At 63.1% G+C, this 56,888-nt stretch carries 52 protein-coding genes, 1 rRNA gene, 1 other RNA gene and 1 riboswitch (1 of these 55 running past the window's edge); of the genes, 23 read left to right on the forward strand and 31 right to left on the reverse strand.

Annotated elements, in window-relative coordinates; all coding sequences use genetic code 11:
* Positions 1–172: ribosomal RNA gene (locus AC0V2Y_RS22565) — 16S ribosomal RNA — on the reverse strand; the annotation flags it as partial.
* Between the two features lie 474 nt (positions 173–646).
* Here AC0V2Y_RS22565 and cobT point away from each other — a divergent pair.
* The 13 genes from cobT (at position 647) to AC0V2Y_RS22630 (ending at position 13,525) form a co-directional block, all read left to right on the forward strand.
* Positions 647–1,687: a nicotinate-nucleotide--dimethylbenzimidazole phosphoribosyltransferase gene (gene cobT / locus AC0V2Y_RS22570; protein ID WP_475413927.1), complete on the forward strand. Its 1,041-nt coding sequence runs from the start codon at positions 647–649 to the stop codon at positions 1,685–1,687.
* Between the two features lie 4 nt (positions 1,688–1,691).
* Complete coding sequence (locus tag AC0V2Y_RS22575) at positions 1,692–2,498, forward strand: adenosylcobinamide-GDP ribazoletransferase (protein WP_475413926.1); 807 nt, start codon at positions 1,692–1,694, stop codon at positions 2,496–2,498.
* 4 nt (positions 2,499–2,502) lie between these two features.
* Complete coding sequence (locus AC0V2Y_RS22580) at positions 2,503–3,057, forward strand: histidine phosphatase family protein (protein ID WP_475413925.1); 555 nt, start codon at positions 2,503–2,505, stop codon at positions 3,055–3,057.
* A 44-nt stretch (positions 3,058–3,101) separates the two neighbouring features.
* A riboswitch (cobalamin riboswitch) is annotated at positions 3,102–3,343 on the forward strand.
* 127 nt (positions 3,344–3,470) lie between these two features.
* Positions 3,471–5,339: a TonB-dependent receptor domain-containing protein gene (locus tag AC0V2Y_RS22585; protein ID WP_475413924.1), complete on the forward strand. Its 1,869-nt coding sequence runs from the start codon at positions 3,471–3,473 to the stop codon at positions 5,337–5,339.
* Between the two features lie 88 nt (positions 5,340–5,427).
* Positions 5,428–6,453 (forward strand): FecCD family ABC transporter permease, encoded by a 1,026-nt coding sequence (locus AC0V2Y_RS22590; protein ID WP_475413923.1) that lies wholly within the window; start codon positions 5,428–5,430, stop codon positions 6,451–6,453.
* A 7-nt stretch (positions 6,454–6,460) separates the two neighbouring features.
* Positions 6,461–7,234, forward strand: a complete 774-nt coding sequence (locus AC0V2Y_RS22595) for an ABC transporter ATP-binding protein (RefSeq protein WP_475413922.1) — start codon at positions 6,461–6,463, stop codon at positions 7,232–7,234.
* Positions 7,231–7,863 (forward strand): cob(I)yrinic acid a,c-diamide adenosyltransferase, encoded by a 633-nt coding sequence (gene cobO / locus AC0V2Y_RS22600; protein WP_475413921.1) that lies wholly within the window; start codon positions 7,231–7,233, stop codon positions 7,861–7,863. Before AC0V2Y_RS22595 ends, cobO begins: the two co-directional genes overlap by 4 nt.
* 7 nt (positions 7,864–7,870) lie before the next feature.
* Positions 7,871–8,437: a bifunctional adenosylcobinamide kinase/adenosylcobinamide-phosphate guanylyltransferase gene (gene cobU, locus AC0V2Y_RS22605; RefSeq protein WP_475413920.1), complete on the forward strand. Its 567-nt coding sequence runs from the start codon at positions 7,871–7,873 to the stop codon at positions 8,435–8,437.
* The gene (gene cbiB, locus AC0V2Y_RS22610; RefSeq protein ID WP_475413919.1) at positions 8,431–9,384 is read left to right on the forward strand and encodes an adenosylcobinamide-phosphate synthase CbiB; all 954 of its coding nucleotides are present in this window, start codon (positions 8,431–8,433) and stop codon (positions 9,382–9,384) included. Before cobU ends, cbiB begins: the two co-directional genes overlap by 7 nt.
* Complete coding sequence (cobD, locus tag AC0V2Y_RS22615) at positions 9,377–10,363, forward strand: threonine-phosphate decarboxylase CobD (protein ID WP_475413918.1); 987 nt, start codon at positions 9,377–9,379, stop codon at positions 10,361–10,363. Before cbiB ends, cobD begins: the two co-directional genes overlap by 8 nt.
* Positions 10,360–11,271 (forward strand): cobalamin-binding protein, encoded by a 912-nt coding sequence (locus AC0V2Y_RS22620; protein ID WP_475413917.1) that lies wholly within the window; start codon positions 10,360–10,362, stop codon positions 11,269–11,271. Before cobD ends, AC0V2Y_RS22620 begins: the two co-directional genes overlap by 4 nt.
* Positions 11,268–12,074, forward strand: coding sequence for an ABC transporter substrate-binding protein (locus tag AC0V2Y_RS22625; protein ID WP_475413916.1), 807 nt, complete (start codon positions 11,268–11,270; stop codon positions 12,072–12,074). The genes AC0V2Y_RS22620 and AC0V2Y_RS22625 overlap by 4 nt, the downstream gene beginning before the upstream one ends.
* Positions 12,071–13,525, forward strand: coding sequence for a cobyric acid synthase (locus AC0V2Y_RS22630; protein ID WP_475413915.1), 1,455 nt, complete (start codon positions 12,071–12,073; stop codon positions 13,523–13,525). Before AC0V2Y_RS22625 ends, AC0V2Y_RS22630 begins: the two co-directional genes overlap by 4 nt.
* A gap of 66 nt (positions 13,526–13,591) precedes the next feature.
* Here AC0V2Y_RS22630 and AC0V2Y_RS22635 read toward each other — a convergent pair whose 3' ends face one another.
* Positions 13,592–14,737 carry a hypothetical protein gene (locus AC0V2Y_RS22635; protein ID WP_475413914.1) on the reverse strand — a complete coding sequence of 382 codons (1,146 nt, stop codon included), beginning with the start codon at positions 14,735–14,737 and terminating at the stop codon, positions 13,592–13,594.
* Between the two features lie 206 nt (positions 14,738–14,943).
* Here AC0V2Y_RS22635 and AC0V2Y_RS22640 point away from each other — a divergent pair, with 206 nt between their 5' ends.
* From AC0V2Y_RS22640 to yacG, 6 genes are all read left to right on the forward strand, one after another.
* On the forward strand, positions 14,944–16,416 hold the full coding sequence (locus tag AC0V2Y_RS22640) for a DHA2 family efflux MFS transporter permease subunit (protein ID WP_475413913.1): 1,473 nt from the start codon (positions 14,944–14,946) through the stop codon (positions 16,414–16,416).
* Between the two features lie 73 nt (positions 16,417–16,489).
* On the forward strand, positions 16,490–17,686 hold the full coding sequence (locus AC0V2Y_RS22645) for a type II secretion system F family protein (protein WP_475413912.1): 1,197 nt from the start codon (positions 16,490–16,492) through the stop codon (positions 17,684–17,686).
* Between the two features lie 106 nt (positions 17,687–17,792).
* Positions 17,793–18,662 (forward strand): prepilin peptidase, encoded by an 870-nt coding sequence (locus AC0V2Y_RS22650; protein ID WP_475413911.1) that lies wholly within the window; start codon positions 17,793–17,795, stop codon positions 18,660–18,662.
* Between the two features lie 30 nt (positions 18,663–18,692).
* Positions 18,693–19,340, forward strand: coding sequence for a dephospho-CoA kinase (gene coaE / locus AC0V2Y_RS22655; RefSeq protein ID WP_475413910.1), 648 nt, complete (start codon positions 18,693–18,695; stop codon positions 19,338–19,340).
* 62 nt (positions 19,341–19,402) lie between these two features.
* Positions 19,403–20,158: a cell division protein ZapD gene (gene zapD, locus AC0V2Y_RS22660; RefSeq protein WP_070219363.1), complete on the forward strand. Its 756-nt coding sequence runs from the start codon at positions 19,403–19,405 to the stop codon at positions 20,156–20,158.
* A gap of 21 nt (positions 20,159–20,179) precedes the next feature.
* Positions 20,180–20,368 carry a DNA gyrase inhibitor YacG gene (gene yacG, locus AC0V2Y_RS22665; RefSeq protein WP_071325269.1) on the forward strand — a complete coding sequence of 63 codons (189 nt, stop codon included), beginning with the start codon at positions 20,180–20,182 and terminating at the stop codon, positions 20,366–20,368.
* Positions 20,369–20,371: 3 nt separating this feature from the next.
* Here yacG and AC0V2Y_RS22670 read toward each other — a convergent pair whose 3' ends face one another.
* The 5 genes from AC0V2Y_RS22670 to argJ all read right to left on the reverse strand — a co-directional run bounded on the left by AC0V2Y_RS22670 (position 20,372) and on the right by argJ (position 23,655).
* Positions 20,372–20,788 carry a PIN domain-containing protein gene (locus AC0V2Y_RS22670; RefSeq protein ID WP_475413909.1) on the reverse strand — a complete coding sequence of 139 codons (417 nt, stop codon included), beginning with the start codon at positions 20,786–20,788 and terminating at the stop codon, positions 20,372–20,374.
* Between the two features lie 6 nt (positions 20,789–20,794).
* Complete coding sequence (locus AC0V2Y_RS22675) at positions 20,795–21,004, reverse strand: FitA-like ribbon-helix-helix domain-containing protein (RefSeq protein ID WP_475413908.1); 210 nt, start codon at positions 21,002–21,004, stop codon at positions 20,795–20,797.
* A 118-nt stretch (positions 21,005–21,122) separates the two neighbouring features.
* On the reverse strand, positions 21,123–21,542 hold the full coding sequence (locus AC0V2Y_RS22680) for an NUDIX domain-containing protein (RefSeq protein ID WP_475413907.1): 420 nt from the start codon (positions 21,540–21,542) through the stop codon (positions 21,123–21,125).
* A complete protein-coding gene (locus tag AC0V2Y_RS22685) occupies positions 21,539–22,420 on the reverse strand; it encodes an ATP-binding protein (RefSeq protein ID WP_475413906.1) in 882 nt (293 codons plus the stop codon). The genes AC0V2Y_RS22680 and AC0V2Y_RS22685 overlap by 4 nt, the downstream gene beginning before the upstream one ends.
* Positions 22,417–23,655 carry a bifunctional glutamate N-acetyltransferase/amino-acid acetyltransferase ArgJ gene (argJ, locus tag AC0V2Y_RS22690; RefSeq protein ID WP_475413905.1) on the reverse strand — a complete coding sequence of 413 codons (1,239 nt, stop codon included), beginning with the start codon at positions 23,653–23,655 and terminating at the stop codon, positions 22,417–22,419. Before argJ ends, AC0V2Y_RS22685 begins: the two co-directional genes overlap by 4 nt.
* 330 nt (positions 23,656–23,985) lie before the next feature.
* On the opposite strand from argJ, the gene AC0V2Y_RS22695 reads away from it, so the two are divergent.
* The gene (locus tag AC0V2Y_RS22695; RefSeq protein WP_475413904.1) at positions 23,986–25,203 is read left to right on the forward strand and encodes an alpha/beta hydrolase; all 1,218 of its coding nucleotides are present in this window, start codon (positions 23,986–23,988) and stop codon (positions 25,201–25,203) included.
* 81 nt (positions 25,204–25,284) lie between these two features.
* Here the strand turns inward: AC0V2Y_RS22695 and secA are convergent, their stop codons facing one another.
* Positions 25,285–28,053, reverse strand: a complete 2,769-nt coding sequence (gene secA / locus AC0V2Y_RS22700) for a preprotein translocase subunit SecA (protein WP_475413903.1) — start codon at positions 28,051–28,053, stop codon at positions 25,285–25,287.
* A 291-nt stretch (positions 28,054–28,344) separates the two neighbouring features.
* Here secA and AC0V2Y_RS22705 point away from each other — a divergent pair, with 291 nt between their 5' ends.
* Positions 28,345–28,854: a DciA family protein gene (locus AC0V2Y_RS22705; RefSeq protein ID WP_475413902.1), complete on the forward strand. Its 510-nt coding sequence runs from the start codon at positions 28,345–28,347 to the stop codon at positions 28,852–28,854.
* Positions 28,855–28,963: 109 nt separating this feature from the next.
* Here the strand turns inward: AC0V2Y_RS22705 and lpxC are convergent, their stop codons facing one another.
* The 3 genes from lpxC to AC0V2Y_RS22720 form a co-directional block, all read right to left on the reverse strand.
* Complete coding sequence (lpxC, locus tag AC0V2Y_RS22710; protein ID WP_475413901.1) at positions 28,964–29,899, reverse strand: UDP-3-O-acyl-N-acetylglucosamine deacetylase; 936 nt, start codon at positions 29,897–29,899, stop codon at positions 28,964–28,966.
* Positions 29,900–29,974: 75 nt separating this feature from the next.
* Positions 29,975–30,817, reverse strand: a complete 843-nt coding sequence (locus AC0V2Y_RS22715) for a DMT family transporter (RefSeq protein WP_475413928.1) — start codon at positions 30,815–30,817, stop codon at positions 29,975–29,977.
* 160 nt (positions 30,818–30,977) lie between these two features.
* Positions 30,978–31,751: a helix-turn-helix transcriptional regulator gene (locus tag AC0V2Y_RS22720; RefSeq protein ID WP_475413900.1), complete on the reverse strand. Its 774-nt coding sequence runs from the start codon at positions 31,749–31,751 to the stop codon at positions 30,978–30,980.
* Positions 31,752–31,855: 104 nt separating this feature from the next.
* Here AC0V2Y_RS22720 and AC0V2Y_RS22725 point away from each other — a divergent pair, with 104 nt between their 5' ends.
* Positions 31,856–32,623, forward strand: coding sequence for a class I SAM-dependent methyltransferase (locus AC0V2Y_RS22725; RefSeq protein ID WP_475413899.1), 768 nt, complete (start codon positions 31,856–31,858; stop codon positions 32,621–32,623).
* A gap of 156 nt (positions 32,624–32,779) precedes the next feature.
* On the opposite strand, the gene AC0V2Y_RS22730 is transcribed toward AC0V2Y_RS22725, so the two are convergent.
* From AC0V2Y_RS22730 to rnpB, 17 genes are all read right to left on the reverse strand, one after another.
* Entirely contained in the window at positions 32,780–33,286 is a 507-nt protein-coding gene (locus AC0V2Y_RS22730; protein ID WP_475413898.1) for a redoxin family protein, read from the reverse strand.
* A 183-nt stretch (positions 33,287–33,469) separates the two neighbouring features.
* A complete protein-coding gene (gene ftsZ, locus AC0V2Y_RS22735) occupies positions 33,470–34,678 on the reverse strand; it encodes a cell division protein FtsZ (protein WP_475413897.1) in 1,209 nt (402 codons plus the stop codon).
* A 154-nt stretch (positions 34,679–34,832) separates the two neighbouring features.
* On the reverse strand, positions 34,833–36,065 hold the full coding sequence (gene ftsA / locus AC0V2Y_RS22740) for a cell division protein FtsA (protein WP_010394955.1): 1,233 nt from the start codon (positions 36,063–36,065) through the stop codon (positions 34,833–34,835).
* 42 nt (positions 36,066–36,107) lie between these two features.
* On the reverse strand, positions 36,108–36,920 hold the full coding sequence (locus tag AC0V2Y_RS22745) for a cell division protein FtsQ/DivIB (RefSeq protein WP_475413896.1): 813 nt from the start codon (positions 36,918–36,920) through the stop codon (positions 36,108–36,110).
* Between the two features lies 1 nt (position 36,921).
* Positions 36,922–37,890: a D-alanine--D-alanine ligase gene (locus AC0V2Y_RS22750; RefSeq protein WP_475413895.1), complete on the reverse strand. Its 969-nt coding sequence runs from the start codon at positions 37,888–37,890 to the stop codon at positions 36,922–36,924.
* Between the two features lies 1 nt (position 37,891).
* On the reverse strand, positions 37,892–39,295 hold the full coding sequence (gene murC / locus AC0V2Y_RS22755) for a UDP-N-acetylmuramate--L-alanine ligase (RefSeq protein WP_475413894.1): 1,404 nt from the start codon (positions 39,293–39,295) through the stop codon (positions 37,892–37,894).
* A 10-nt stretch (positions 39,296–39,305) separates the two neighbouring features.
* The gene (murG, locus tag AC0V2Y_RS22760) at positions 39,306–40,400 is read right to left on the reverse strand and encodes an undecaprenyldiphospho-muramoylpentapeptide beta-N-acetylglucosaminyltransferase (RefSeq protein ID WP_475413893.1); all 1,095 of its coding nucleotides are present in this window, start codon (positions 40,398–40,400) and stop codon (positions 39,306–39,308) included.
* Entirely contained in the window at positions 40,397–41,608 is a 1,212-nt protein-coding gene (gene ftsW, locus AC0V2Y_RS22765) for a putative lipid II flippase FtsW (protein WP_475413892.1), read from the reverse strand. Before ftsW ends, murG begins: the two co-directional genes overlap by 4 nt.
* On the reverse strand, positions 41,608–43,164 hold the full coding sequence (murD, locus tag AC0V2Y_RS22770; protein ID WP_475413891.1) for a UDP-N-acetylmuramoyl-L-alanine--D-glutamate ligase: 1,557 nt from the start codon (positions 43,162–43,164) through the stop codon (positions 41,608–41,610). Before murD ends, ftsW begins: the two co-directional genes overlap by 1 nt.
* The gene (gene mraY / locus AC0V2Y_RS22775; RefSeq protein ID WP_034748886.1) at positions 43,164–44,339 is read right to left on the reverse strand and encodes a phospho-N-acetylmuramoyl-pentapeptide-transferase; all 1,176 of its coding nucleotides are present in this window, start codon (positions 44,337–44,339) and stop codon (positions 43,164–43,166) included. The genes murD and mraY overlap by 1 nt, the downstream gene beginning before the upstream one ends.
* 2 nt (positions 44,340–44,341) lie before the next feature.
* Entirely contained in the window at positions 44,342–45,772 is a 1,431-nt protein-coding gene (locus tag AC0V2Y_RS22780) for a UDP-N-acetylmuramoyl-tripeptide--D-alanyl-D-alanine ligase (RefSeq protein WP_475413890.1), read from the reverse strand.
* A complete protein-coding gene (locus tag AC0V2Y_RS22785; protein ID WP_475413889.1) occupies positions 45,772–47,280 on the reverse strand; it encodes a UDP-N-acetylmuramoyl-L-alanyl-D-glutamate--2,6-diaminopimelate ligase in 1,509 nt (502 codons plus the stop codon). The genes AC0V2Y_RS22780 and AC0V2Y_RS22785 overlap by 1 nt, the downstream gene beginning before the upstream one ends.
* Before the next feature lie 8 nt (positions 47,281–47,288).
* Positions 47,289–49,067: a peptidoglycan D,D-transpeptidase FtsI family protein gene (locus AC0V2Y_RS22790; RefSeq protein WP_034748891.1), complete on the reverse strand. Its 1,779-nt coding sequence runs from the start codon at positions 49,065–49,067 to the stop codon at positions 47,289–47,291.
* Positions 49,067–49,336, reverse strand: a complete 270-nt coding sequence (ftsL, locus tag AC0V2Y_RS22795) for a cell division protein FtsL (protein ID WP_034748894.1) — start codon at positions 49,334–49,336, stop codon at positions 49,067–49,069. The genes AC0V2Y_RS22790 and ftsL overlap by 1 nt, the downstream gene beginning before the upstream one ends.
* Positions 49,333–50,310, reverse strand: coding sequence for a 16S rRNA (cytosine(1402)-N(4))-methyltransferase RsmH (gene rsmH, locus AC0V2Y_RS22800; RefSeq protein WP_475413888.1), 978 nt, complete (start codon positions 50,308–50,310; stop codon positions 49,333–49,335). Before rsmH ends, ftsL begins: the two co-directional genes overlap by 4 nt.
* Positions 50,311–50,319: 9 nt before the next feature.
* The gene (gene mraZ / locus AC0V2Y_RS22805) at positions 50,320–50,748 is read right to left on the reverse strand and encodes a division/cell wall cluster transcriptional repressor MraZ (RefSeq protein ID WP_034748899.1); all 429 of its coding nucleotides are present in this window, start codon (positions 50,746–50,748) and stop codon (positions 50,320–50,322) included.
* 661 nt (positions 50,749–51,409) lie between these two features.
* Positions 51,410–51,749: RNase P RNA component class A (gene rnpB / locus AC0V2Y_RS22810), an RNA gene on the reverse strand.
* Positions 51,750–51,947: 198 nt separating this feature from the next.
* Here rnpB and AC0V2Y_RS22815 point away from each other — a divergent pair.
* Positions 51,948–53,651, forward strand: a complete 1,704-nt coding sequence (locus tag AC0V2Y_RS22815) for a thiamine pyrophosphate-binding protein (protein ID WP_475413887.1) — start codon at positions 51,948–51,950, stop codon at positions 53,649–53,651.
* Positions 53,652–53,724: 73 nt separating this feature from the next.
* Here AC0V2Y_RS22815 and AC0V2Y_RS22820 read toward each other — a convergent pair whose 3' ends face one another.
* The 3 genes from AC0V2Y_RS22820 to AC0V2Y_RS22830 all read right to left on the reverse strand — a co-directional run.
* Positions 53,725–54,264: a hypothetical protein gene (locus tag AC0V2Y_RS22820; RefSeq protein WP_475413886.1), complete on the reverse strand. Its 540-nt coding sequence runs from the start codon at positions 54,262–54,264 to the stop codon at positions 53,725–53,727.
* A 151-nt stretch (positions 54,265–54,415) separates the two neighbouring features.
* Positions 54,416–55,480, reverse strand: coding sequence for a porin (locus AC0V2Y_RS22825; RefSeq protein ID WP_475413885.1), 1,065 nt, complete (start codon positions 55,478–55,480; stop codon positions 54,416–54,418).
* 974 nt (positions 55,481–56,454) lie between these two features.
* Positions 56,455–56,888, reverse strand: partial view of a nuclear transport factor 2 family protein gene (locus AC0V2Y_RS22830; RefSeq protein WP_475413884.1) — the 3' portion only. Its footprint extends 7 nt past the window's final position; the window shows 434 of its 441 coding nt (coding positions 8–441); the start codon falls outside the window, past its right edge; its stop codon occupies positions 56,455–56,457.

The following is a 56,888-nucleotide window of genomic DNA, read 5'->3' on the forward strand; positions in this document are numbered from 1 at the left end:
GCGGTATTAGCGTAACTTTCGCTACGTTATCCCCCACTCCAGGGTACGTTCCGATATATTACTCACCCGTTCGCCACTCGCCACCAGAGCAAGCTCCGTGCTGCCGTTCGACTTGCATGTGTAAGGCATGCCGCCAGCGTTCAATCTGAGCCAGGATCAAACTCTTCAGTTTAATCTCTGTTACTTTGCCCTTTTACAGGCACCGTCTTGCGACGGGTCGCTCACTCAAAAAACTGACAGGCTACTTCCGAAGAAGTATCCTATTTCATTATTTCTTGTGAACATTTGATATTTTAAGTTAGACGCCAATCCGAAGATCGACGCTGCACTTACATCAAATGCCCACACTTATCGACTGTTAATTGTTAAAGAACGGTATTCGGTACTGCTTATTTGCTACTCTCGCGCTATCGACAAAGCGTTGTGTTTGTCAGCTGCGAAGAAGGAAGAGTATGAAGCGTTTCAGCTAATTCGTCAACCTTCTTTTTTCACCCTGCTTTACTCGGCATTTGCATGCGTCGTTCAGCGAGGGGGCGAATTATAGCCCTGCCCCACGCAGCCTGCAAGCGCTATTTTGCAGCTGAGCAAATATTGCTGTGTGATATCGTAGCGCCGACAATCCCCTGCCGCATCCACCTTGACTCCCATGCCTATTCCACACATCGTCCCCACCGCCAATCCCGCCCTGGCCAGCGCACTCGAACATGCCATCAATAGCAAGACCAAGCCGCTGGGCAGCCTGGGACTGCTGGAAACCCTGGCCCATCAGATCGGCCTGATCCAGCAAAGCACGCAACTGGCATTGCGCCAGCCTGCCATCATCGTTTTCGCGGCCGACCATGGCGTTGTGGCCGAAGGCATTTCCGCCTACCCACAAAGCGTGACGTGGCAAATGGTGGAGAACTTTCTCGGCAACGGCGCCGCGATCAACGTCTTTGCCCGGCAAAGCGATTGCGCCCTCTATATAGTAGATGCCGGGGTGAACCACGATTTCGGCCCGCGCGACGGCTTGCTCGACCGCAAGCAAGGCCCCGGCACCCGCAATTTTGCCCAAGAACCCGCGATGAGCCAGGAACAATGCCTGGCCGCCATGCAGGCGGGCATGGACCTGGCCGCCACCTTGGACGGCAATGTGCTGGGCTTTGGTGAAATGGGCATCGGCAATACCACTGCAGCAGCCGCACTGATGCACAAGCTGACGCAAACGCCGGTCGCCGACTGCGTGGGCGCCGGCACCGGCCTGTCCAAGGAAGGCATATTGCACAAGCAGCAGGTGATCGAAGCGGCCGTCGCCCATCATGCGGCAGTCCATGAGCCACTCGACGTGCTGGCCACCTTTGGCGGTTTCGAGATCGCCATGATGGCCGGCGCCATGCTGAAAGCAGCCGAAAGGCGCATGATTCTGCTGATCGACGGCTTCATCGTCAGCAGCGCCCTGCTGGCGGCGGCCCGTCTGCAGCCAGCCATCCTCGATTATTGCGTGTTTTCGCACTGCTCCGATGAAAACGGCCACCGCCAGTTGCTGGCCAGCCTGGGTGCGCGTCCGCTGCTGCACCTCGATTTGCGCCTCGGTGAAGGCACGGGATCGGCGCTGGCCTTGCCGCTGCTGCACGCGGCCGTCAACTTCATGCGCGAAATGGCCACCTTCGCCTCGGCCCAGGTCAGCGAAAAGTCCACGCCAGACTAAGATCATGAGCAACCCCGTTTCCACCGCAGTCCATCAGTGCCGCCTGTTTTTCATCGCGCTGCAGTTCTTCACGCGCCTGCCGATCCCGCGCTGGGTGGGTTTCGAGCCCGCCTGGCTGCAGCACGCTTCGCGCTACTTTCCGCTGGTCGGCGTGGTGGTGGCGGCCATCAGCGGCGCCGTGTATCTGCTGGCCAGCTGGCTCCTGCCTTCGGCGGTGGCCGTGCTGCTGGCCGTCGCCGCCGGCATCTACCTGACGGGCGCCTTCCATGAAGACGGTTTTGCCGACATGTGCGACGGCTTCGGCGGCGGCTTGACGCGCGAGCGGGTGCTGGAAATCATGAAGGATTCGCGCATCGGCGCATATGGCGCCATCGGCATCCTCAGTCTGCTGGCCATCAAGTGCGCCGCACTCGCCTCGCTGCCGCCTGCCTCGGTGGTGGCGACCCTGTTCATCGCCCATCCGCTCTCACGCCTGGCCGCCGTCTCGCTGATCTGGCTCATGGACTATGCGCGCGATGAAGGCAAGGCCAAGCCGATGGCGCAGGAAATGACGACGGGGGAATTCCTCATCGCCGCCGTCTGCGCCCTGTTGCCCGCCATCGCCTGCGGCGCGCTGGGCATAGTTGACTGGAGCGCGCTGGTCTTTGCCATAGTGGCGGCGGCAGCGGCCGCATTCTGGCTGGGCCGCAAATGCCAGCGCCGCCTGCAAGGCTACACGGGCGACTGCCTGGGCGCCGTGCAGCAGGTGGCGGAAGTGGCGATTTACCTGGCCATCCTTTCCAGCTTTCAGCCACCGACACGCTTCTATTGACACCATGCGTCTGATCCTCGTTCGCCACCCCACGCCGCAAGTCACCAGCGGCACCTGCTATGGCCGCAGCGACGTGGCGGTGGCGCCGCATGAAATGGCCACCACGCGCGCCAGCCTGCAAGCGACCTTGCCACCCGGTGTGCCGCTCTACGCCAGTCCGCTGCGCCGCTGCGCCGGCCTGGCAACGGCCCTGGCGCAGGATATGCCCGCGAGCGAATTACACCTTGATGCCCGGCTGGCCGAAATGGATTTTGGCACCTGGGAAATGCAGCCCTGGCACGCGATTGCACGCGCGGACATCGATGCCTGGGCCGCCGACCTTGCCTGGTACCGCCCCGGCGGCGGCGAGAACGTGCTGGCAATGGCTGCCCGCGTCGATGCGTTTTTAGGCGATCTGTTGCGCGAACAACACGAAACGGCGGTCATCATCTGCCATGCGGGCACCATCCGCCTGCTCGCAGCATTGCACGCCGGGCTGTCATTGGAGGAAACGGCCCTGCTGGCCGCCCATTCCGCCCATAAAATCGCCTACGGTGCGACGGTCGTCGTCGATTTCTGATATCGAATCGTCCAGCCAGCCATGTCAGTCCACGCCCACTGCACGTATAATGACCGGGTTTTGGTGCCCGCGCTCATGTCCATGAGCGCAGTTAAACGGGAAACACGATGCCGCGCCCGCGGCGAACGTGTGCTGCCCCCGCAACGGTAAGCAAGTGTCGCCCCTCCCAACAGGAAGCGGACGACAAGCTATCCCTGACAACCACTGTGCTTGCAATCATCGAGCATGGGAAGGTGGGGTAGCCGTACTTGCCAGCCCGGATACCGGCCAGGACAGGTGGAAGTGTGCGAACGGGGATGTTCGCGATCCGAATGGCCCATGGCCATCTTCGATCGTCATCTTCAGTTCCCACTTCTGTTCAATCTGGCCTACGGGGACGTCGGCTGGTTGCATATTACTTACTGAAAATTATCATGACCCATGCTGTTTCCCGCCACGCGGCGCTCACGTCGCTCGCGCTAGCCATTGCCGCGCCTGCCGCTTTCGCCCAGACCACGCCAGATACCTTCGATCCGATCGTCGTCACAGCCAACCGCTACCCGCAACACCTGAGCGAAGTATTGAGCGATACGCAGACCATCAGCGCGGAAGATATCGCGCGTTCCGGCGCCGGTACGCTGATCGACCTGCTGCAAAAGCAGCGCGGCATTGAAGTCAATCGCAGTGGCGGCCCAGGCACCAATTCGAGCGTCTTCATTCGCGGCGCGAACAGCAACCAGAATATCGTGCTGGTCGACGGCGTGCGCATCGGCTCCGCCACTTCGGGCACTGCCAACTGGAGCGCCCTGCCCCTGTCGAGCATCGACCACGTTGAAATCGTCTACGGTCCACTGAGCACCATGTATGGTGCCGATGCCGTCGGTGGTGTGATCCAGATCTTTACCAAGAAAGGCGATGGCGCGGCGCGCTTCTCCGCCTTCGCTGGCTACGGCCGCTACAACACGCGCCAGGTGGAAGCCAGCGTTGCCGGCTCTACTGGTGGCAGTAACAGCTTCAGCTACGCGCTGACCGCAGGCAAGGAAAAATCGGATGGCTTTTCCGCCTCCAAGCTGGGTGCCTCGACGTATACCTACAATCCGGATAAAGACGGCTACGACAAGGAAAGCGTCAGCGGCCAGTTCGGTTACCAGATGGCCAAGGGCCATGAAGTCGGCCTGACTTTCCTGAACAGCAAACTGAATGCGCAGTACGATTCGGGCTTGAACTTCGACGCACGCAACGACAATAAGCTGGAAAACATTTCGGTCTTCACGAAGAACCAGTTCTTGCCGAACTGGACCAGTGAACTGCGCTACGCCCAGGCAAAGGACAAACAAACCTCGGTTTCCGCCACCGGCGCCTTCGGCAGAAGCCAGTTCGACACCAAACAAAGCGACATCAGCTGGCAAAACGATATTCTCATTGGCCGTGACACCCTGCAATTGCTGGGTGAGTACCGTGATGAAGACGTCGTGAGCTCGGCCAAGGGCCTGTCCGGCGGACGCAACACCAAATCGTTCGCGGCATCGTACAACCTGGTGCGCGGCGCCCACCTGGCCAACATCAGCGGCCGTCGCGACGACAGCTCGGCGTATGGTACGCACAACACGGGTAGCGTCGCCTACGGCTATCGTTTCAGCAACGCCTTGCGCGCCAACGCCAGCTATGGCACCAGCTTCCGCGCACCAACCTTCAACGATCTTTACTACCCTGACTCCGGTATCCCGACGAACAAGCCGGAAAAAGGCCGCAACGCTGAAATTGGCTTGCACTACAACGACGGTCAATCGCAACTGAGCGCGATCTACTACCATAACAAGATCACCGACATGCTCACCTACGTGTCAACATGCCCGGTAATCGGCTGGAAGCCAGGCTATGGCTGCAGCATGAACGTCGACAAAGCCCTGCTCGAGGGCGTGACACTGGCTGGCGCGCGCAAATTCGGCGCCTTCAACGTCAGTGGCAATATCGACCTGCAAGATCCGCGCAATGAAACCACGGACAAGCAACTGGCACGCCGCGCGAAAAAGCATGCCAATTTCACCCTCGATTACACCACCGGTCCTTTGACCGCTGGTACGGAGTGGCAGTTGTCTGGCAAGCGTTTTGAAGATGCCACCAACAAAACCACGCTCGGTGGCTATGGCTTGCTGAACCTGTACACCACCTACCAGTTCGCGCGTGACTGGTCGGTGCTGGCACGCTGGAACAACATCACCAACAAGGACTACGAACTGGGCCGCTTCTACGCAACGCCAGGCTCGAACCTCTTCGTTGGCGTACGCTACGGCATGAAATAAGCATGAGGTAATGATGTAAGCTGCGGGCGGTGGCGCTATCCGTCATCGTCCGCAGTGCAGTTCTGTGGTCCCCGTTTTAAAGGTATGCATGCACCCATTTTTCCGCAACATGCGCCACCGCGCCACCGTGATCCTCACGGTGCTGGTCGTGTGCGCCGTTGCCAGCCTGATTTTCTCCGGCATGATCGGCTCGATCGCGATTCCGCTCGCCGACCTGCCTTCCGCCCTGTTCCATGTCGTACAGGGCAAGACCGACACCCTCGCCGCCACCCTGCTCGACCTGCGCCTGGGCCGCGCGCTGACCGCCTTCGTTACCGGCGCGGCGCTGTCGCTGGCGGGCCTGATGATGCAGGCCCTGCTGCGCAATCCCCTGGCCGACCCGTATGTGCTGGGCATTTCCGCCGGCGCCTCCGTCGGCGCGCTGGCCGCACTGCTGTTCATGTGCGCGCTGTGGGTGGTCGATGCCGCCGCCTTTGCCGGCGCCGTCGGCGTGTCCATGCTGCTGTACTTCTTTGCCCGGCGCGACCTGCGCGGCGGCACGGCCGCCGAAGGCGGCGCCTCGCTCTTGTTGCTGACAGGCGTGATCCTGGCCTCGGCCTGCATGGCCATCGTCACCCTGATGCTGTCGATTGCCCCTGAAAGCCGCTTGCGCAGCATGGTGTTCTGGATGATCGGCGACCTCTCCGGCGCGCCCGCGCGGCTGATGCCCTGGCTGGTTTTGGCCGGCGCCCTGGTCTTCGCCTTGCGCTGTGCGCGCTCGCTCAACGTCATGGCCCTGCACGCGGAAGCGGCCAGCACCCTGGGGGTGCGCGTGGGCGCCCTGCGCAAGGGACTGTTCTTCTGTTCCGGCCTGCTCACGGCCAGCGCCGTCACCAGCGCCGGCAGCGTGGGCTTCGTCGGCCTGATCGTGCCGCACGCGCTACGCTTCGCCTGCGGTCCCGATCACCGCCTGCTGATACCGGCCGCTGCGCTGGCCGGCGGCACCTTTCTCGTGCTGGCCGATACCCTCGCGCGCACCGTGCTGGCGCCATTACAGCTGCCCGTCGGCGTGGTGACAGCCATGATCGGTGCGCCCGTGTTCCTGTACCAACTGCACCGCCTGCGCAGGAGATGAAAAAAGCATGATACGCACCTACCAACTGGGCCTGAAGGCGGGCACGCGCTCCCTCGTGGAAAACCTCACCTGGCAGATCAAAGACGGCGAATGCTGGAGCGTCATCGGCCGCAACGGCGCAGGAAAAAGCACCCTGCTGCGCGCGCTGGCCGGCTTGCGCGAACCGGATGCCGGACACGTGACGATACAGGGCCGCGCCCTGATCGACTGGCCACTGGAAGCACTGGCGCGCGAACGGGCCTTCCTGGCGCAGGCGCGGCACGACGCGTTCTCGTACCGCGTCATCGAAACCGTGCTGTCGGCGCGCCACCCGTATCACGACAACCATTACTGGGAAGGCGGCGACGACCAGCGCATCGCCCTGGCGGCACTGGCCTCGATGGAAGTAGACCACCTGGCCGAGCGCGACGTGCGCAGCCTGTCCGGCGGCGAACGCCAACGCGTGGCGATAGCCGCCATGCTGGCGCAGGACACGCCCCTGCTGCTGCTGGACGAACCGGCCAACGCGCTGGACCTGGCGCACCAGGTCAGCGTCATGGGCCTGCTGGCCAAGCTGTGCCGCGAACAGAATAAAACCGTGGTGATGGTGGGGCATGACCTGAACCTGGCGCACAGCGTCTCGACGCATGCGCTGCTGCTGATGGGCGACGGCGGCTGGCTGGCCGGCCCCGTGGCCGAGGTGATGCAGGCCTCCATCCTGGGCGACTACCTGGGCCACCCGATCGAAATCATCGATCACGGCAAACGCAAGATATTCATACCGAAAGAGGATCAGACATGAGCGACAACAAACCTATCGACGTAGAAACAGCCGCAATCAACGAACGCCACCGCGTGCGCATGGAGAGAAAAAAGGCCATCATCGACGCGGCCATCGCCAAGGCGGACAAGGAAATCGGCATCATCATCGTCAACACGGGCAACGGCAAGGGCAAGAGTTCGAGCGGCTTCGGCATGGCCATCCGCGCCATGGGTCACGGCATGAAGGTAGGCGTGGTGCAGTTCATCAAGGGTGCCATGTCGACGGGCGAAGAAAAATTCCTGCGCCGCTTCCCCGATGAAATCAGTTTTCATGCGATGGGCGAAGGCTATACCTGGGAAACGCAGAACCGCGAACGCGACATCGAAAAAGCCGAACTGGCATGGGAGCAGGCGAAGACCTTCCTGGCCGACCCCAGCTACGGCCTGGTGCTGTTCGACGAACTCAATATCGCCCTCAAATACAACTACCTCGACGTACATAAAGTCATCGCCGACCTGCTGGAACGCCCGCACATGCAGCACGTGGTCATCACGGGCCGCGGCGCGCCGGAAGAATTGATCGCCATTGCCGACACCGTCACCGAAATGGCCGTCGTCAAGCATGCGTACGCGGCCGGCATCGGCGCACAAATCGGCACCGAGTGGTAACAACGCCATGACGCGCACCCTGGTCTTCGGCGGCGCCCGTTCCGGCAAGAGCGCCTATGCGGAAAAGCTGGCCCGCGAGTCCGGCAAGGAAGTGCTCTACATCGCCACCGCGCAGGCGGGCGACGACGAGATGGCCACGCGCATCACGCATCACCGCGCACAGCGCCCGGCCGGGTGGGTGACTATCGAAGAACCGCTGCGCCTGGGCGACGCCATCCTGCGCGAAGCACGGCCGGGCCGCCTGCTGCTGGTCGACTGCCTGACCCTGTGGCTGACGAATCTGATGTTTTCCAGCGGCGAGACGTATCCGGACGTGGGCGACATCGCCCTGCCCGAACTGTTCCACAGCGAGCGCGCGCACCTGCTGTACGCGCTGGCCGAAATCGACGACACCGGCTGCGACCTCGTGCTCGTCTCGAACGAAGTGGGCATGGGCATCGTCCCCTACGGCGCCATCTCGCGCTGCTTCACCGACGAGGCGGGCCGCTTGAACCAGGCCGTGGCGGCCGTGTGCGACAAGGCTGTCCTTATCGCCGCCGGCCTGCCGCTGCACCTGAAAGGCGGCCCATGCTGAGCGGCCTGTCGCTGCCCATGCTGGCCGCCTTGATGACGGCCGGCGTGCTGCTCGACATGCTGCTGGGAGAAACGCGCCGCTGGCATCCGCTGGTGGGTTTTGGCCGCCTCGCCAGCGCGCTGGAACGCCTGCTGAACCGGGGCCGTGGGCGTTTCCTGCGCGGCGCGCTGGCATGGTCGCTGGCCGTGCTGCCCCTCAGCTATGCCGCCTGGTGGCTGTGCGGCCTGGCTGGCGCGGCCTTGCACGTCTTTTTGCTGTATCTGTGCCTGGGCCTGCGCAGCCTGCGCGACCACAACCAGCCGATCGCCGATGCCCTGGCCATCGATGACCTGGACAACGCGCGCCTGCTGACGGCGCGCATCGTCAGCCGCGACACGGCCAACGCCGATGCGGCCAGCCTGGCCAAGGCCAGCACGGAATCCCTGCTGGAAAACGGCAACGACGCCGTCTTCGGCACCCTGTTCTGGTTTGCCGTGGCGGGCGGCCCCGGCGCCGTGCTGTTCCGCCTGGCGAATACCCTCGACGCCATGTGGGGCTACCGCAACGAACGCTACGACTGGTTCGGCTGCTGCGCCGCGCGCATCGACGACATCCTCAATTACCTGCCGGCCCGCCTGACGGCCCTGTCCTATGTCTTGCTGGGCAAGAGCATGGCGGACAAACGGCGCGCCTGGCACTGCTGGCGCACGCAGGCCCCCGACTGGGGCAGCCCGAATGCGGGGCCCGTGATGGCCAGCGGCGCCGGCGCCCTGGGCCTGACCCTGGGCGGCGACGCCATCTACGACGGCGAGCTGGAACGCCGCCCGCCGTTGGGCAGCGGCCGTTCCGCCGAAGCGCGCGACATCGACCGCGCCTGGCGCCTGGTGGCCGAAACGGCTGTCCTGTGGCTGATCTGGGTGGCGCTGCTGGCGGGCCTGTTCTACCTGAAAGGGAAGTATCTTGCTTGAACATGGCGGCAATCTGCGCGACGCCGCGCGCGCGTATGGACGGCCAATCGCCGACTGGATCGACCTGTCGACCGGCATCAATCCGCACGGGTATCCAGCGCCAGCACCCGACGCCAACGCCTGGCACCGGCTGCCGGAAGCCGATCCCGCGCTGGCGGCCGCCGCCTGCGCGTATTACGACGCACCGGCCATGCTGCCCGTGGCGGGCACGCAAGCCGCCATCCAGGCCCTGCCCCGGCTGCGCGCGCCGTCGCGCGTGGTGGTGGCCGCGCCGTCGTATGCGGAACATGCGCACCACTGGGGCCAGCACGGCCACGATTTACGCCAGGTGCCGTATGCGCAGCTGGGCGACGCCATCGACAGCTGCGACGTGCTGGTCGTCTGCAATCCGAACAATCCCACGGGCGAACGCATCGCACCGGAACTGCTGCTGGAATGGGCCGGCAAGCTGGCCGCGCGCGGCGGCTGGCTGGTGGTCGATGAAGCGTTTGGCGACACGGAAACGCAGGCCAGCCTGGGCCCGCACTCGGACCAGCCGGGCTTGATCGTGCTGCGCTCGGTGGGCAAATTCTTTGGCCTGGCGGGCCTGCGCCTGGGCTTAGTCGCCGCCCATCCCGCGCTGCTGGCGCAGCTGGCCGACATGCTGGGCCCGTGGACCGTCAGCGGCCCGGCACAGCAAGTGGCGCTGGCCGCCCTCGCCGACACGCATTGGCAGCACGCGATGCGCGAGCGCCTGCGCGGAGAAGGCGACCGCCTGCACCAGCTGTTGGCCACGCACGGCATCGCCAGCAACGGCACGGCGCTGTTTCAATGGTGGCCGGAAGAACGCGCCGAGGCGCTCTGGCGCCATATGGCGGAATCGGGCATCTGGGTGCGCCTGTTCCGCCACGCGGCCCACGGCATCCGCCTGGGCCTGCCCCCCGACGAACATGCCTGGCTGCGCCTGCAGCAGGCCCTCACCGCATGGAAGCCCTTATGAACCACTTGAAAACCGCACTGCTGCTGGCTGGACTGGTCTCGCTGCAAACACACGCCGCCATCAGCGTGCGCGACGACGACGGCAATACCGTCACCGTGGCAAAACCGGCGCAGCGCATCCTGGCACTGGCGCCGCACGTCACGGAACTGCTGTTCGCGGCCGGCGGCGGCGACAAGATCGCCGGCGTCGTCAGCTACAGCGACTACCCGGAGGCAGCCAAGAAAATCACGCAAGTGGGCGACAACCGCCAGTACGACATGGAACGCATCATCGCCATGAAACCGGACCTGATCGTCGTGTGGATGCATGGCAGCGCCGAGCGCCAGATCGCCATGCTGCGCCAGCTGAAAGTGCCGATCTATCACAGCGAGCCGCGCAAGCTGGCCGATATTCCCGACAGCATGGAGCGCCTGGGCCAGCTGATGGGTACGGAAAAAATCGCCAGGCCGGCCGCCGCCCAGCTGCGCGCCAAACTGGCCAGCTTGACGGCGCAATACGCGCAGCGCCCGCCCGTGCGCGTGTTTTACCAGGTGTGGGACAAACCTCTATATACCTTGAGCGGCGCGAGCATCATCAGCGATTCGATGCGCGTGTGCGGCGGCCAGAATGTGTTCGCCGCGATGAAGGTGGTGGCGCCCGTCGTCACGCCGGAAGGCGTGCTGCAGGAAGACCCGGAAGTCATCTTCGGCACCAGCGAAAAGAGCGACCCGCGCAGCGAAGGCGGCCTGGCCATGTGGCGCGCCTTCCCGTCGATGACGGCCGTGCGCAAAAATAACCTGTTCCGCCTGAATGGCGACCTGCTGAACCGCGCCGGCCCGCGCATGATCGAAGGCACGGCCGCCATGTGCGAACAGCTGGAAACGGCTCGCCAGCGCCGCAGCGCTCCGGCAGCCAAGGCGGCTCAATGAGTCACTACCAGCGCATCGCCTGTCTGTCGACGGAAGCCGTGGAAACGCTGTATGCGCTGGGCGCAGAGGACGTCATCGCGGGGATCTCGGGCTTTACCGTGCGTCCGCCACGGGCGCGCGAGGAAAAAACCAGGATCAGCGGCTTTTCGTCCACGAACCTGGAACGCATCCTGGCAGTGGAACCGGATCTCGTGATCGGCTTTTGCGACATGCAGGCCGATATCTGCCGCGACCTGGTCAAGGCCGGCATCGAAGTACACCAGTTCAACCAGCGCACGGTCGACGGCATCCTGCGCATGATCGCCGTCCTTGCCGCGCTGGTGCGGCGCGAGAAAGCGGGCAAATTGCTGATCGCCAGCCTGCGCGCGGACATCGCCGCCGCCCGCAACCGCGCCGCCGCCTGGACGCGCAAGCCCGTGATTTATTTTGAAGAGTGGAATGATCCCCTGATGAGCGGCATCGGCTGGGCGGCGGAACTGATCGAGATCGCCGGCGGCACGGACGCCTTCCCGGAATTGTCCGTGCAGCCGGGCGCGAAGGAGCGCATCATCGCCGATTCCCGTGACGTGGTCGTACGCGCGCCCGACATCATCCTCGCCAGCTGGTGCGGCAAGAAATTCCAGCCCTCGCAACTGGCGGCGCGCCCGGGCTGGGATGCGATTCCCGCCGTGAAAAACCAGATGCTGTTCGAGATCAAGTCGCCCGACATCCTGTCGCCCGGCCCGGCGGCGATTACCGAAGGGCTGCGCCAGATCAGCGACATCATCGCGCGCTGGCAACATCTGCAGGAGCAGCAGGCATGAAGCTTCCCTTCCCCGTCCTGATGGTGCAGGGCACGACGTCCGACGCGGGCAAGAGCACCGTCGTCGCGGCCCTGTGCCGATTGTTGAAGCGCCGTGGCGTGACGGTAGCGCCGTTCAAGCCGCAAAACATGGCCTTGAACAGCGCGGTGACGAGCGACGGCGGCGAGATCGGCCGCGCCCAGGCCTTGCAGGCGCTGGCCTGCGGCATCGCGCCGCACACGGACATGAATCCGGTGCTATTAAAACCGTCGTCGAACACGGGCGCGCAAGTGATCATCCACGGCAAGGTGCGCGCCGAGATGGATGCGCGCGACTACCAGCAATACAAGACCATCGCCATGGGCGCCGTGCTGGAATCGTTCACGCGCTTGCGCCAGCAGTACGAGGCCGTCGTCGTCGAAGGCGCGGGCAGCCCCGCCGAAGTCAATCTGCGCGCGCGCGACATCGCCAACATGGGCTTTGCCGAAGCCGTCAACTGCCCCGTGATCCTGGTGGCCGACATCGACCGGGGCGGCGTCTTCGCGCACATCATCGGCACCCTGGCGTGTTTGTCCGACAGCGAGCGCGCGCGCATCGTCGGCTTCGTCATCAACCGCTTCCGCGGCGATATCTCGCTGCTCACACCCGGCATCGACTGGCTGGAACAGCAGACGGGCAAGCCCGTGCTGGCCGTGCTGCCCTACCTGCAAGGCCTGTTCCTCGATGCGGAAGACGCCGTCGAAGCGACGCAGGCCGAACGGGGTGCCTTCAAGGTGGTGGTGCCGCAACTGCCGCGCATCAGCAACCACACGGATGTCGACGCGCTGCGCGCCCACCCCGGTATCGACCTGCAATTCATCCAGCAAGGGCAGCCGATTCCAGCGGCCGACCTGGTGATCCTGCCCGGCAGCAAGAACACGCGCGGCGACCTGGCCTGGCTGCGGCAGCAGGGCTGGTCCGCCTACCTGGCGAAACACCTGCGCTACGGCGGCAAGGTGCTGGGCATCTGCGGCGGCTTCCAGATGCTGGGGCAGAGCGTGCGCGATCCGCTGGGCGTGGAAGGCGCGACGGGAGAGTCAATCGCACTGGGCCTGCTCGACATGGTGACGGAATTGACGGCGGAAAAACGCCTGCAGCAGGTCGCCGGCCACTGCGCGTTTGACGGCGCGGCCGATGCCCCCGTGGCAGGCTACGAAATCCACATGGGCGTATCGCATGGCGCGGCGCTGGCGCAGCCGGCCTTCATCATCGACGGCCGGCCCGAGGGAGCCGTATCGGACGACGGGCAAATCCTCGGCAGCTATTTGCACGGCATGTTCGACACGCCCGCCGCGTGTGCGGCGCTGCTGCGCTGGGCGGGGCTGGACTCCGGCCACACGGTGGACACCGCCGCCTTGCGCGAGGCGAGCCTGGAACGCATCGCCGATGCTGCGATGCCGTTGATGGAGGCATTGGAACGATTACCGGGCTGATGGTGTTGTCGGGTTACGCCGTACCGGCTAACCCGACCTACTCACACAGGCACGTGGCGGCACCTCTTAATTTTTCAGGCACGTGCCCATATACGAGCGGTCGGTGGAAAACTCGACCGCCATGCTCGACGACACGGGCATGAACATCGAATAGTCGGCCGGCACGTCGGCCGGGTCCTTGAACACGGCGATGCCATCGAAATCGGCGGCCTGCGCGCCCAGGCCCAGCTTGTTGGCGGTGATGGTTTCCGCATGCGTCTTGCCGCTCGTGTTATTCGTCAGGGTGGCGATGCCGCCCGCAATCTCGATCCTGGCGCTGATGCCCGGCGCCGCACAGGCGTAGCTGCCGGCGATTTCGCTGCCGATCTTCTGTTGTTTGGCCGCCACGATGGTACCCACGCGCAGCACGTTTTCCTGGTTGCGGCTGTAGCGGTCGATGAACAGCGCCAGCCCCCGGTCGCCGGCATGCACGTGGACAATGCCGAAATCCTGCTGGCCCTGGCGGGCGACGAGCAAACCTCTCTTCGCATCCTTGACCAGGGTCAGGCTGGCGTTTTCCGCCTCCAGCTGCGGCGATACCGCCGAGCACACGCCTTGCGCATTGAACACGCCGCCATTGCACAGTTGCGCGCTGCCGTCGGCCGCCACCTTCAGGCTGCCTTTCGGATTGAAACGGTCGCCGCCGTTCGATGCATTGCGCATGGCACCCAGGAAAATATAGCTGCCGGCCAGCCCGGCCACGTCCCCCACCGCATAGCCGGTGCCGCTGACGGTCGACGCCATATTACCCAATTTGATATTGCCCGACAGAAGACGCGTGCGCGCGTCGACAGTGACGCTGAAATCCGTTGCCGTGTAGGTGGTGAGATGGCCAGCGGTGACGGCGCTGAACGTGCCGCTGCGGTCGCTCAAGCCGAACTGCGTCGACAGCACGCGGATGGCGTAGGTTTTCTTGACGCTGTCGAACGTGATGCGCCATGTGTCGCCGATATCGGCCGCCACGTCATACACCGTCTCGTCCGCATTGGCGCCGGCGATCACGGCCAGGCCAGCCTGGGCGGCGACCGCTTGCGAGGCGACCGTCACGGGATCGGCGACAGGCGTGACCACGACGGGCGGCGTGACCGGCGCTTCCGGCGCAGCGTGATCGCCGCCGCCACCGCAGGCGGACAGGGCGGCGCTCAGGGCAAGGAAGGTAAGTGCATTTTTCATGTGGCATGACTTTCGGGAAGGAGGGGCGGGAGTTGCCGGAAAACACATGCTAGCCTTGCCAGTAATCTATTGCCATGGAACAAATGTTCCATGGACGATGCCCCCGGCGCACTGCCAGAATGAATGGCGCGGGCGGCACGCCTGCGCCATTTATGTGACAATTCGTCGTACTGTCGGCTCCGTCTTACCTCCTCAGGCTCGCATCCATGACCAGTTCCCCGATTAAAAGCTACCTGCCTTGGGTGGTCGCCACCGCCCTGTTCATGGAGCAACTCGACTCCACCATCGTCAACACCGCCATCCCCGCCATGGCCGCCAGCCTCAACGTAACGCCGCTGAGCCTGAAGGCCGTCGTCACCAGCTACATCCTGAGCCTGGCCGTGTGCATTCCCATCAGCGGCTGGATGGCCGACCGCTTCGGCACGCGGCGCGTGTTTTCCGCCGCCGTTGCCATCTTTACCATCGCTTCCATCCTGTGCGGCCTGTCCGTGAATGCGCCCATGCTGGTGGCCGCGCGCCTGCTGCAAGGGGTGGGCGCGGCCATGATGATGCCGGTGGGCCGGCTCACCATCATCCGCACCTTTCCCAAGTCGCAATTGCTGGCGGCCATGAATTTCGTCATCATCCCCGCCCTGATCGGCCCCCTGCTGGGGCCCACGGTGGGCGGGCTGATCGTGCACTGGCTGTCGTGGCGCGAGATTTTCTTCGTCAACGTGCCTGTCGGCCTGGTGGCGCTGTACCTGGCGCACCGCTACATGCCCGACTACTATGGCGACAAGCCCCGCCCGCTGGACCTGATCGGACTGGTGCTGTTCGGCACGGGCATCGCGCTGCTGTCGTGGCTGCTGGAAATCTTCGGCGAACACCGCATCGACGGCACCTCGTTTGCCGTGCTGCTGTTCATTTCCATCAGCCTGCTGGCCGCGTATGCCTGGCATTCGAGCGAAGTGCTGCACCCGCTGCTGCGCCTGGCCCTGTTCAAGATCCGCACCTTCCGCGTCTCCGTGGTGGGCGGCTTCGTCACACGGCTGGGCGTGGGCGGCCTGCCCTTCCTGTTGCCGCTGCTGTACCAGCTGGGCCTGGGCTTGCCTGCCTGGCAGTCGGGCTTGCTGATGATGCCGTCGGCGGCCGCCGCCATGGGCATGAAATTCATTTCCGCGCGCGTGCTGGCCCGCTTCGGCTACCGCCAGGTGCTGATCGTCAACACGGTGCTGATCGGCGTCACCATCGCCATGTTTTCGCTGGTAGACGCGGGCACGCCCCTGTACGTGATCGTCGCCATCAGCCTGTGCATGGGCTTTTTCAATTCGCTGCAGTTTTCCAGCATGAACACCATCGCGTACGCCGACGTCGACAAGGCCGATTCCAGCATGGCCAGCACCATCGCCAGTTCGATGCAGCAACTGTCGATGAGCTTTGGCCTCGCCTTCGGTTCGCTGATCACGGGCTGGTACCTGGGCGACATGCCGCAGTCGGACCGGGCCATGCTCAGCACGGCCCTGCACCACGCCTTCCTGACCCTGGCCGCGCTGACGGTGCTGTCCTCGCTGACCTTCTGGACCCTGCGCCGCGACGATGGCGAAAGCATCAGCAAGGGCACGGACAGCGACGAGGAAGATGCGGCCGACGTGAAGGCCCAGGCCGTTGTGCAAACGGAAGTGCAAATCACAAAAGGCTGAGCCACATCAAGCCTGCCGCCAGCGCCGCTGGTGCTTTTGTCCGGCGCTGCTACCGTGACGGCAGGAGGTGCACATGGCGGCCGAGCGGCGCTTTGCATGGAAGGGCACGGACCGCCACGGCAAGGCGGCCGATGGCGTCTTGCGCGCCGCCGACGCCGGCGCGGCGACGGTCGCGCTCAGACGCCAGGGCATCCTGGCCACCCGTGTGCAGGCTGCGCGCAGCGCGCCGGGCAAGGCCATCACGCGCAAGGATATCGCCCTGTTCACGCGCCAATTGTCGACCATGATGGCGGCCGGCGTGCCGCTGCTGCACGCCTTCGACATCGCCGGCAAGGGCCACGCCAAACCCGCGATCACCGAGTTGATGCGCGACTTGCGCCACGACATCGAAGCGGGCAGCAGCCTGCAGCAGGCCTTCCGCCAATTTCCCCTGCTGTTTGACGAGCTGTATTGCAACCTGCTGGCGGCGGGCGAACAGGCCGGCATCGTGCAGGACTTGCTGGCGCGCCTGGCCACGCACCAGGAAAAAGCCATCGCCCTGCGGCGGCAAGTGCGCGGCGCGCTGATGTATCCGCTGGTCATCGTGCTCGTCGCCATCGTCGTCACGGCCATCATCATGAGCGTGGTCGTGCCCGCCTTCCGCCAGGTCTTCGACAGCTTCGGCGCCCCCTTGCCGCTGCCCACCCTGGCCGTCATGGGCGTGTCCGCCTTTCTGGTCCGCTACTGGCTGGCCTTGCTGGTGGCGCTCGTGCTCGCTTGCGTGCTGCTGCACCTGGCCTGGCGCCGCTGGCCCGCCTTGCGGCGCAACACGCAACTGCGGGCATTGCGCCTTCCCGTGTTCGGCCCGCTCCTGCGCAAGGCGGCGATCGCCCGCTGGACGCGCACCCTGGCCGCCATGTTCGCCGCCGGCGTGCCGCTGCTCGACTCGCTCGGCCTGGTGGGCGCCGCCTCCGGCCACGCGCTGTACCAGGAAGCGACGGCGCGCATCGAGCGTGAAATCCGCGCCGGCGGCAGCCTGGCCCTGGCCATGGAGCACAGCGGCGTATTTCCCCCGCTGCTGACGCAACTGGCCCTGATCGGCGAGGAGTCGGGCGCGCTCGACGCCATGCTGTCGCGCGCGGCCGAGATCATCGAGGCGGACATCGACGCCACCGTGACCACCCTTTCCACGCTGCTGGAACCGGCGCTGATGGTGGTGCTGGGCGTGCTCGTCGGCTCCCTCGTAATCGCCTTGTATTTGCCGATTTTCAAGCTGGGGGCCGTGATTTAACGGTTCGCCCTGCGCAAAACATCCCCACGTGCCAGCAGATGTTTTACACTGCGGCAGTGCCAGGCAATGTTTGCGCGGCAACATCATCACCTCAGACAAATCCACCATGCTGCAAGATACCCTGCTGTTCGCCGCGCCCGGCAATCTTCCCGTCGCCCTCGTCGCCGCCCTGTTCGGCCTGATCGTCGGCAGCTTTCTGAATGTGGTGATCCACCGCGTGCCGAAGATGATGCAGCGCGACTCCGCTAATTACGTGGCGGAGGAAAGCGGCTTGCCCTTGCCGCATACGGACCGCTACAACCTGATGCTGCCGCACTCGCACTGCACCGCTTGCGGCCACCGCATCACGGCCATGGAAAACATCCCCGTCATCAGCTACCTGCTGCTGCGCGGCAAATGCAGCGCCTGCAAGGCGCCCATCTCCGCGCGCTATCCGCTGGTGGAACTGCTGACGGGCGCGCTGTCGGCCCTGTTGATCTGGCATTTCGGCAGCGGCTGGACGGGCCTGGCGACGCTCGTGTTTGCCTGGCTGCTGATCGCCATGACCTTCATCGATGCCGATACGCAAATGCTGCCGGACGACCTCACCTTCCCCCTGCTGTGGGCGGGTTTGCTGGTCAATATCAACGGCACCTTCGTGCCCCTGCAGGAGGCCGTCATCGGCGCGGCCGCCGGCTACCTGGCCCTGTGGGCCGTGTACTGGGCCTTCAAGCTGGCGACAGGCAAGGAGGGAATGGGCTATGGTGACTTCAAATTGCTGGCGGCGCTCGGTGCGTGGCTGGGCTGGACCATGTTGCCAACGATCATATTGTTGTCATCGGTGGTGGGCGCCGTGGTCGGCATCGGCCTGATCGTGTTTGCCAAGCGGGGGCGCGACAAGCCGATTCCGTTCGGCCCCTACCTGGCGGCGGCAGGCCTGATCGCGCTGCTGTACGGCACGCCCCTGTCACGCCTCACGCTGGGCCTGACCAGCTGACCAGCTGACCAGCTCCTTATGGATACACACATGCAATTACAAAACGCCCCCTATTTCAGCGTCGGCCTCACCGGCGGCATCGGTTGCGGCAAGAGCACGGTGGCCGACCTGTTCGCCGCGCGCGGCGCCTCCATCGTCGACACCGACCAGATCGCGCACAGCCTGACGGCGCCGAATGGCGCGGCCATGCCGGCCCTGGTGGCGGAATTCGGCCCCGGCTACGCCGATGCGCGCGGCGCCCTCGACCGCACCAAAATGCGCAATCTCGTATTCTCCGACGCCGCCGCCAAGGCGAAACTGGAAGCCATCCTGCACCCGCGCATCCGCCAGGCCACGCTGGCGGCGGCGGCCGCAGCGACGGGCAGCTATGTGATCTTTGCCGTGCCCCTGCTGGTCGAGTCCGGCGGCTGGGTGGAGCGGGTCAACCGCGTACTGGTCATCGATTGCCTGGAAAGCCTGCAAGTGTCGCGCGTGATGGCGCGCAATGGATTGTCGGAAGAACAAGTCAAAGCCATCATGGCCACGCAAGCCACGCGCGCCATGCGCCTGGCGGCGGCGGACGATGTGATCGACAATAATGGCGATTTGGCGGCCCTGGCGCCGCAGATTGCCCAGTTGCACGATTTATATCTGGCATTTTCAAAAAGAATGGCTGGAATCGGGCCGCAACGTTTGTAATTTGTCGACGCTTGGTTCAAAATCACGGGATTGTTTGCAGGTCCTTACTTAAGGGAATTATTTTGATTGTCTACGAATACCCTTTCAACGAACGCATACGTACCTTGTTGCGGCTGGAAGACCTGTACGACAAATTCAAGTTCTTCATCCAGCAAGAGCATGCAATGCAGCATCATGTTGCCTTGGCAACTATTTTCGATATGCTCGAAGTGGCCGGCCGCGCCGACCTGAAGTCCGACCTGCTGCAGGAACTCGAGCGCCAGCGCCAGAGCCTGCTGGGCTACCGCAGCAATCCGAACGTGGAGCCGGAAACCCTGGATGCCATCCTCGGCGAACTCGACAGTGTCAGCGGCGCCCTCGTGGCGGCGCAAGGCAAGACGGGCCAGAATATCCGCGACAATGAATGGCTGATGAGCATACGCGGCCGCACCATCATCCCGGGCGGCGCCTGTGAGTTCGACTTGCCGTCGTACTTCGCCTGGCAAAAACGCAGCTGCGAGCAGCGCCTGACCGATATCCACGCGTGGTTCGCCCCGCTGGCGCCCCTGTTCGACGCGCTGGCCCTGGTCTTGCGCCTGCTGCGCGATTCCGGCGGACCCGTCAAACTGATCGCCAATGGCGGCAGCTACCAGCAAATGCTGCAAGGCAAGGTGTACCAGATGCTGCGCCTGAGCCTCGATGAAAACAGCGGCGCCATCCCGGAAATTTCCGCCAACAAATACATGCTGTGGGTACGCTTTACTACCCAGGGCGGCGACCTGAAACCCAAGCCGCTGGAAGAAGATGTACCATTCGAGCTCACGCTGTGTAATTTTTAACTGTTACTTATTTGCCCCCTCATGACCGTCGTTAACTGCCCTACCTGTGCCGCCAAAGTCGAATGGACTGAAGCCAACAAATACCGCCCCTTCTGCTCGGAACGCTGCAAGCAGATCGACCTGGGCGCCTGGGCGGAAGAGAAATATACGATCCCCGCCGCCGATCCGTTTGAAGATCCCCTGGCAGATGAAGACAACAAGCCGCAGTAAGCTTCATTTGAATGGATTTTCCAGGCGCAGCCCCTGCGCCGCGAAACTGTCGAGCCTGCCGCTGACCACCGTCAAGCCATAGGCGATGCCCATCGCCGCGATCTGCGTGTCCACACCCTGTACGGCGCCACGGCCCTGCAAACGGGCACAGACGAGCGCGCAATCGAGGTCGAAGTCCAGCAGCCGCGCAGCATAATCGGCCAGCAGCGCTTCCAGCCAGCCTTCCAGGGCCAACGCTTCCAGGGGCGCTTCACGCCGCCAGCTGCACTGTATGCCTGCGCGCAATTGCGCGATCACCTGTACCGGTAAGTAGCGCGCCTCGGGCGCCACCCGCTCGAAGAAAGCGGCAATGCCCGCCGGTGCACCTGTCCCTTTGCGTGCAGCAACGATCACATCCGTATCGACCAGATAGGCGCCCATGGCGGCTCAGGAGCGGCGCTCGAAGTCCCCATCGCCCCCCACATCGGGCATGCCGCGCAAAATATCGTCGAGCGGCCGTTTCGGCAACGGCCGCAAGGCGCTGCGCAGGATGTCGCGGTGCTCTTCCTCAATGCTGCGCCCATGCGCGCGAGCACGCTTGTGCAGCGCCGCGAGCAGCAGTTCATCGGTATCGGTGAAGGTCAGGGTCAGCGGCATGCGAATTCCCCAGTGCGTCATGAGAGCACTCTAACGCAAAACACCGGCAATACAAGGGAAGGACAACACTGGTTTGCGCCAGCGCAGCGCACGGGCTGCATGCTGGCACAAATCGAACTCAGGTGGCCAGGGATTCCTGGCGTACCTCATCAAGCCATTCCAGCAGGGGAATGGTGGCCGGCAGCAAGGGTTCCACGCCGACCGTGCCTTGCCAGGCGAACGCCTGCCCTTCCAGGCTTTGCGGCTCGCCCCGCCATTCGCGGCTGATATAGAAATGCAGGCGCACATGGGCGTGCGGATATACATATTCGACGCCGCACCAGGCCTCGGCACTGTCGATGTATAAACCCAGCTCCTCGACAAACTCGCGTTTCAAGGCGTCCAAAATGGCTTCGCCCGGTTCGACTTTACCGCCAGGAAATTCCCAATAGCCGTCATACGGCTTGCCGGCCGGGCGCTGGCCCAGCAGCACGTCGCCATTCGGCTTCATCAGGATGCCGACGGCCACATCGACCGGTGTCACTTTCACCTCGCTCATTGCGGCAACTTTCCCGCAGGTAGTTTCCCAGCATAATCGCGCGCAAATTGCCACGCCACCCGGCCCGAACGGGAACCGCGCTGCAAGGCCCAGCGCAGGGCGTCGCCGCGCGCTTGCGCGATCTGCTCCGGCGTGCAGCCGAACGAGGCGAGCCAGTGCGCCGCGATCTCGAGATAATCGTCCTGCTTGAACGGGTAGAACGACAGCCACAGGCCGAAGCGCTCGGACAGCGAGATTTTTTCTTCCACCGTCTCGCCCGGATGCAAATCGCCATCGTCGTCCGTCTTGTAGCTGGTGTTGTCCGACATGCGTTCGGGCATCAGGTGACGGCGGTTCGAAGTGGCATAGATCAGCACATTGTCCGATTGCGCGGCGATGCTGCCGTCGAGCGCCACTTTCAGCGCCTTGTAGCCGCTTTCTCCCTCTTCGAACGACAGGTCGTCGCAAAAGATGATGAAGCGCTCGGGGCGCGCCGCCACCAGGTCGACGATGTCGGGCAAGTCGGCCAGGTCCGCCTTGTCGACTTCGATCAGGCGCAGGCCCTGATCCGCAAACTGGTTCAGGCATGCCTTGATCAGCGAGGACTTGCCCGTGCCGCGCGCGCCCGTCAGCAGCACGTTGTTGGCCGGACGGTTACTCACGAACTGGCGTGTGTTCTGCTCGATCTGCGCTTTTTGCGTGCCGATGTTGTGCAAGTCATCCAAAGCGATGTTCGATACGTGCGCCACCGCCTGCAGATGGCTGGCGGCGCCCTGGCGCCGGCGCCAGCGGAAGGCAAAGCTGTTCCAGTCGGTCGCCGGCAAGGCCGGCGGCAAGATCGACTCCAGGCGCGCCAGTACCCGCTCGGCGCGGATCAGGAATTGATCGAGGCCGGTCATGAGCGGTAGTCGGCGTTGATCGACACGTAGTCATGCGACAGGTCGCACGTCCACAGCGTGGCCGTCGCGTCGCCGCGCGCCAGCTTGACGCGGATGGTGATTTCGCTTTGCTGCATCACGCGCTGGCCATCCTGCTCCTGGTAATCGGGGTTGCGGCCGCCGTTCTTCGCCACCCACACGTCGTCCAGGTACAAATTCAATTGCCCCACGTCCAGGTCGTCCACGCCCGCATAGCCGATGGCGGCCAGGATGCGGCCAAGGTTCGGGTCGGAGGCAAAAAAAGCGGTTTTCACCAGCGGCGAATGGGCGATGGAATAGGCGATCTTGCGGCACTCTTCCACGTTGCGGCCGTCTTCCACGGTCACCGTCATGAACTTGGTGGCGCCTTCGCCGTCGCGCACGATGGCTTGCGCGAGAAAAGTAGACAGCTCGGTCACGGCGGCGGCCAGTTCCGCATAGTGCGGCGAATCGGTCGAATCGATGACCAGGCTGCCGGCGCCCGTGGCCACCAGCATGAACGAGTCATTGGTGGACGTGTCGCCGTCGATGGTGATGCAGTTGAACGATTTGTCGGCCGCCTGTTTCACCAGCTGGTCCAGCACGGGCTGGGCCACGGTGGCGTCGAACGCGAGGAAGCCTAGCATGGTGGCCATGTTCGGCTTGATCATGCCGGCGCCCTTGCTGATGCCCGTCAGGGTCACCGTGTGGCCACCGATGGTGACCGTGCGCGAACCGGCTTTCGGCTGCGTGTCGGTGGTCATGATGGCTTCGGCGGCCGAGAACCAGTTATCCGAGGTCAGCGCGGCCACGGCTTGCGGCAGGCCGCCGACCAGGCGTTGCACGGGCAGCGGTTCCAGGATCACGCCGGTGGAAAACGGCAGGATTTGCTGCGGCGTGCAGCCCAGCAGCTCGGCCAGCGCGGCGCAGCTGGCCTGTGCATCGGCCAGGCCCGATTCGCCCGTGCCTGCATTCGCGTTGCCCGTATTGACCAGCAGCGCGCGGATCGGCGCGGCGCCGGCCGTCACGGCGGCCAGGTTGGCCTTCGAGATTTGCACGGGCGCGGCGCAGAAGCGGTTCAGGGTAAACACGCCAGCCACGGTGGCCGTCGGCGCCAGTTTCAATACCAGCAAATCCTTGCGGTTGGGTTTCTTGATGCCGGCTTCGGCAACACCGATTTCAATGCCGGCGACGGCTTTCAGGTCGGCGGCGACGGGCTTGGGAGAATTGACGGCCATGGTGATTTCTTCTGCGAGGGAAAAGGGAAGCGCTATTGTAGCGCCTTCGCGGCGCGGGTGAACATGCGGCAAGTGAATAGTCGCGCTGCCCACGGCGGCGCCGATAGGGGCCGGTGGCGCGGCCAGGCTTGCGATTTATCAGAACCATGCCGCCTGGCGGCGCTAAGGTATGGGAATGGACGAAGGCGCGTCTTGCAATCGCCCCGCCCAGGGAAGGATGTCATGGCGCAGGGTCAGTCAAACCGGATGCAGCGCAGCGCTTCAGGCCTGTCGTGCCTGTTGCGCCGCCTATCCCTGCTTTGCCTGCTGGCCTGGTTGACAGCCTGTACGGTGCCGCGCGGCCCCGCGGATGGCGACAGCATCCACGCCACCGAACAGGCATCCGAAGCGCCGCCTGCGGCTGAAGTTCCACCGCCAGCCGCGGTACCGCCGCCATCGCCTGCCAGTCCGTGGAGCAATGCATGGTCGGGCATAGGCGGCCTGCTCGGCAACCGCGGCAATCTGGTCGGCAGCACGGGCAGCGCCGGCACGCCGAGATCCGACAACGATGCGCCGCCCCCCGGCGCCACGCACGTCACCGTGTATTACGCCACCGACCGGAAATACCAGCCCGGCAGCCACAATTATGGCTGGCAGCCCAACCGCGTGGCGCCCTACCTGAGCTATGGCAGCGTCGTGGTGAGCATCCCGGAGAAAAGAGCGCCGGGCGAGCTGCCGTTACCGCCCTGGTACGCCATCCTGTCCGGCGACAATGCGCAAAAATATGTGCTGATCAAGGCAAGCAGGCGCCTGTCGCGCGCGGATTTTCTCGCCACCGTCAAGGCCAGGATACAGGCCGCGCCGGAACGGCGCGCCGCCTTCATCTACATCCACGGCTACAGCAACTCGTTTGACGACGCGGCCCGGCGCACGGCGCAGATGGCGGTCGACCTCGATATCGGCGCCCTGCCCGTGTTCTACAGCTGGCCGTCGAAAGGCACGTTTGCAGGCTATGAGTTCGATGAAAACGCCGCCGAATGGACGCAGGCGCACCTGCAGGCCTTCCTGGCCGATTTCGCCGAGCACTCTTCCGCCACCGATATCTACATCATCGCCCACAGCATGGGCAACCGCCCGATGACCGTGGCCCTGGCCAGCCTGCTGGAAAAGCGCCCCGAGCTGCGGCCCCTGTTCAAGCAGGTGGTGCTGGCGGCGCCGGACATCAATGCCGATATCTTCCGCGAGCAGATCGCTCCCCGTTTTGCCAGCCTCAAGCTTCCCGCCACCCTGTACGCGTCCGCGAACGACAAGGCCATCCGCGCCTCCTACAATTTTGCCGACTGGGACAGGATAGGCGACATCCGCGGCCCCGTCGTCAGCATCCCCGGCATGGAACTCGTCGATGCCTCGGCCGTCATCATGAATTTCATGGGCCACGATTACTTCGCCAGCAACCGCGTCCTGCTGACCGATATCGCCACCATGATCAAGACGGGGCAACGGGCCAGGAACCGCGGCGGCTTGAAAGGCATTCCCTCGCAGGCGCCGCAATACTGGGCCTTTCCCTGAGCAGGGGCCAAGCCCAGTATTGCGGACATAAAAAAACGGAGACCGCGGTCTCCGTTTTTTGTTCACGCTGACAAACCGCGCTTAAGCGAGCTTGCCGTGGCAAGCCTTGTACTTCTTGCCGCTGCCGCAAGGGCATGGATCGTTGCGGCCCACTTTGACGCCCATGCTCACGCTCATGTCGTCGACGTTGTCCATGTTGCCACCGGCGACAGGCGCCAGCAGCTCTTCCGGCGCCGCGTTCGGGTCGAATTCGGCGTGCTGGTAGTGCACGTTTTCCACGTGCGACTGCTGCATCGCCTGTTCGGCCGCATCGACTTCTTCGCGCGACTGGATGCGTACCGTCATCACGTGTTTCGTGACGTCGTTCTTGATCATGTCGAGCATCTGGCCAAACAGTTCAAACGCTTCGCGCTTGTATTCCTGTTTCGGGTTCTTCTGCGCATAACCGCGCAGGTGAATACCCTGGCGCAGGTGATCGAGCGCCGCCAGGTGTTCGCGCCAGTGGCTGTCCACGCTTTGCAGCATGACATTGCGCTCGAAGCCGCCAAACGATTCCTTGCCGACGATATCGATCTTCGACTGGTACACGCCATCGGCCGCGGCCAGCACTTTTTCCAGGATCTCTTCGTCCGTCAGGGTCGCATCGGCTTCCAGCATTTGCTGCAGCGGCAGGTCGAGCTGCCATTCGCTGGCCAGGGTGTTTTCCAGGCCCTTGATATCCCATTGCTCTTCCACCGATTCGCGCGGCACGTATTCGTGCACCAGGTCGGTGAACACGCCGTGGCGCAGCGAGCCGATCATCTCGGAAATATCGGTCGTTTCCAGCAGCTCGTTACGCTGCTGGTAGATGACCTTGCGTTGATCGTTGGCGACGTCATCGTATTCCAGCAATTGCTTGCGGATGTCGAAGTTGCGCGCTTCGACCTTGCGCTGGGCCGATTCGATCGAACGCGAGACGATGCCTGCCTCGATCGGTTCACCTTCCGGCATTTTCAAACGGTCCATCACGGCGCGCACGCGGTCGCCGGCGAAGATGCGCAGCAGCGCGTCGTCGAGCGACAGGTAGAAGCGCGAGGAACCCGGATCGCCCTGGCGGCCGGCACGGCCACGCAACTGATTGTCGACGCGGCGCGATTCGTGGCGTTCGGTGCCGATGATGTGCAAGCCGCCCGCATTGACCACGTGGTCGTGCAGCGACTGCCATTCATCGCGCAAGGTCTGCGACTGGGCTGCCTTGTCGGCGTCGCTCAGCTCAGCATTGGCTTCGATGAACTTGATCTGGTTTTCGACGTTGCCGCCCAACACGATGTCGGTACCGCGGCCGGCCATGTTGGTGGCGATGGTGATGGCTTTCGGACGGCCTGCCTGGGCGATGATTTCCGCTTCGCGCGCATGCTGCTTCGCGTTCAGCACGTTGTGCGGCAAACCGGCCTTGGTCAGGATGCCCGACAGCAGTTCCGAGTTCTCGATCGAGGTCGTGCCCACCAGCACGGGCTGGCCGCGCTCGTAGCAGTCGCGGATGTCGTTCAACATCGCGTTGTATTTTTCCGCCGAGGATTTGTAGACCTGATCCTGGCGGTCCTTGCGCTGCAATGGACGGTTTTGCGGAATCACGACCGTTTCCAGGCCGTAGATTTCCTGGAATTCGTACGCTTCCGTATCGGCCGTGCCGGTCATGCCTGCCAGCTTGGCGTACATGCGGAAGTAGTTCTGGAAGGTGATCGAGGCCAGGGTCTGGTTCTCGTTCTGGATCTTGACGCCTTCCTTCGCTTCGACTGCCTGGTGCAAGCCATCGGACCAGCGACGGCCCGTCATCAGGCGGCCCGTGAATTCATCGACGATCACCACTTCATTGTTCTGCACCACATAGTGCTGATCCTTGAAGTACAGCGCATGCGCGCGCAAGGCCGCATACAGGTGGTGCACGAGGGTGATGTTGGCCGAATCGTACAGCGACGCGCCTTCCGGCAGCAGGCCCATTTCCATCAGGATGCCTTCGGCCTTTTCATGGCCCGCTTCCGTCAGCAGCACCTGGTGCGCCTTTTCATCCTTGGTGTAGTCGCCCGGCACTTCCACCTTGCCCTTGCCGTCCGGCGTTTCTTCGCCGATCTGCAAGGTCAGGCGCGCAGGCACTGCATTGATCTTGTGATACAGGTCCGTGTGGTTCTCGGCCTGGCCGGAAATGATCAGCGGTGTACGCGCTTCATCGATCAGGATCGAGTCGACTTCATCGACGATGCCGAAGTTCAGGCTGCGCTGCACGCGCTCGCGCGCTTCGTAGACCATGTTGTCGCGCAAGAAGTCGAAACCGAATTCATTATTCGTGCCGTAGGTAATGTCCGAGCTGTATGCCTGCTGCTTGGCACTGTGCTCCATCTGCGACATGTTCACCCCCGTCGACAGACCCAGCCACGCATACAGGCGGCCCATGGTCTCGGCATCGCGCTGCGCCAGGTAATCATTGACGGTGACGATATGCACGCCCTTGCCCGACAAGGCATTCAGGTAGGCTGGCAAGGTTGCCATCAGGGTCTTGCCCTCGCCCGTGCCCATCTCCGCGATCTTGCCGAAATGCAAAACCATGCCGCCGATCATCTGCACGTCGAAATGGCGCATGCGCAGGACGCGCTTGCTGGCCTCGCGGCAAACGGCAAACGCTTCCGGCAACAAGGCATCGAGCGATTCGCCGGCGGCGATGCGTTCCTTGAAGGCAGGCGTCTTCGCTTGCAGCTCGGCATCCGACAGCTTTTCGATGGCCGGCTCGAGCGCATTGATCTCGCGTACCGTTTTTTGGTATTGCTTGAGCAGCCGCTGGTTGCGGCTACCGAAAATCTGGGTCAGTAATGACATGCTTGAATTCTTGAAAAAACGCCGTTAAAAAAAGCTCGGTAGCTGACAGCGAGGTAACAATCGCGTGACCGCACGGAGTTCGACTATGGCAAAAGACGATGATTTTATCATGCGTTCCCGCCAAGGTTGGGGTAATGCACCATATAACAATAGCTTAATGACAAACAAATGGCACAAATTGCGGACATTTCCCATACTGTAAGGCAATGCGGCCCGCCCGCCTGCACCGCACCCGCCGCCGCACTCGCCGCCGCACTCGTCATGCGCGGGCGAGTGTGCTATGTTTCGGCCATGCGAACTCCCACTTATTCTCCGGCACCGCGCCGCGGCTACGGCTTCGCCCGTTCCGGCCCGGCCGCGACGGGCGCAACCGATTTTCTGCGCGGCAACGCCACGATGGCTTCCCTGATGCCCACCGTCACGCGCCTGGCCGCCCTGCAAAAAGATTGCGCCAGAGCCTTGCCGGCGATGTTCGAGCATTGCGACATCCTGCAATTCGAAGGCGGCCAACTGGTGCTGGCCACGCCGAACGCGGCGCTGGCGGCCAAGCTCAAGCAGCAATTGCCGAAGTTACAAGGAGAACTGGAAAGAAAGGGCTGGCAGATTGCAGGCATCAAGCTGAAAGTGCAAGTCATCAAGAGCATCGCGCCCATCGTGCATACGCGGGCGCTGGTCTTGCCGGAAAAGGCCATGTCGGCTCTGGAAGAACTGAGCACGGCCCTGCCTGCGTCGAAGCAGAACGAGCAATTGATCGCGGCGCTGCGCAATATGGTCCGCCACCACCGCGAACCTAAAGATTAGCAACGCCAGGCGGCGGCACGTAGGTCGGATTAGGCCCTTCGGGCCGTAATCCGACAACATTGTTGGCGCCTGCGGGGTTGTCGGATTACGGCCTGCGGCCTAATCCGACCTACGTCAACGACCACTCGCGCTCCATTTGCCGGAGATACGACTGCGGCGCCGCCTCGTTCGTGGAGAACGAGACGATTTCATACGATTCCGGCTGCTCCAGCAGCGCCAGCAGCAGCTGGTTGTTCAGCGCGTGGCCCGATTTATGCGCCGTGTAATATGCCAGCAAGGGATGGCCCACCAGGTACAGGTCGCCGATGGCGTCGAGGATCTTGTGGCGCACGAACTCGTCTTCGTAGCGCAAGCCGTCGGCGTTGAGGATGCGGTACTCGTCCATGACGATGGCGTTTTCCAGCGAACCGCCACGGGCCAGGCCCATGCCGCGCAAGCTTTCCACGTCCTGCATGAAGCCGAAGGTGCGCGCGCGCGCCACGTCGTGCACATAGGACACGTCGCCAAAGTCCACCGAGGCGCGCTGCATCGTGCCATCAACGGCCGGGTGATTGAATTCGATGAAGAAATCGAGCTTGAAGCCGTCGTACGGCGACAAGCGCGCCCATTTTTCCGCGTCTCCCTTGCCTTGACGCACTTCCACGGGCTTGACGACCTTGATGAATTTCTTCGGCGCCTGCTGCTCTTCCACCCCCGCTTGCTGCAGCAGGTAGACGAAGGACGAGGCGGAACCATCCATGATGGGAATTTCTTCCGCATTCACGTCGATCACCATATTATCGATGCCCAGGCCGGCCGCGGCCGACATCAGATGTTCCACCGTGGAAACCCTGGCGCCGTCCTTGATCAGTACGGAAGCCATGCGCGTATCGCCCACGGCCATGGCGCTGGCGGGAAACTCCACGATGGGATCGAGGTCGATGCGGCGAAACACGATGCCCGTGTCGATCGCGGCGGGACGCAAGGTCAGTTCGACCTTGGTGCCAGAGTGCAAACCGACACCGATGGTGCGGACCTGTTGTTTGATGGTGCGTTGTTTTAACATCTGTCGATTATATCTATTTGCCGGATTTTCGTTGCGGCGCGGCATGGCCCACGCCAGAAATACCACAGCGGCTCATCACGGATGTTCGCTTTCCGCGTGCACGGCTTCGCGCCGCACCAGGTAAATGCCGCTGCCGATGATGATGGCCGCGCCGATCAAGGTGTATTCGTCGGGCAAGGCGCGCCACAGCATCCAGTCCAGGGCCATGCCCCAGGCCAGGGCCGAGTATTCGAACGGCGCCACGCTGGACGCTTTGCCAAAACGAAATGCCTCCGTGATGGCCAGCTGGCCCAGAAAGCCGCTCAGCGACAAACCGGCCAACAGCCACCAGTCTTCGCGGCGGATGCCCACCCATTCATGTGCCGACAGGGCCACGCCGCCGAGGGCCATCATCACCATCAGCCAGAAGACCATGCTTTCGCTGGCATCCGTGCGGCTCAGGATGCGGCCCGTGACGGCGGAAATGGCGTAGCAGGCGGCCGAGCCCAGCACGGCCAGCCCGGCCAGCGAAAAGAAGCCGGTACCGTCGGGGCGCAGCGCCACCAGCACGCCCAAGAGACCCACGACGATGGCGCACCAGCGCGCGACGTCGACTTTTTCCTTCAAGATAAAAACCGACAGCACCGTGATCAGCAAGGGCGCAACGAAGAACAGCGCATACGTCTCGGCCAGCGACATGCGCTTCAAGCCGTAGGCGAACAGGGTAATCATCAGCACGCCCAGCGCGCCGCGCAGCAAGTGCAGGGGCCAGCGCACCTTCAGCACATTCTTGAAGGCGCCACGGTACAGCAGGTACAGGCAGACGAGCGGCAAGGACGACAGGGCGCGCAAGGCCGTCACCTGCATGGGCGGATAATGCGCGGACAACAGCTTCATGGCCGTGTCCATCAGGGAAAACATGGCGACGGCGACCAGCATCACATAGATGCTGCGCAGGTTGGGATTGCGGGATATCAGGACAGACTCCTGGCGAAAGAGCGGGACCGTCATCATGGCGACGGCCGGAGCCAGGACAGCATGGTCTGGAAAGGCAGGGCCAGGCGGTCAACCAGATTATAGCAAGCGCGGCTGTTTTACCTTATGACACAGGCAACAGCATCACCAGTTTCAATTCATGCTGGCGCGCCAGGTGCAGGGTGACCTGGTTGAAGCTGAGCGCTCCCTGGTGCGCATGCTGGAAGCGGCGCAAGCCCCCGTCGCGGCCCTGCACCTGCTGCGCGCCCCACCACTGGCGAAATTCAGGGCTGGCGCCGGCCAGCTCCGCGATCAGGCCGGCCAGCGGCGCCTGGTCCGCCTGGCGGCCGATATCGGCGCGAAACTCCGCCACCAGCCGCTGCGCCCGCTCGGGCCAGCCGACGATCAGGTCGCGCGCGCCAGGTTCCAGGAACATGAAGCGCAGCTGGTTCGGCGCGTCCCCGTCGCCATGCAGCCAGCCCGTGAACAAGGCGGACGCCGCCCCGTTCCACGCCACGGCATTCCATTCGCGGTCGAGGATGTACGCGGGCGCGTCGATGGCGGCGACGATGGCGGCCAGCTCGGCGCTGGCAGGCCCAGCGCCCTCGCCTGTGCCATGGCTGGGGTCATGCTTGTCGGCCACCTCGAACAGATAGGCGCGCTCGGCCGTGCTCAGTTGCAGCACCTGCGCCAGACGGGCCAGCATCTTGGCCGACGCCGACACGGGCCGCCCCTGCTCCAGCCACGTCAGCCACGTGGGACTGACGTCGCACAATTGCGCCAGTTCCTCGCGCCGCAAACCCGGCGTGCGCCGGCGTCCGCCGCCGGGCAAGCCAGCCATGGCGGGGGTGACGGCTTCGCGCCGGGCGCGGATGAATTCAGCGAGCTTGTTCGACATGGTACAAATGCATGGTAGTAGATATACCAGTATAAGTTATGGTCTTGTTACAGGATAATTTTATCCCTATTCTGCAGGAACTCACCCATCCACAGGAGAAAACCATGCAGCAGCACGATGTCGTTACCGAACAGTTTGGCAAGACGGCGAATGCCTACCTGAGCAGCGCGGTCCACGCGCAAGGGGCCGACCTGGTACTGATGCAGGAATGCGCGCGCCGCCACGGCCAGCCGGCCGTGCTGGACCTGGGCTGCGGCGCCGGCCACGCCAGCTTCGCCGTCGCTCCCGTGGCGGCATCCGTCGTCGCCTACGACCTGGCGCGGCCCATGCTCGACGTCGTCGACCACGCCAGGGCGCAGCGCGGCTTGCACAATATCCGCACGCAACAGGGCGACGTGGCGCGCCTGCCGTTTGCCGACGCCAGCTTCGACATGGTCGTCACGCGCTTTTCCGCGCACCACTGGAACGACGTGGCGGGCGCCCTGGCCGAAGCGTGGCGCGTGCTGCGCCCGAACGGCACCTTGCTGGTGGTCGACATCGTCGCGCCCAAGACGGCCCTGTACGACAGTACCTTGCAGGCGGTGGAAATGCTGCGCGACGCCTCGCACGTGCGCGACTACCGCACCTGCGAATGGGGCGCCAAGTTCGACAACGCGGGCTTTACGCACAGCTTGCACAGCGTGTGGAAACTGACGATGCAGTTCGACGAGTGGGTGGCGCGCATGCGCACGCCGAACGAGCGCGTGGCGGCCATCCGCAACCTGTTCGATGGCGCGCCCGAGGAAGCGCGCAAGTATTTCGCGCTGCAGGACGATTATTCGTTCAGCATCGATGCGGCCATGTTCGAGGCGAAGAAACCACCGGTACAATAGAAAAACGGCGCCAATGGCGCCGTTTTTATTGCGTAGATTGGATTAGCGCGCAGCGCGTAATCCAACAATACCAGAGCAAACGTGATGCGCACGCCGCACGTCGGCTTACGCTGCGCTAAGCCGACCTACGCCGACCTGCGCCGACCTGCGATCTGCTTAAGCCAGCTGGCCCAGCAAGGTTTCGGCGTTCGACACTTCAAACTTGCCGCCCTGCTCGACGTTCAATTGCGTCACGACGCCATTGTCGACCAGCATCGAGTAGCGCTGCGAGCGCGTGCCCATGCCATGCTTGGAAAAATCGGCGTCCAGGCCCAGTGCCTTGCTGTAGGCGGCGTTGCCGTCAGCCATCATGCGCACCACGCCGGTGGCTTTCTGGTCGCGGCCCCAGGCGCCCATCACGAACGCGTCGTTGACGGAGATGCACCAGATTTCATCGACGCCCGCAGCTTTCAGGTCGGCGGCGTGCTTGACGTAGCCTGGCACGTGCTGTGCGGAGCAGGTCGGGGTGTACGCGCCTGGCAGGCCGAAGATGGCGATCTTCTTGCCCTTGACCAGGTCTTGCACGTTGAACGTGTTCGGACCCAGTGCGCAACCTTCGGTTTCGCTTTCGATGAATTCGGCCAGGGTGCCTTCTGGCAGGGTGTCGCCGATCTTGATGGTCATGTTGACTCCTTGTGTGCTGTCGGTTGAGGATGCTGCCGGCGTGATGCCGACACTGCGCGATAGTATGCCTGACTTGCCGTATTTGTGCAGAAAGTGGGCGGAAAGGCAAAGCCAAAAGTCAAAAAACGGCAAAAAAAACGGCGGCCCTCAGGCCGCCGTCATCGCTACTGACATCAGATCACCTTAATCTGCTTGCTTGCGCAGGAACGCTGGAATGTCGTAGGTCTCCATGCCATTCTTTTCCATCGCGCGCACTTGCTCCGAAGCCGATTCGCGGCGCCATACGGCTGGTGCCTTCATGCCGTCGAAACCGGCTGCCGGCGTGGCCACGCCAACCGTCGTCGCCGCCGCTTGCGCGCTACCCATGGCAGCCGACGGGGTCAGCGGGCTGTTGTGGGTGCCGGTACGCAGCACTTGCTGCGGTACCAGCTGGATGTTTTTCTTGGCGCGCCCCAGGCCCGTGGCCACCACGGTGACGCGGATGTCGTCGCCCATGGCGTCGTCGTAGGCGATACCTTGCGCGATCGACGCGTCCGGCGCGGCAAACGCGCGTACGGCGGCCATGACTTCCTTGATCTCCTTACCTTTCAAGCCACGGCTGGCCGTGACGTTGACCAGCACGCCGCGCGCGCCGGAGAGATCAATACCGTCCAGCAGCGGCGAAGCGACAGCCTGTTCGGCGGCGATGCGCGCGCGGTCGACGCCGGAAGCCGTCGCCGTGCCCATCATGGCCTTGCCCTGCTCGCCCATGATGGTTTTCACGTCGTTGAAGTCGACGTTGATATGGCCAGGCACGTTGATGATCTCGGCAATGCCGGCCACCGCGTTGTTGAGCACATCATCGGCGTGCTGCATCCATTCCAGCATGCTTTCGTCTTCGTAGATCTCTTCCAGTTTTTCATTGAGGATGATGATCAGCGAATCGACGTGCAGGGACAGCTGCTCCAGGCCTTCGTCGGCGATGTCCATGCACTTCTGGCCTTCGTACGAGAATGGCTTGGAGACCACGGCCACCGTCAGCGCGCCCAGTTCCTTGGCCACTTCGGCCACGATAGGAGCGGCGCCCGTGCCCGTGCCGCCGCCCATGCCGGCGGCGATGAAGACCATGTGCGCGCCGCGCAGCGAATCGGCGATGCGCGTGCGCGATTCTTCCGCCAGCTGGCGGCCGACGGCAGGCTTCATGCCGGCGCCCAGACCCGTATCGCCGATCTGGATGATGTTGTGGGCCTTCGATGTCGACAGGGCCTGTGCGTCGGTGTTGGCGGCAATGAACTCCACGCCCGACATGCCTTTGTTGATCATGTGTTGGACTGCATTGCCACCCGCACCGCCGACGCCGACGACCTTGATGACGGTACCTAAAGCTGTGTTATCGACCATATCGAACTCCATGATGTGCTCCTATCAGATGCGGTTTCCAAGCGCCAGGCCTCATATTGGTAGGAGAACTGGAGATTGAAAACTGCGGTTAAATATAAAATAAAGTTATGTGTGTGTACCTGCGATGCTGCCAAAAAACCTGACCTGCCGGGCCTGAAATACGCCCTTAAAAATTCCCTAAAAACCATTCCTTCATGCGCTGCCAGACTGCCTTCACCGAGCCGTCCTGACGCGTTACGATGTGGCCGCGCAGGTATTGCTTCTTCGCTTCCAGCAGCAGGCCCAGTACCGTGGCATAGCGCGGACTGCGCACCACGTCGGCCAGCTGGCCCCGATACTCGGGCGTGCCCAGGCGCGCCGGTTTCAGGAAGATGTCTTCCGCCATTTCCACCATGCCGGGCATGATGGAGGTGCCGCCCGTGAGCACGATGCCCGACGACAGCACGCCTTCGTAGCCGGATTCGCGCACCACCTGGTGCACCATCGCGAACAGCTCCTCGACCCTCGGCTCGATCACTGCCGCCAGCGCCTGGCGCGACAGATTGCGCGGGCCGCGGTCGCCCAGGCCCGGCACTTCCAGCGATTCGCCGGGATCGGCCAGAACCTGCTTGGCCACGCCATAGCGGATCTTGATTTCTTCCGCTTCCGCGGTCGGGGTACGCAAGGCCATGGCGATGTCGTTGGTGATCTGGTCGCCGGCGATGGGAATGACGGCCGTATGGCGGATCGCGCCATCGGAGAATACCGCCACATCGGTCGTGCCGCCGCCGATGTCGATCAGCACCACGCCCAGTTCCTTCTCGTCGGGCGTGAGCACCGCATCGGCCGAGGCCATCGGCTGCAGGATCAGGTCCGACACTTCCAGGCCGCAGCGGCGCACGCACTTGACGATGTTCTGCACCGCCGACACGGCGCCGGTGACGATATGCACCTTCACCTCCAGGCGGATGCCGCTCATGCCGATAGGCTCGCGCACATCTTCCTGGCTGTCGACGATGAACTCCTGCGGCACCGTGTGCAGCAATTGCTGATCGGTCGGAATGTTAACCGCTTTTGCCGTCTCGATGACGCGCGCCACGTCGGTCGCCGTCACTTCCTTGTCCTTGATGGCCACCATGCCGCTGGAATTGAAGCTGCGGATATGGCTGCCCGCAATGCCCGCGTACACATTGCGGATCTTGCAATCGGCCATCAGCTCGGCCTCTTCCAGCGCGCGCTGGATGGACTCCACCGTGGCCTCGATATTGACCACCACGCCTTTTTTCAGGCCCTTCGATTCGTGCTGGCCCAGCCCGATCACTTCGTGGCGCCCGTCGGACATCACTTCGGCTACGACCGCCACCACTTTCGAGGTGCCGATGTCGAGGCCGACGATCAGGTTTTTCGCGTCTTTTGTCATTTCTGTCGCCTACTGTATGGGCTATAAATTAAGATTATTGGGTTAAGTCGGTTTTTTAATCGGACTACTGTTTTTCTTCTTCATCACTGGCTTGCCATCCTTGCCTTCGGCCGGTATCACCAGGCCGGCGGAACTGAGCGCCAGGCCATTCTGGTAGCGCATATCGATCGTGTCGATATTCTCCAGCCGGCTCGCCAGCTGCGGGTAGATGCCCACCAGCCGGTCCACCCGCGCCTTCAGGGTCGTATGATTCTGCTCGCGCCCCAGCGCCACGCTCATGCCGTTATCCAGTTTCACCGTCCACGCATAGCGGCTCGACAGCGACAGCGATTCAGGCACCATCTTCAGCGGCGCAAACCACTTTGCCAGCTGCACATAGGTGGCCAGTACTTCCTTTTCGCTGCCATCGGGGCCGGCAAACGCAGGCAATTCATGGTCGTCTTCGGCTTCGGCCACATTGGCGGTAAACACGTCGCCCTTGACCGACAGCAGGCGTCCATCCTCGCCCCAGGTGCCCAGTGCTTCATGTTCTTCCAGCGCCACGATCAGCTGGTTCGGCCACTCGCGCCGCACGCTGGCACGGCGTACCCAGGGCACCGATTCGAACACGCCGCGCACGCTTTCCAGGTTGGTCGTGAAGAAATTGCCCTTGATGCGGCCCAGGGTGCCGCTGCGCAGGGTCAGGTAATTCACATGGCGCAGGCCCTTGTCGTCCGCGCTTTCCACCTTGATCGTGCGCAGGTCGAACATGGGACGCTGCGACACCCACCAGACGCCGGCGGCCACGCACACGACCAGCACCGCGGCCAGCAAGCCGTTGGCAGTCGTATTGAGGCTTTTAGCGTCATGCCACATATCAGCGCTGTCCCTTGTGCATTTTCAGGCTTGCGCCGGCAACGATTTCCAGGCACAGGTCTTCATAGCTGGTGCCTTCCGCGCGCGCCGCCATCGGCACGAGCGAGTGACCGGTCATGCCTGGCGAGGTATTCACTTCCAGCAAAAACAGCTTGCTGTCGGCCGCGCGCATCAGCACATCGACCCGTCCCCAGCCTTCGCAGCCGAGGGCGCGGTATGCCGCCAGGGCGATGCGTTCCATCTCGGCGATGATCGCCGGGTCCAGCTGCGGCGGGCAGAAATACTGCGTATCGTCCGTGAAGTACTTGTTCTGGTAATCGTAATTGCCTTGCGGCGCGACGATTTCAATCGGCGGCAGCGCGCGCGCCGCGGCGCCCTTGCCCAGGATCGCGACGGTGAACTCGCGGCCCTTGATGAATTCCTCGGCCAGCACCGAATCATCGAGACCGGCGGCGATGTCGTAGGCTGCCTGGAAGGCCGACGCTTCGTTGACCGTCGTGATGCCGATGCTCGAACCCTCATGCGGCGGCTTGACGATCAGCGGCAAGCCCAGTTGCGCGGCCACCTTGGCCAGGTCGGAGCTGTCGTCCAGCACCGCGTACTTCGGCGTCGGCAGCTCGTGCATCAGCCAGATCATCTTGGTATAGACCTTGTCCATGCCAACCGAGCAGGCCATCACGCCGCTGCCCGTGTACGGGATGCCCAGCTGTTCCAGCGCGCCCTGCAGGCTGCCGTCTTCGCCGAAGCGGCCGTGCAGCGCGATGAAGACGCGGTCAAACTTCTCAGCGGCCAGTTCGGCCAGGCTGCGTTCGCCCGTGTCGAAGCCATGCGCATCCATGCCATGGCTTTTCAACGCGGCCAGCACGCCCGCGCCGGACATCAGCGACACTTCGCGCTCGGCCGAACGGCCGCCGAACAGGACGCCGACCTTGCCCAATTGTTTTACGTCGATAGCTGAAGCTTGGTTCACGTCAGGCCTTTACAGTGTTGGATGGATACGTTGTCAGTTGTTGCGGAATGCCGCTGATGGAGCCCGCGCCCATGGTCAGCACGACGTCGCCGTCGCGCGCCACGCTCATGATGGTATCGGCCATGTCCGTCATGGACTCGACGAAGATCGGTTCGATCTTGCCGCGTGCGCGCAGCGCATGCGCCAGGGCGCGGCCGTCGGCGGCGACGATAGGCGCTTCGCCCGCCGCATACACTTCGGACAAGAGCAAGACGTCGGGCGCACCCAATACCTTGACGAAATCCTCGAACAGGTCGCGCGTGCGGCTGTAGCGGTGCGGCTGGAAAGCCAACACCAGGCGGCGGCCCGGATAGGCGGCGCGCGCGGCGGCCAGGGTCACTTCCGTTTCCACCGGATGATGGCCGAAATCGTCGACCAGCGCGAAGCTGCCGCCGTTCGGCAGCGCCACGTCGCCATAGCGGGTAAAGCGGCGGCCCACGCCGGAAAACTCCGCCAGGCCTTGCTGCGTGGCGCTGTCGGCGATGCCGATTTCGCGCGCGATGGCGATCGCCGAGCAGGCATTCTGCACATTGTGCATGCCGGGCTGGTTCAGCACCACGTCCAGGTCCGGATAACCTTCCTGCAGCACGGTGAAATGCATTTCCAGGCCCACGGCGCGCGCGTTGATGGCGCGTACCTGCGCGTCTTCCGCGAAACCGTAGGTGGTGACGGGCTTGGTGACGGACGGGATGATGGCGCGCACGTGCGGATCGTCGATGCACAGCATGGCGCGGCCATAGAACGGCAAGCGGTGCGTGAACTGCACGAAGGCCTGCTTGAGCTTTTCGAAATCGTGCTCGTAGGTGTCCATGTGATCGGCGTCGATATTCGTGATCACTTCGATCATCGGCGTCAGGTTCAGGAACGAGGCGTCCGATTCATCGGCTTCGGCCACCAGATAGTCGCCCGAGCCCAGCTTGGCGTTCGCGCCGGCGCTGGTCAGGCGTCCGCCGATGACGAAAGTCGGATCGAGGCCGCCCTGCGCCAGCACGGAAGCGACCAGGCTGGTGGTCGTCGTCTTGCCGTGCGTGCCGGCGATGGCGATGCCGCGTTTCAGGCGCATCAACTCGCCCAGCATCACGGCGCGCGGCACCAGCGGTATCTTGCGCGCGCGCGCGGCCGCCACTTCGGGATTGTCTTGCGGGACGGCGCCCGACGTCACCACCGCATCGGCGTCGCCGATGTTCTCGGCCGCGTGGCCGAGCATGACGGTCGCGCCCAGGCTCGCCAGGCGCTGCGTCGCCGCATTGCTGCCCAGGTCGGAGCCCGACACCTTGTAGCCCAGGTTGACCAGCACTTCGGCGATGCCGCTCATGCCGCTGCCGCCAATGCCGACAAAGTGGATATTGTTTACTTTATGCTTCACAGAGCTAACCTCATGCCAATTTTTCCAATACGTGTGCGATCGCCTCATTGGCGTCGCGCTTGCCTGCTGCCAGTGCCGCCTGCGCCATCTGCTGGCAGGTCTCGCGCGTCAAGGACGCCAGCAGAGTGCTCAGCGACACTGCACTCATTTCCGTCTGCGGCAGATGAATCGCCGCGCCTTGCTTCGCCATCCATTGCGCGTTGTCGCGCTGGTGGCTGGTGGTCGACGCCACCAGCGGCACGAGCACGCTGGCCACGCCGGCCGCCGTCAATTCCGACAAGGTGATCGCGCCCGCGCGGCAGATCACCAGGTCGGCTTCCGTATACGCCCGGGCCATGTCGTCGATGAAGTCGACCACGTTCGCTTGCACGCCCGCCTGCGCATACGCGGCATGCAGGGCGTCGATATTCTTCTTGCCCGACTGGTGCGTCACCAGCGGGCGTTCGCCCTGCGGCATCAGCGCCAGCGCGGCGGGCAGATTGTCGTTCAGCGCTTTCGCGCCCAGGCTGCCGCCCACCACCAGGATGCGCAGCGGTCCGCTGCGGCCCGCGAAACGCGGCGCTGGCGGCGCCATGGCGAGGATCTCGGCGCGCACGGGATTGCCCGTGACGACGGCCTTGCCGGCGGCACTGCCGAAGTCGGCAGGGAAACCGAAGCACACCTGCTGCGCCAGCGGCACCAGGGTCTTGTTCGACAACAGCAGCGCCGCGTCGGCATTCACCAGCACCAGCGGCACGCCCTTCAGGCGCGCCATCAGGCCGCCCGGCACGGTGACGTAGCCGCCCATGCCCATCACCACGTCCGGCTTGCGGCTGGCGATGAAACGGCGGATGGCAAAGAAGCTGGCCAGCATCCTGAAGCCGCCTTTGACCGTGTGCGCCAGGCCCTTGCCGCGCATGCCCGAGAACGCGATGGCGTCCATGGGAATGCCGCTTTTCGGCACCAGCTCCTGCTCCATGCCGTGGGTCGTGCCCAGCCAGCTCACTTCCCAGCCGCGCGCGCGCATCGTCTGCGCAATCGCCAGGCCCGGGAAGATATGGCCGCCGGTGCCGGCCGCCATGATCATCAGTCTTTTCGTCGTTTTCAAGTTCGTCACGTTGTTCATAGCCGGCCTCCGCGCATCAGGATCCGGTTTTCGTAATCGATGCGCAGCAAAATCGCCAGGCCGATACAGTTAATCAGTACGCCCGTGCCGCCATAACTCATCAAGGGCAAGGTCAGGCCCTTGGTTGGCAGCAGGCCCAGGTTCACGCCCATATTGATGAAGGTCTGCACGCCGATCCAGATGGCGATGCCCTTTGCCGTCAGGCCGGCAAAGGTCTGGTCGATGGCGATCGCCTGGCGGCCGATGTCGAAGGCGCGCTTGATAATCCAGTAGAACATGCCGATCACGACCAGCACGCCCACCAGGCCCAGTTCCTCGCCGATCACGGCCAGCAAAAAGTCCGTATGCGCTTCGGGCAGGTAATGCAGTTTTTCCACGCTGCCGCCCAGTCCCACGCCAAACAGTTCGCCGCGCCCGAAGGCGATCAGCGAGTGCGTCAGCTGGTAGGCCTTGTTCAGCGCATTGTCTTCCTGCCACGGATCGAGATACGCGAAAAACCGCTCGCGGCGGAATTTCGACAGAGCGATGATGGTGACGAAGATCGCCGTCAGCATGGCGCCGATGCCGCCGAACCAGATGGCGTTGACGCCGCCCAAAAACAGGATGCCCATGGCGATGCAGACGATCACGCCGAAGGCGCCCAGATCGGGCTCCATCAGCAGCAGCAAGCCGACGAAGCTGACGGCCAGCGCCATCGGCATGAAGCCCTTGGTCAGCTTGTGCATGTATTCCTGCTTGCGCACCGTGTAGTCGGCCGCGTACAGCACCATCACCACCTTCATCAGTTCGGACGGCTGCGGCCGCAGGCCCGGCAGGTTCAGCCAGCGGCGACCGCCGTTGACGGACACGCCCAGGCCCGGTATCAGGACCATCACCAGCAGCACCAGGGTACCGATGAACAGCCACGGCGCCATCTTTTGCCAGGTGGCGACGGGGATACGGAACACCAGCGCGCCGACGATGATCGACACGCCGATGAACAGCGCCTGGCGCACGACGAAATAATTGTTCGTATAGGCGGCGAACTTGCGCGCGTCCGACAGCGAGATCGACGCCGAATACACCATCACCATGCCCAGCAACATGAGCAGCAGGACCACCCACACCAGCGGCTTGTCATAGTCCATCATCTTCGACTGCCGCGCGCGGCTGTCCAGCGGCTTGGCAGCCGAGCCGGAACCAAAGCTGAAGGGCAGTTGGAAGGCCATCAGATATCCTGTCCGTTTTCCAGGGCGATGTCGCGCACGGCGTCGACAAACACCTGCGCGCGGTGCGCATAGTTCTTGAACATGTCCAGGCTCGCGCACGCGGGCGACAGCAGCACGGCATCGCCGGCCAGCGCCAGGCCGCTGGCGCGCTTGACGGCTTCCGGCAAGGTGGCGCAGTCGACGATGTCCACGCCGGCCGGCTCGAGCGCCGCGCGCAAGGCAGGCGCGTCGCGCCCGATCAGCACCACGGCGCGCACGTAGCGCGAGACCGGTTCGGCCAGCGGCGAGAAATCCTGCCCCTTGCCGTCGCCGCCGGCGATCAGCACCAGGCGCTGTTCCGCGCCGCCGAAGGCCTTGCCCAGGCCGGCCAAGGCGGCCACTGTCGCGCCCACGTTGGTGCCCTTGCTGTCGTCGTAGTATTCAACTTCAGCCACGGCCGTGATCAGCTCCACGCGGTGCGGCTCGCCCTGGTATTCGCGCAAGCCGTGCAGCAGCGGCGCAAATGGCAGGCCGATGGCGCGGCACAGGGCCAGCGCCGCCAGCGCATTCGAGGCGTTATGCTGGCCGCGGATTTTCAGCGCGTCGGCCGGCATCAGTTTCTTGGCCATCGTCGGCACCGGTTCCGGCGCCGGATCGTTCTTTTTGCGTTTTTTCTCGATCACTTCTTCGCTGGGCACGGCCTGCGCCAGCCAGAAGATGCCGCGTTCATTGACCAGGCCAAAGCTGTCCACTTCCGCCGGCTCGCCCGTGCCGAAGGTGATCGTCTCGGCCAGCGGATCGGCCATGCGCATGACGGCCGCATCGTCGCGGTTCAGGATGCGCACGGTCTGGTCGCCGAAGATGCGCGCCTTGTCGGCAGCGTAGGCCGCCATGTCGCCATGCCAGTCCAGGTGGTCCTGCGACAGATTCAGGACCGTAGCCGCATCGGCCTGCAGGCTGAACGTCGTGTGCAGCTGGAAGCTGGACAATTCAAGTATCCACGCTTGCGGCAAGGTGCCGGCGACGGGTTCCGCCGCTTCAGCGTCCGCATCGACCGGCTGCGGCGCGGGTTCGGCATCGAGCACTTCGCGCAGCACGTCCAGCGCGGCCGGGCTGATATTGCCGGCCACGCGCGTGATCAATCCGGCGCGCTCGCACAACAGGCCTACCAGGCTGGTGACGGTCGTCTTGCCGTTGGTGCCCGTGATGGCGATGACTTTCGGCGCATAGCCGCGTTCCGCCTTGAGCGCCGCCAGTGCCTGCGCGAACAGTTCGATCTCGCCCCACACGGGGATGTTTTTCTCAACAGCGGCTGGAGCGATCTGTGCCAGTTCGCGGCCCGGCGCCAGGCCGGGGCTGACGGCGACGAAGTCGACGCCATCGAGCAGCTCGGCCGTGAAGGCGCCGGCGATGAACTGCGCCTGCGGCACGGCGGCCTGCAGCGCGGCCAGGCGCTCGGGCACCTCGCGCGTATCGGCCACGCGCACGCAAGCACCGCTGCGGGCCAGCCACAGGGCCATCGCCAGCCCCGATTCGCCGAGGCCCAGTACCAGTGCGGTTTTAGCGTCGTACATCATCAGCGCAGCTTCAAGGTGGTCAGGCCGAGCAGCACCAGCATCATGGTGATGATCCAGAAACGCACGACCACCTGCGTCTCCTTCCAGCCTTTTTGTTCAAAATGGTGATGCAATGGCGCCATCAGGAAGACGCGGCGGCCAGCGCCATAGCGCTTCTTGGTGTACTTGAACCAGACGACCTGGATGATCACGGACAGCGTTTCGACGACGAAGATGCCGCCCATGATGAACAGGACGATTTCCTGGCGCACGATGACGGCGATGGTGCCCAGTGCGCCGCCCAGCGCCAGCGCGCCCACGTCGCCCATGAACACTTTGGCGGGGTGCGTGTTATACCAGAGGAAGGCCAGGCCGGAACCAGCCAGCGCGCCGCAGAAGATCACCAGTTCGCCGGCGCCCGGAATGTGCGGGATGAACAGGTAGCGCGCATACGTGGCGTTACCCGTCAGGTAGGCGAACAGCCCCAGGGCCGTGCCCACCATCACGGTCGGCATGATGGCCAGGCCATCGAGACCGTCCGTGAAGTTGACGGCGTTGCTGGTGCCGACGATGACGCAATAGGTCAGCGCGATGAAGCCCCACACGCCCAGCGGATAGCTGATGGTCTTGAAGAACGGCACGATCAGGTCGGCCTTCGGCGGCAGGTCCATGGCGAAGCCCGACTGTACCCAGGCGTAGATCAGGTTCCACACGTGACCCGCGTCAGGTTCCGACACGGAGACGGAAAATGCCAGGTAAAACGCGGCGACGATGCCGATCAGCGACTGCCAGAAGTATTTTTCACGCGAGCGCATGCCCTCCGGATCCTGGTGCACCACCTTGCGGTAGTCGTCGGCCCAACCGACGGCGCCAAAGCCCAGGGTGACGATCAGCACGGGCCAGATGAAGCGGTTCGACAGGTCGGCCCACAGCAAGGTGGAAATGCCGATGGCAATGAGGATCAGCACACCGCCCATGGTGGGCGTGCCGTGCTTTTTCAGATGCGTTTGCGGGCCGTCCGTACGCACGGCCTGGCCGACCTTCATGCGCGTGAGCATGCGGATCACGGCGGGACCGGCGCACAGGCCGATCAAAATCGCCGTCAAGGTGGCGAAGACGGCGCGGAAAGTGATGAAGTTAAAGACCCGCAATGGGCCAATGTCGTCCTGGAAATAATGAGCGAGCCAGAGCAGCATGATTAGTGAGCTTCCTTGTTATTGTTGTTTGAACCAATCAAATGCTGCACGGCCCGTTCCATCTTCATGAAGCGGGAGCCCTTGATTAATACTGTTGCATCCGAACGGCCGGACAAATGCGCATCGAGCGCCGCCAGCAAACCGTCGAACTGTTCGAAATACTCCACGACCGTGCCCGATTCCTGGCTGGCGGCTGCCTGCGCCGCACTCACCAGATGGCGCGCCAGGCCGCCCGTCGCCAGCACGTGTTCGATGCCTTTGGCGGCGGCGTAGGCGCCGATCTCTTCGTGGAACTGCTGCCCCTGCGTGCCGACTTCGCCCATCTCGCCCAGCACCAGGATGCGTGGTGCCGCGGCCTGCGCCAGTACATCGATGGCCGCGCGCGCCGAATCCGGATTGGCGTTATACGTGTCGTCGATGATGGTGGCGCCGTTGGCGGCACGTTTTTTCTGCAGGCGGCCGTTCACGGGCGCGAACGCCTCCAGGCCCTGCTTGATATGTTCGATGGCGATGCCGGCGCCCACGGCGCATGCCACAGCGGCCAGCGCATTGCGCACATTGTGTTCGCCCGCCGCCTGCAGGCCGACGAAGAACTGGCGCAAGGCGCCGTCCTGCGCGCGCACGCTGACGAACAGGTCGCTGCCGAAATCCTCGGCCGCGCGGTGCGTGCAGCTCACGTCGGCGTCCTTCGACAGGCCGAAGGTGATGGCGGCGCGCGCGCCGGCCAGCTCGCGCCACAAGGGCGTGAATTCGTCGCCATGCGGGAAGACGGCCACGCCGTCGCCGGCCAATGCCGCCAGCGCGGCGCCGTTTTCGCGCGCCACCGCTTCGACCGTATGCATGAATTCCTGGTGCTCGCGCTGCGCATTGTTGACCATCGCCAGGGTCGGCGCGGCAATCGCGGCCAGGCGCGCGATTTCTCCCGGATGGTTCATGCCCATCTCGATGACGGCCGCCTTGTGTTCTTCATTCAGGCGGAACAGGGTCAATGGCACGCCGATCTCGTTATTCAGGTTGCCGCGCGTGGCCAGGCGCGCCTCTTCGCCAAAGGCCGCCGCCAGGATCGATGCAATCATCTCCTTGACGGTGGTCTTGCCATTGCTGCCAGTGACGCCGATGACGGGCATATTGAAACGGCCGCGCCAGAAATTGGCGATGCGGCCCAGCGCGGCCAGGGTATCGGGCACCACGATGGCCGCTACCTTGCCGCTGTCCCAGCCTGCGGGCAGGCGCTCGACCACCACGGCGGCGACGCCGCTGGCGGCCACCTGTTCAAGGAAGTCGTGGGCGTCGAAACTCTCGCCGCGCAGGGCGACGAAGAGCGAACCGGCCTGGGCGCTGCGGCTGTCGGTGGAGACGCCGTCAAAAGCGGCGTCACCAATCAGCTGCGCGCCGTGCAGCGACGGCATCAGTTCTGTCAGGGTGCCGCGCATCAGTTCGTCCTCATCATGGTCAGGCGCGCGGACAGAGCCAGCTGCGCATGGTCGGCGTCGGAGAACGGCATTTTCTTGCCCTTGATTTCCTGGTACGGCTCATGGCCCTTGCCCGCCAACAGGATCACGTCCGGCTTGGCGGCGTGCTTGATGGCCGACAGGATGGCGGCGGCGCGGTCTTCAATGGCCTGCGGCTGCGGACCGTCTGCGCGCATGCCGGCGACGATCTGCGCGATGATGGCGTGCGGATCTTCGCTGCGCGGATTGTCGCTGGTGACGAGCACGTGATCGGCCAGCTGCGCGATGGCACCCATCTGCGGGCGCTTGCCCGGATCGCGGTCACCGCCGCAGCCGAACACGCACCACAGCTGGCCACCCCGCTCCTGCGCCACCTGGCGCAGGGCGGCCAGGGTCTTTTCCAGCGCGTCCGGCGTATGCGCGTAATCGATGACGACCATCGGCGCTTCCTGGCCGCCCACCTGCTGCATGCGGCCCGGGGCCGGCTGCAAGGATTCGATGCCGTCGATGGCGGCGCGCAGGCCGGTACCGTGCGCCAGCAAGGCGCCCAGCACGGCCAGCGCGTTGCTGATGTTGAAGTGGCCCACCAGCTGCGTCTTGACCAGCGCCACGCCCAGCGCGCATTCCAGGTGGAAGTCGGTGCCGGCATTGCGGCTGCGGAACTGGCTGGCGCGCAGCATCAGCACGCCAGGCAAGTCGGGCAAGGCCGCCGCATCCTGCAAGGTATAGCCGATGACGGGATATTCGCCGGCCAGCTTGCCGTCCACGTGCGCCGCCAGGCGCAGGCCCATCGGGTCGTCCAGGTTGATGACGGCCGTTTTCAGGCCGGGCCAGTCGAACAGCTTGACCTTGGCCGCCTCGTAGGCCGCCATGTCGCCATGGTAGTCGAGGTGGTCGCGCGTCAGATTGGTAAACATGGCGACGTCGAAGTGCATGCCGGCCGCGCGGTCCTGGTCCAGGCCGATCGACGACACTTCGATGGCGACGGCCTTGGCGCCTGCATCGCGCATGGCGGCCAGTTTGCGCGCCAGCAGCACGGCGTCCGGCGTGGTGTAGCCGGTGACGTCGAATTCGATGGCGCCGCGCGGCTTGCACAGGCCCACGCCCAGAGTCCCGATGACGGACGATGGCTCGCCCAGGCGCGCCAGGGCTTGCGCCAGCCAGAGCGCGCACGATGTCTTGCCATTCGTGCCCGTCACGCCGGCGCTGAACATGGCGCGATCGGGCATGTCGTAGAAAGCATGCGCCACGGGGCCGGCCAGGCGTTTCAGGTCGCTGACCAGCAGGTGCGGCACGCTCCATGCGGCGTTCCATTCCACGGCGTCATGCACGATGGCGGCGGCGCCCTGCCCGATGGCGGCGGCGATGAAATCGGTGGCGCCCGCATAGGCGAAAAACACGTCGCCGCGCTGCACGCGGCGCGAATCGGACGTCAGCTGCCCGGACGGGGCAGCCGCTTTGATCCACAAACTGATGTCTTGTATGGTCATGAGTGACTTCACATGGCCTCCGGGCCGGCATTGGCCGGGACCACGATTTCGGTAACGGAGGAATCGGGCGGTACGTTCATCGCGCGCAGCGCGTTGGTCGCAATCGCCGCGAAAGCGGGAGCGGCGACCTGGCCGCCGTAGTGGGCCGGGCCGGTCGGTTCATCGATCATCACGGCAATGATGAAGCGCGGCGCCGACATCGGCACCATGCCCACGAAAGAGCCGATGTATTTGCGCGGCATCGCATAGCGGCCGTTTTCCACCTTATAGGCGGTACCCGTCTTGCCGCCCACGCGGTAGCCGGCGACCTGGGCGCGCTTGGCCGAGCCGTGCGCGCCGGAGACCACCAGCTCGAGCATGGCGCGCATTTCGGCGGCCGTCTTCGGCTTGATCACCTGCTGGCCCACGGGCAGTTCATTGACCTTCTGGAACGACAGGGGAATCGTGTCGCCGTCGCGCGCGAACATCATATAAGAGCGCGCCAGCTGGATCAGCGACACGGAAATGCCGTTACCGTAGCTCATGGTCGCCTGTTCCACCGGGCGCCACGATTTATACGGACGCACGCGGCCGGCCACGGCGCCGGGGAAGCCCCATTTCGGCTGCTGGCCGAAGCCGACCTTGGTAAACATTTCCCACATTTCCTGCGACGGCATGCCCAGCGCGATCTTCGAGGTGCCGATGTTCGACGACATCTCGATGATTTCGGAGACATTGATCACGCCGTGCGGCTTGGTGTCGGTGATCGTGCGGTCGGCGATGGTATAGCGGCCCGGGCCCGTGTCGATCAGCGTACCCGGCTTGACGCGGCCCGTGTCGAGCGCCAGCGAGACCGTGATCGGTTTCAGGGTCGAACCGGGCTCAAAAGTATCGGTCATGACGCGGTTGCGCAGCTGCTGGCCGGTGAGCTTGCGGCGGTCGTTCGGGTCGTAGCTGGGGTAATTGGCCAGGGCCAGCACTTCGCCCGTGTGCACGTCGAGCACCACGGCGCCGCCGGCCTTGGCATTGAATTTCTCCACCGCTTCCTTCAGCTGCGTGAAGGCGATGTACTGGATCTTGCTGTCGACGGACAGGGTCAGGTCCTTGCCGTCATGCGGTTCGTGGATGAAGCCGATGTCTTCGACGATGTGGCCCAGGCGGTCCTTGATCACGCGGCGGCTGCCGGTGGTGCCGACGAGGGTTTTCTGCTGCGCCAGCTCCATGCTTTCCTGGCCCACGTCTTCCACGTTGGTAAAGCCCACCACGTGGGTCATCACTTCACCCTGTGGGTAGAAGCGCTTGTACTCCTTGCGCTCGTCGATGCCGTCGATGCCCAGCTTGGAAATCTTGTCGGCCACGTCCATCTCGACCTGGCGCTTCAGGTAAACGAAGCTGCGGTCCGAATCGAGCTTCTTGCGCAATTCGTTGACGTTCATTTCCAGCAGACCGGCCAGCGCATTGATTTTCTCGGGAGACGCCTGCAGCACGTCGTCGGGAATGGCCCAGATGGCTTTCACGGGGACGGACGAAGCGAGCACCTGGCCGTTACGGTCGGTGATCTTGCCGCGCGTGGCGGGCAATTCCAGCGTGCGTTCATAGCGCGCCTTGCCCTGCTTTTGCAGAAACTGCGTCGACACGCCCTGCAGCCACAGGGCGCGTGCGCCCAGGCCGGCGAAAGCGAAGAACAGCAGGAACAGCACGACGCGCGAACGCCAGACGGGCAGACGCACCGCCAGTACGGGGTTCTTCGAGAATGGCACGCCTTTCGATGCCGCCACCCGGCCGTTGCTATTGCCGCCCAACTTCATTATTCGCCCTCCGTCAGGTATTGCGTACGCGCCGCCGTCAGCGGCGTCATGCTCAGGTCGCGCCGCGCGATCGATTCGATGCGTTCATGCTTGCCCAAAGTGGACTGGTCCAGCTGCAGTTGCGCCCAGTCGATGTCGAGCTGGCGCGACAGCGCTTGCGCGCGTTCCAGGTCGATCAGCAGGTGGCGCGACTGGTACTGCGCGTTCACCAGCGACAGACCGCAGCACACCAGCAGGGCCGACAGCACGACACACAGCTTGCCAGTCATCGGGCGCCGCCGTTCGCAGGCGCGGCCAGCGGCAGGCGCTGCGCCACGCGCATCACGGCCGAACGCGAACGGGGATTGCCCTCGATCTCGGCATCGGACGGCTTCATTTTCGAAATCAGCTTCATTTCCGGCTGCGGCAAGTCCACCGCGCGGATCGGCAGGCGGCGGTCAGGCTGCTCCACGTTCGCCTTCGAGGCGAAGAAGCGCTTGACCATGCGGTCTTCCAGCGAATGAAAACTGATCACGGCCATGCGCGCGCCGGGCGCCAGGCAGGCATATGCCTGGTTCAGACCGATCTCGAGATCCTCGAGCTCTTTGTTAATGAAAATGCGGATTGCCTGAAAGGTGCGGGTAGCGGGGTCCTTACCCTTCTCGCGGGTCTTGACGGCGCCTGCCACGATGCCGGCAAGCTGTCGTGTGCTTGAAATTGGCTGGACTGCCCGGCCAGCAACAATCGCCTTTGCAATCTGAAAAGCAAACCGTTCTTCCCCATAATCGCGTATCACTTTCTCTAAATTCTGCTCGGTTTCCACCGCCAGCCACTCGGCCGCGGAAATGCCGCGCGTGGTATCCATGCGCATGTCCAGCGGTCCGTCGTTACGGAAGCTGAAACCGCGCGCCGCGTCGTCGACCTGCGGCGACGAGATGCCCAGGTCGAGCAGGATGCCGTCCACCTGCCGCACGCCGCGTTCGGCCAGGCTGGCCGTCATGGTGGCAAAGCTGTCATGGACGATTTCAAAACGAGGGTCGCCGATCTGTTCAGCCGTGGCGATGGCTTGCAAGTCCTTGTCGAAGCCGATCAGGCGCGCGTCATCGGCCAGGCGCGACAGGATCAGGCGGCTATGCCCGCCGCGGCCAAACGTGCCGTCGACGTAAATGCCGTGCGCGCGGTCGCCCGTCAGGTCGAGCGCATCGACCGCCTCATCGAGCAGCACCGTGCGATGCTGAAATTCCGGCACCGTGAGTTGTGTCATTACGGAGCCTTAGAAAGAAAAATTGGAAAGTACATCGGGGGTGCCGGCATCGATCGCCTGCTGTTCTTTGTCGGCCAACTTGGCGGCATCCCATATTTCAAAGTGGCTGCCCATGCCGATCATCATGACTTCGCGCGCCAGTCCGACGGCGTTGCGCAATTCGGGCGAGATCAGCACGCGGCCCGCCGAGTCCAGCTCGACGTCGACGGCGTTGCCGAGGAAGATGCGCTGCCAAGCGCGCGCCGACATGGGCCAGGCGGCGATTTGCTGGCGGTGGCTTTCCCACACGGGACGGGGGAAAAACAGCAGGCAGCCATCGGGGTGTTTGGTCAGGGTCAAACGGCCTTCGCATTGGATCGCCAGCGCGTCACGGTGCTTGGCAGGGATAGACATCCTGCCTTTGGCATCGAGATTGATTGCGGACGCGCCTTGAAACACGGAAGACCTTTTTGAGCTTGGGTTGCGACGCTTGCGCATCGCGATGAAAAGGGAAAATTTCCCACAAAAACACACTTTTTCACACAGTTGCCCACTTTAGAGGAAGCAAAGATAGTGGTCAAGCGGTTTCCGATTGGCAAAACAGGAATTTTATTAATGAAATTAAGGACTTAGCGCATATCGTTGAAGGAGTCTCAAATAAAAATATATCGATAAATTAGATACTTATGAAAGATAGTGAATGTGCTACCTCATCTGCACACATGTGTTTTCCTACCGTAAACATCGAAAAAAACGAAATCGAAAAATTGAATTTTTTACAGTTAGTTGACACATGACAATACTTTCGTCATCCAGGCACAACGGTAGCCAGCCGCAGCGAAAGACTTGGTTTAAAGCAAAAAATAATCGCCCATGGCGCGTACCGGCCCTGTTTTCCGGGCCTGGCCTGACACGGGAAAACTATTTTTGCAATGCAGCAATTAATTGAAAGCCGGAAACTTTAACCAATTGTCCATCTTTAGTTGTATATACAACTTTATCTCAAGCACTATATTTTTAGAAACAAAAAAAGCCCCGTTGCGGGGGCTTTTGGCGCGGCGTGCAGCGTGAAAACCGCTGCGGCCGAGACGCTCCCTGGCGAGCCAGGGAGCAGGAATTCAAGTGAAGCAGGCCGGTAGGCCGGATTTTGTTACGGCGCCTTCCCTTGCAGGTCGGCGCTATGACAGTCATTCCTCTAGGCGCCAGATTACTCGGGCGCTCAAGCTTTCTACCCGCACGCTCCGCGAGCAGCATCATCGCGTGCCTATTTGAAATTGCACCAGGTGGAGGTTACCGCGTTTCACCGTAACTTAATACGCTCGTCTCTGTGGCCCTATTCCTCGCCTTATACCTTGCGGCTTTCAGCGGACGGCCGTTAACCGTCACCCCGCTCTATGGAGTCCGGACCTTCCTCCCGCCAGCGCATTGCTGCGCCGGCCAGCGACTGTCTGGCCTGCTTCACCCGCCATTGTACCGCGCCGCAGCATGTTTCTGCAAAAGCGCGGCGTGGCCGTCGAGGGATTGTGTAATTCGGTGTCGCCATTTCAAAAGCCGGGCCAAATCGGCTCACATAGAATGGGGCAAGCTGCTTGCATGCAAGCGCATGCGCACCGCTTGCCCCATTTCTTTGCCACCCACTAGAATATAAAGAGCCGAACATGACGCAACAATCCCGTACCGGCGGCCAGATCCTGGTCGATGCCCTGCAGATCCACGGTGTCGACACCGCCTTTGGCGTGCCTGGCGAAAGCTACCTCGACGTGCTCGACGCCCTGCACGACTCGGGCATCCGTTTCATCATCAACCGCCAGGAAGGCGGCGCCGCCTTCATGGCCGAAGCCTACGGCAAGCTGACGGGCAAGCCGGGCATCTGCTTCGTCACGCGGGGACCGGGCGCCACCAACGCCTCGATCGGCGTGCACACGGCCTACCAGGACTCCACGCCGATGATCCTGTTCATCGGCCAGGTGGGCAATGATTTCATCGACCGCGAAGCGTTCCAGGAAATCGACTACCGCCGCATGTACGGCCAGATGGCCAAGTGGGTGGCGCAGATCGACCGCGCCGAGCGCATCCCCGAATACCTGGCGCGCGCCTTCCAGGTCGCCACCAGCGGGCGCCCCGGCCCCGTCGTGCTGGCATTGCCGGAAGACATGCTCATTTCCATGGCGACTGTCGCCGACACGCGCGCCTACCAAGCCGTGCAGGCAGCGCCATCGGATGCCCAGCTGCAGCAGCTGCGCGCCATGCTGGCGACGGCGAAGCAGCCGCTGGTCTTGCTCGGGGGCACCACTTGGACGCCGCAAGCGTGCGCCGACCTGCAGCAGTTCGCGGAAAGCAATCACCTGCCCGTCGCCTGCGCCTTCCGCTTCCAGGACTTGCTCGACAATGCACACCCGAACTACATCGGCGACGTCGGCATCGGCATCAACCCGAAACTGGCCGCGCGCGTGAAAAATGCCGACCTGGTCATCGCCATCGGCCCGCGCCTGGGCGAAATGACGACGGGCGGCTACACCCTGTTCGAGTCGCCCGTGCCGCGCCAGCGCCTGGTGCACATCCATACGGATGCCGAGGAACTGGGCAGCGTCTACCAGGCCGAGCTGATGATCAACAGCGGCATGCCGCAGGTGTGCGCCATGCTGGCCACGATGGCCCCCGTCGATGCTTCCGCATGGAAACATACGCCGGCCGAAGCCAAAGCCGAGCTGGCCGCCTACCAGGAGCGCCCGCCCATCTTCCAGGATGGCCAGGCGCCGCTGGATCTGTGGCAAGTCACGCAAGAGATCATGGCGCAGGCCCCCGCTGACACCATCCTGACGAACGGCGCCGGCAATTACGCCTCGTGGGCGCACCGTTTTTATCGCTACGGCGGCATGCGCACGCAACTGGCGCCGACGAATGGCGCCATGGGCTACGGCGTGCCGTCGGGCGTGGCGGCGAAGATCGTGCATCCGGAGCGCACCGTGATCACGTTCGCCGGTGATGGCGAATACATGATGAATGGCCAGGAACTGGCCACGGCCGTGCAATACCAGGCGGGCGTCGTCATCATCGTCTTCAATAACCAGATGTTCGGCACCATCCGCATGCACCAGGAGCGCGACTACCCGGGCCGCGTCTCGGGCACGACCCTGCACAACCCGGATTTTGCGGCGCTGGCGCAGGCATACGGCGCGCATGGCGCAGTGGTGAATACGACGGAAGAGTTCGCCCCTGCCCTGCAGCGGGCGCTGGCGCACGCCAGGGCGCACAACTTGCCGGCCCTGATCGAGCTGCGCTATGACGGCAACCTGATCACGCCGAACGCGACGCTCGCCACCATCCGCGCGAATGCGGAAAAGGCGCAGGCGGCCCAATAGGCCTCTTGCCTAGCGAGCAATAACAAAGGCCCGGTCGATACCGGGCCTTTTTCATGTGCAAGTCACAACCGCGTCAGGCGGCGGGTGCCTCGGCGCTGTCCTGCGCTGGCGCCTGCGCCGGCGCTTCCGGCATCGGCGGGCATGGCGTGCAGTTTTTCAGGGGACGGCCGAAATCGCGCACGCGGCTCAGTTTCATCGGCATGCGCACGTTGCCGCCGCAGTAATCGCCTTCCAGGGTCAGGGTCTGGCCATCTTTGGAAAACTTGCCGACGATGGTGCGCTCTTCGCTGTCGGCGCCGGCGATGGTGAAGTCGAAGGCCCCCGTGGCGGCGTCCAGGTTGACGTCGCTGGCCACGATGGGCCAGCTCAGGGCGCCGGCCGTGAATTCATAGATGACGGAATCGGCTTCGGCAAAACGGTGCAGGGTGACGCGCTGGCCGCCGATTTCACCGCTATCCTTCTGCAGGCACAGGTCGGAGTAGACGGCCACGCCGTAGCGCTCCAGTCCGGCCGCCTTCTTGCCCTTGACGGCAGCGACAGCGGCGCCCGTAGCGCCAGCGAGCAGCAGCGCGGCCAGCATGGCGGCCAGGCGCGGCGAGGTGAATGGATACATGGCATTCCTTTACTTGAGTAACGGCGCCATTATAACTGGCGCCGCCAATGCAAAAACGCGCCGCCAGGACTAGCCTGGAGACGCGTTTCCTTGCCTATCAGCATCCCCGAAGGGATGCCGGCAGCGGTACTAAGCTTCGCTTGCGCGAATATTAGAACGAGTGACGAACGCCAACGTTGAAGGCTTTGTCGCCCGTACCAACATTGCTGTTGTTACCAACGGTGTAGCCAGCGTTGTTTTTGTTCTTGATTTTAGCGTACGAAGCGTAGGTGCTGGTGCGCTTCGACAGAGCGTACGAGTAGCCCAGTGCCCATTGATCAGCGTCAGCATTGGCGTTGGTTTTGTCGTTCGTGCGGATGAACGAAGCCATTACGGTGCCAGCTGGGCCAACAGGTACGGTTGCGCCGACCAGGATGTTGTTGCTGTCGGTGCTGTAGCCAGCCGAAGTGTAGTTAAACGCGTTCACATTGCCGTTGTTGCGGATGGCGCTGTTGTTGCCTTTGTTCACGCCATAAGCGACGTAAGCTTTTGCAACTGCGAAGTCGTAGTTAGCTGCAGCCAGGTAGTTACGGCCGCTGCCGGTTTCGGTCAGCGCGGTGTCGTTGCTGGTGTTGTTGTAAGCGATACGAGCGTTCAGAGGACCGTTCGAGTAGCCAGCCGACGCGCCGATTTTGCGGCCGATTTTGTTCGACTCAGCGTTTTCGCCGAAGGTGTAAGCCACGTCAGCGTCAAAGCCGTTGAAGTTTGGCGAGGTGTACAGCACGGTGTTGCTGGTGCGGGTGTTCGCTGGGAACAAGTTTTTAGCGGAACCAGCGTAGCCAGCTGCGAATGGATCAGCAACTTTCGACAGGGTGTTGTACCAAGGGGTGTATTGACGACCCAGGGTCAGGGTACCGGTCGTTTTGCTGCTCAGACCAACGTAAGCTTGACGATTGAACAAGGTACCTGCAACGTCTTGTTGACCGTTGTCAACGCCGAAGCCCGATTCCAGAACGAACAGAGCCGACAGGCCGCTGCCCAGATCTTCGGTGCCTTTGAAGCCGATACGGGAAGCCGAAGCAATGCCGCTGTCCAGTTTGTTAACGTTGCCGTTAACACCGCCGCGCTCGCTGACGAAACCAGCGTCAACGGTACCGTAGATAACAACGCTCGATTGAGCTTGGGCTACGCCAGTGGCTGCTGCCAGAACTGCCAGGGTGATCAGAGTTTTTTTCATTGCGATTTCCTTTAATTTTTGAAGCAAAAAGTAATACAGCCTATGCATCTCGAGCTGCGCTCTAACAGAGCGCTTTTTATGAGTGAGGGCAAGGTCTCCACCTGCCACATTGCTGTTCCGGTCAGGGGAACATTCATATCGGTATCGGCACGCTATTGCACCGATAAGCTTGAAGGCTGCATAACGACCGTCATTCGTGCGCCGGTTCGGTGCTCAAAGGGCACCGGAAGCGGCACTATAACGACCGTTTCACATTCCATCAAGTTCCAACATGTTACTTCCGGTACCAGGCCGGGGGCTTTTTCAGGCATCCCGACCATCGCCAACCGTACTACGCGACAGAGCCAGTGCCCCTTGCCAACCAATGCATTGGCCTGATTGACCATTCCATCATAGCGCATGGCATGCTGGCACCCGTTGTATTAGTGCAACAGTATCAGGCGAGTGATTAAAACGTCAACATGCTTTACCCATCATTTTCCCTCGAATATTTACGCGACAAAGCGCACAATTTGTCAGGCGATAATGGATAAACGGGACGAAGCATACACGGCATCGCCAATGTTTGCTGCCGAACGCCCAAAAACGGGAATTCATGCGCCCGCTTTTGGTGCGTTGCCGCATTATTCAGGGGCGTAGGCGCCATTTTCGACGTCGGCGCGCGCGTCAGGAAAATAGGCAGAGTGACAATACAATTACTGACTTTCCGGTAATTTAAATTGCTCACATAGAAATGTTTTCCATGTTTTCCAGCCAACGCCGCAGCGCGCCGATTTGAACGGATGAGGACGACTCTTGCTTGCAAATTGCACATCAGTTGAAACAATTTCTTACAATGTTGCCTTCTCAATATTTTGACATATTTGTGTCCAAAAAACGACACTTTGATTGAAATCAAGTTTTCGTCAGCCCCATTCCGCACAATTTACTTTTTCTTTTTCGCATTTTTTGCTTAAAAGCATCAAGAAAAAATGCTAGTTCCGGCTTGCGCGCCGGAGCAGGCGCATGAAAGGGCCCAGCAACGGCAGTTTTTCATACAATTCTTCCGCCGCATCCCAATAATCGCGGTGCACGACCACCCGTCCCTGCGCATCGAAGCGCACATGCGTTGCGCCACGAATGCACTGTTCGCCAGATACCAGGCGTTTCATGCGGAAATGAAACTCCCATGTCAGGAACGCCTGCTCCCCCTGCCCCAGGCTTTCCAGCACGACAAACCGGGGCGCATCGACTTGCACGAACATATGCTCGAAGATGGCCAGGATGGCGGCATGGCCCACCACTTCGTTGAACGGGTCCTTGAAGCGGGCGTCCGGCGCGTACACGGCGCCCAGCTGGGCCAGGCTTTCCAGGCTCAGGTGCTCGTAAAACGCCACCAGGCGCGCCAGCGGGCCGTCGTCCATGGTTG

The sequence above is a fragment of the Janthinobacterium sp. BHSEK genome (assembly GCF_056174685.1).

Bases quoted from the DNA above. Each gene is read 5' to 3' on its own strand.
- cobT (WP_475413927.1), top strand. From the start codon at position 647: ATGCCTATTCCACACATCGTCCCCACCGCCAATCCCGCCCTGGCCAGC.
- AC0V2Y_RS22575 (WP_475413926.1), top strand. From the start codon at position 1,692: ATGAGCAACCCCGTTTCCACCGCAGTCCATCAGTGCCGCCTGTTTTTC.
- AC0V2Y_RS22580 (WP_475413925.1), top strand. From the start codon at position 2,503: ATGCGTCTGATCCTCGTTCGCCACCCCACGCCGCAAGTCACCAGCGGC.
- AC0V2Y_RS22585 (WP_475413924.1), top strand. From the start codon at position 3,471: ATGACCCATGCTGTTTCCCGCCACGCGGCGCTCACGTCGCTCGCGCTA.
- AC0V2Y_RS22590 (WP_475413923.1), top strand. From the start codon at position 5,428: ATGCACCCATTTTTCCGCAACATGCGCCACCGCGCCACCGTGATCCTC.
- AC0V2Y_RS22595 (WP_475413922.1), top strand. From the start codon at position 6,461: ATGATACGCACCTACCAACTGGGCCTGAAGGCGGGCACGCGCTCCCTC.
- cobO (WP_475413921.1), top strand. From the start codon at position 7,231: ATGAGCGACAACAAACCTATCGACGTAGAAACAGCCGCAATCAACGAA.
- cobU (WP_475413920.1), top strand. From the start codon at position 7,871: ATGACGCGCACCCTGGTCTTCGGCGGCGCCCGTTCCGGCAAGAGCGCC.
- cbiB (WP_475413919.1), top strand. From the start codon at position 8,431: ATGCTGAGCGGCCTGTCGCTGCCCATGCTGGCCGCCTTGATGACGGCC.
- AC0V2Y_RS22620 (WP_475413917.1), top strand. From the start codon at position 10,360: ATGAACCACTTGAAAACCGCACTGCTGCTGGCTGGACTGGTCTCGCTG.
- AC0V2Y_RS22625 (WP_475413916.1), top strand. From the start codon at position 11,268: ATGAGTCACTACCAGCGCATCGCCTGTCTGTCGACGGAAGCCGTGGAA.
- AC0V2Y_RS22630 (WP_475413915.1), top strand. From the start codon at position 12,071: ATGAAGCTTCCCTTCCCCGTCCTGATGGTGCAGGGCACGACGTCCGAC.
- AC0V2Y_RS22635 (WP_475413914.1), bottom strand. From the start codon at position 14,737: ATGAAAAATGCACTTACCTTCCTTGCCCTGAGCGCCGCCCTGTCCGCC.
- AC0V2Y_RS22640 (WP_475413913.1), top strand. From the start codon at position 14,944: ATGACCAGTTCCCCGATTAAAAGCTACCTGCCTTGGGTGGTCGCCACC.
- AC0V2Y_RS22645 (WP_475413912.1), top strand. From the start codon at position 16,490: ATGGCGGCCGAGCGGCGCTTTGCATGGAAGGGCACGGACCGCCACGGC.
- AC0V2Y_RS22650 (WP_475413911.1), top strand. From the start codon at position 17,793: ATGCTGCAAGATACCCTGCTGTTCGCCGCGCCCGGCAATCTTCCCGTC.
- coaE (WP_475413910.1), top strand. From the start codon at position 18,693: ATGCAATTACAAAACGCCCCCTATTTCAGCGTCGGCCTCACCGGCGGC.
- yacG (WP_071325269.1), top strand. From the start codon at position 20,180: ATGACCGTCGTTAACTGCCCTACCTGTGCCGCCAAAGTCGAATGGACT.
- AC0V2Y_RS22670 (WP_475413909.1), bottom strand. From the start codon at position 20,788: ATGGGCGCCTATCTGGTCGATACGGATGTGATCGTTGCTGCACGCAAA.
- AC0V2Y_RS22675 (WP_475413908.1), bottom strand. From the start codon at position 21,004: ATGCCGCTGACCCTGACCTTCACCGATACCGATGAACTGCTGCTCGCG.
- AC0V2Y_RS22680 (WP_475413907.1), bottom strand. From the start codon at position 21,542: ATGAGCGAGGTGAAAGTGACACCGGTCGATGTGGCCGTCGGCATCCTG.
- AC0V2Y_RS22685 (WP_475413906.1), bottom strand. From the start codon at position 22,420: ATGACCGGCCTCGATCAATTCCTGATCCGCGCCGAGCGGGTACTGGCG.
- argJ (WP_475413905.1), bottom strand. From the start codon at position 23,655: ATGGCCGTCAATTCTCCCAAGCCCGTCGCCGCCGACCTGAAAGCCGTC.
- secA (WP_475413903.1), bottom strand. From the start codon at position 28,053: ATGTCATTACTGACCCAGATTTTCGGTAGCCGCAACCAGCGGCTGCTC.
- AC0V2Y_RS22705 (WP_475413902.1), top strand. From the start codon at position 28,345: ATGCGAACTCCCACTTATTCTCCGGCACCGCGCCGCGGCTACGGCTTC.
- lpxC (WP_475413901.1), bottom strand. From the start codon at position 29,899: ATGTTAAAACAACGCACCATCAAACAACAGGTCCGCACCATCGGTGTC.
- AC0V2Y_RS22715 (WP_475413928.1), bottom strand. From the start codon at position 30,817: ATGCTGGTCGCCGTCGCCATGTTTTCCCTGATGGACACGGCCATGAAG.
- AC0V2Y_RS22720 (WP_475413900.1), bottom strand. From the start codon at position 31,751: ATGTCGAACAAGCTCGCTGAATTCATCCGCGCCCGGCGCGAAGCCGTC.
- AC0V2Y_RS22725 (WP_475413899.1), top strand. From the start codon at position 31,856: ATGCAGCAGCACGATGTCGTTACCGAACAGTTTGGCAAGACGGCGAAT.
- AC0V2Y_RS22730 (WP_475413898.1), bottom strand. From the start codon at position 33,286: ATGACCATCAAGATCGGCGACACCCTGCCAGAAGGCACCCTGGCCGAA.
- ftsZ (WP_475413897.1), bottom strand. From the start codon at position 34,678: ATGGAGTTCGATATGGTCGATAACACAGCTTTAGGTACCGTCATCAAG.
- ftsA (WP_010394955.1), bottom strand. From the start codon at position 36,065: ATGACAAAAGACGCGAAAAACCTGATCGTCGGCCTCGACATCGGCACC.
- AC0V2Y_RS22745 (WP_475413896.1), bottom strand. From the start codon at position 36,920: ATGTGGCATGACGCTAAAAGCCTCAATACGACTGCCAACGGCTTGCTG.
- murG (WP_475413893.1), bottom strand. From the start codon at position 40,400: ATGAACAACGTGACGAACTTGAAAACGACGAAAAGACTGATGATCATG.
- ftsW (WP_475413892.1), bottom strand. From the start codon at position 41,608: ATGGCCTTCCAACTGCCCTTCAGCTTTGGTTCCGGCTCGGCTGCCAAG.
- murD (WP_475413891.1), bottom strand. From the start codon at position 43,164: ATGATGTACGACGCTAAAACCGCACTGGTACTGGGCCTCGGCGAATCG.
- mraY (WP_034748886.1), bottom strand. From the start codon at position 44,339: ATGCTGCTCTGGCTCGCTCATTATTTCCAGGACGACATTGGCCCATTG.
- AC0V2Y_RS22780 (WP_475413890.1), bottom strand. From the start codon at position 45,772: ATGCGCGGCACCCTGACAGAACTGATGCCGTCGCTGCACGGCGCGCAG.
- AC0V2Y_RS22785 (WP_475413889.1), bottom strand. From the start codon at position 47,280: ATGACCATACAAGACATCAGTTTGTGGATCAAAGCGGCTGCCCCGTCC.
- AC0V2Y_RS22790 (WP_034748891.1), bottom strand. From the start codon at position 49,067: ATGAAGTTGGGCGGCAATAGCAACGGCCGGGTGGCGGCATCGAAAGGC.
- ftsL (WP_034748894.1), bottom strand. From the start codon at position 49,336: ATGACTGGCAAGCTGTGTGTCGTGCTGTCGGCCCTGCTGGTGTGCTGC.
- rsmH (WP_475413888.1), bottom strand. From the start codon at position 50,310: ATGACACAACTCACGGTGCCGGAATTTCAGCATCGCACGGTGCTGCTC.
- AC0V2Y_RS22815 (WP_475413887.1), top strand. From the start codon at position 51,948: ATGACGCAACAATCCCGTACCGGCGGCCAGATCCTGGTCGATGCCCTG.
- AC0V2Y_RS22820 (WP_475413886.1), bottom strand. From the start codon at position 54,264: ATGTATCCATTCACCTCGCCGCGCCTGGCCGCCATGCTGGCCGCGCTG.
- AC0V2Y_RS22825 (WP_475413885.1), bottom strand. From the start codon at position 55,480: ATGAAAAAAACTCTGATCACCCTGGCAGTTCTGGCAGCAGCCACTGGC.